This is a genomic window from Streptomyces sp. NPDC006551, from assembly GCF_040611675.1.
GTDB lineage: Bacteria > Actinomycetota > Actinomycetes > Streptomycetales > Streptomycetaceae > Streptomyces.
Genome location: NZ_JBEXOT010000048.1, coordinates 1 through 46,328, shown reverse-complemented (window position 1 = coordinate 46,328; position 46,328 = coordinate 1). Strand labels below are relative to the sequence as shown.

The 46,328-nt window shown below is 72.3% G+C and carries 43 protein-coding genes; 11 read left to right on the top strand and 32 right to left on the bottom strand.

The window, feature by feature from the left end; translation table 11 throughout:
* Positions 1-100: 100 nt before the first annotated feature.
* From pheT to infC, 7 genes are all read right to left on the bottom strand, one after another.
* On the bottom strand, positions 101-2,614 hold the full coding sequence (gene pheT, locus ABZY12_RS29630; RefSeq protein WP_356895652.1) for a phenylalanine--tRNA ligase subunit beta: 2,514 nt from the start codon (positions 2,612-2,614) through the stop codon (positions 101-103).
* Positions 2,614-3,741: a phenylalanine--tRNA ligase subunit alpha gene (pheS, locus tag ABZY12_RS29625; protein WP_356895650.1), complete on the bottom strand. Its 1,128-nt coding sequence runs from the start codon at positions 3,739-3,741 to the stop codon at positions 2,614-2,616. The genes pheT and pheS overlap by 1 nt, the downstream gene beginning before the upstream one ends.
* A gap of 166 nt (positions 3,742-3,907) precedes the next feature.
* A complete protein-coding gene (locus tag ABZY12_RS29620; protein ID WP_356895649.1) occupies positions 3,908-5,026 on the bottom strand; it encodes an ATP-binding protein in 1,119 nt (372 codons plus the stop codon).
* An 81-nt stretch (positions 5,027-5,107) separates the two neighbouring features.
* Complete coding sequence (locus ABZY12_RS29615; RefSeq protein WP_356895647.1) at positions 5,108-5,950, bottom strand: RNA methyltransferase; 843 nt, start codon at positions 5,948-5,950, stop codon at positions 5,108-5,110.
* A gap of 229 nt (positions 5,951-6,179) precedes the next feature.
* Positions 6,180-6,566, bottom strand: a complete 387-nt coding sequence (rplT, locus tag ABZY12_RS29610) for a 50S ribosomal protein L20 (protein WP_356895645.1) — start codon at positions 6,564-6,566, stop codon at positions 6,180-6,182.
* Positions 6,567-6,671: 105 nt separating this feature from the next.
* On the bottom strand, positions 6,672-6,866 hold the full coding sequence (rpmI, locus tag ABZY12_RS29605) for a 50S ribosomal protein L35 (protein ID WP_019884943.1): 195 nt from the start codon (positions 6,864-6,866) through the stop codon (positions 6,672-6,674).
* A gap of 124 nt (positions 6,867-6,990) precedes the next feature.
* Complete coding sequence (gene infC / locus ABZY12_RS29600; RefSeq protein WP_356895662.1) at positions 6,991-7,641, bottom strand: translation initiation factor IF-3; 651 nt, start codon at positions 7,639-7,641, stop codon at positions 6,991-6,993.
* Positions 7,642-8,019: 378 nt separating this feature from the next.
* On the opposite strand from infC, the gene ABZY12_RS29595 reads away from it, so the two are divergent.
* Positions 8,020-8,388 carry a DUF1844 domain-containing protein gene (locus ABZY12_RS29595; RefSeq protein WP_356895643.1) on the top strand — a complete coding sequence of 123 codons (369 nt, stop codon included), beginning with the start codon at positions 8,020-8,022 and terminating at the stop codon, positions 8,386-8,388.
* 51 nt (positions 8,389-8,439) lie between these two features.
* Here ABZY12_RS29595 and ABZY12_RS29590 read toward each other — a convergent pair whose 3' ends face one another.
* The 3 genes from ABZY12_RS29590 to ABZY12_RS29580 all read right to left on the bottom strand — a co-directional run bounded on the left by ABZY12_RS29590 (position 8,440) and on the right by ABZY12_RS29580 (position 12,490).
* Entirely contained in the window at positions 8,440-9,174 is a 735-nt protein-coding gene (locus ABZY12_RS29590; protein WP_356895641.1) for an SseB family protein, read from the bottom strand.
* A 170-nt stretch (positions 9,175-9,344) separates the two neighbouring features.
* Positions 9,345-10,541: a type VII secretion-associated serine protease mycosin gene (gene mycP, locus ABZY12_RS29585; protein WP_356895639.1), complete on the bottom strand. Its 1,197-nt coding sequence runs from the start codon at positions 10,539-10,541 to the stop codon at positions 9,345-9,347.
* The gene (locus ABZY12_RS29580; protein WP_356895637.1) at positions 10,538-12,490 is read right to left on the bottom strand and encodes a hypothetical protein; all 1,953 of its coding nucleotides are present in this window, start codon (positions 12,488-12,490) and stop codon (positions 10,538-10,540) included. The genes mycP and ABZY12_RS29580 overlap by 4 nt, the downstream gene beginning before the upstream one ends.
* 110 nt (positions 12,491-12,600) lie before the next feature.
* On the opposite strand from ABZY12_RS29580, the gene ABZY12_RS29575 reads away from it, so the two are divergent.
* A complete protein-coding gene (locus ABZY12_RS29575; protein WP_356895635.1) occupies positions 12,601-13,803 on the top strand; it encodes an amino acid deaminase/aldolase in 1,203 nt (400 codons plus the stop codon).
* 24 nt (positions 13,804-13,827) lie between these two features.
* On the opposite strand, the gene ABZY12_RS29570 is transcribed toward ABZY12_RS29575, so the two are convergent.
* The 4 genes from ABZY12_RS29570 to ABZY12_RS29555 all read right to left on the bottom strand — a co-directional run bounded on the left by ABZY12_RS29570 (position 13,828) and on the right by ABZY12_RS29555 (position 18,351).
* Positions 13,828-14,715: a DUF2510 domain-containing protein gene (locus ABZY12_RS29570; protein WP_356895633.1), complete on the bottom strand. Its 888-nt coding sequence runs from the start codon at positions 14,713-14,715 to the stop codon at positions 13,828-13,830.
* 107 nt (positions 14,716-14,822) lie between these two features.
* A complete protein-coding gene (locus ABZY12_RS29565) occupies positions 14,823-15,608 on the bottom strand; it encodes a 3-oxoacyl-ACP reductase (protein WP_356895631.1) in 786 nt (261 codons plus the stop codon).
* Between the two features lie 5 nt (positions 15,609-15,613).
* Complete coding sequence (locus ABZY12_RS29560; protein WP_356895629.1) at positions 15,614-16,978, bottom strand: aldehyde dehydrogenase family protein; 1,365 nt, start codon at positions 16,976-16,978, stop codon at positions 15,614-15,616.
* A gap of 8 nt (positions 16,979-16,986) precedes the next feature.
* Entirely contained in the window at positions 16,987-18,351 is a 1,365-nt protein-coding gene (locus ABZY12_RS29555; protein WP_356895627.1) for a glutamine synthetase family protein, read from the bottom strand.
* A gap of 78 nt (positions 18,352-18,429) precedes the next feature.
* Between ABZY12_RS29555 and ABZY12_RS29550 the strand changes: the two genes are divergently transcribed.
* The 3 genes from ABZY12_RS29550 to ABZY12_RS29540 all read left to right on the top strand — a co-directional run bounded on the left by ABZY12_RS29550 (position 18,430) and on the right by ABZY12_RS29540 (position 21,588).
* Positions 18,430-19,158 carry an FCD domain-containing protein gene (locus ABZY12_RS29550; protein ID WP_356895625.1) on the top strand — a complete coding sequence of 243 codons (729 nt, stop codon included), beginning with the start codon at positions 18,430-18,432 and terminating at the stop codon, positions 19,156-19,158.
* A gap of 274 nt (positions 19,159-19,432) precedes the next feature.
* Positions 19,433-20,875: an ethanolamine permease gene (gene eat, locus ABZY12_RS29545; protein ID WP_356895623.1), complete on the top strand. Its 1,443-nt coding sequence runs from the start codon at positions 19,433-19,435 to the stop codon at positions 20,873-20,875.
* Positions 20,876-20,904: 29 nt separating this feature from the next.
* Positions 20,905-21,588, top strand: a complete 684-nt coding sequence (locus ABZY12_RS29540) for a gamma-glutamyl-gamma-aminobutyrate hydrolase family protein (RefSeq protein WP_356895621.1) — start codon at positions 20,905-20,907, stop codon at positions 21,586-21,588.
* Positions 21,589-21,693: 105 nt separating this feature from the next.
* Here ABZY12_RS29540 and ABZY12_RS29535 read toward each other — a convergent pair whose 3' ends face one another.
* Entirely contained in the window at positions 21,694-22,632 is a 939-nt protein-coding gene (locus ABZY12_RS29535) for a LysR family transcriptional regulator (protein WP_356895619.1), read from the bottom strand.
* Positions 22,633-22,702: 70 nt separating this feature from the next.
* On the opposite strand from ABZY12_RS29535, the gene ABZY12_RS29530 reads away from it, so the two are divergent.
* Positions 22,703-23,860, top strand: coding sequence for a TDT family transporter (locus ABZY12_RS29530; RefSeq protein ID WP_356895617.1), 1,158 nt, complete (start codon positions 22,703-22,705; stop codon positions 23,858-23,860).
* On the opposite strand, the gene ABZY12_RS29525 is transcribed toward ABZY12_RS29530, so the two are convergent.
* The 4 genes from ABZY12_RS29525 to ABZY12_RS29510 form a co-directional block, all read right to left on the bottom strand.
* Positions 23,787-24,518 (bottom strand): helical backbone metal receptor, encoded by a 732-nt coding sequence (locus tag ABZY12_RS29525; RefSeq protein ID WP_356895615.1) that lies wholly within the window; start codon positions 24,516-24,518, stop codon positions 23,787-23,789. The two genes, ABZY12_RS29530 and ABZY12_RS29525, sit on opposite strands and share 74 nt — an antisense overlap.
* Positions 24,515-25,072 carry an XRE family transcriptional regulator gene (locus tag ABZY12_RS29520; protein ID WP_356895613.1) on the bottom strand — a complete coding sequence of 186 codons (558 nt, stop codon included), beginning with the start codon at positions 25,070-25,072 and terminating at the stop codon, positions 24,515-24,517. Before ABZY12_RS29520 ends, ABZY12_RS29525 begins: the two co-directional genes overlap by 4 nt.
* Before the next feature lie 178 nt (positions 25,073-25,250).
* Entirely contained in the window at positions 25,251-27,062 is a 1,812-nt protein-coding gene (locus ABZY12_RS29515; protein ID WP_356895611.1) for an ABC transporter permease/substrate binding protein, read from the bottom strand.
* The gene (locus ABZY12_RS29510; RefSeq protein ID WP_356895609.1) at positions 27,055-28,137 is read right to left on the bottom strand and encodes a betaine/proline/choline family ABC transporter ATP-binding protein; all 1,083 of its coding nucleotides are present in this window, start codon (positions 28,135-28,137) and stop codon (positions 27,055-27,057) included. Before ABZY12_RS29510 ends, ABZY12_RS29515 begins: the two co-directional genes overlap by 8 nt.
* Before the next feature lie 563 nt (positions 28,138-28,700).
* Between ABZY12_RS29510 and ABZY12_RS29505 the strand changes: the two genes are divergently transcribed.
* Entirely contained in the window at positions 28,701-29,606 is a 906-nt protein-coding gene (locus tag ABZY12_RS29505; protein ID WP_356895660.1) for a 5'-3' exonuclease, read from the top strand.
* A gap of 86 nt (positions 29,607-29,692) precedes the next feature.
* Complete coding sequence (locus tag ABZY12_RS29500; RefSeq protein ID WP_356895607.1) at positions 29,693-30,529, top strand: siderophore-interacting protein; 837 nt, start codon at positions 29,693-29,695, stop codon at positions 30,527-30,529.
* Between the two features lie 398 nt (positions 30,530-30,927).
* On the opposite strand, the gene ABZY12_RS29495 is transcribed toward ABZY12_RS29500, so the two are convergent.
* Positions 30,928-31,560, bottom strand: a complete 633-nt coding sequence (locus ABZY12_RS29495; RefSeq protein ID WP_356895658.1) for a MerR family transcriptional regulator — start codon at positions 31,558-31,560, stop codon at positions 30,928-30,930.
* Positions 31,561-31,738: 178 nt separating this feature from the next.
* On the opposite strand from ABZY12_RS29495, the gene ABZY12_RS29490 reads away from it, so the two are divergent.
* A complete protein-coding gene (locus ABZY12_RS29490; RefSeq protein WP_356895656.1) occupies positions 31,739-32,641 on the top strand; it encodes a hypothetical protein in 903 nt (300 codons plus the stop codon).
* The gene (locus ABZY12_RS29485; RefSeq protein WP_356895605.1) at positions 32,638-33,102 is read left to right on the top strand and encodes an ABA4-like family protein; all 465 of its coding nucleotides are present in this window, start codon (positions 32,638-32,640) and stop codon (positions 33,100-33,102) included. Before ABZY12_RS29490 ends, ABZY12_RS29485 begins: the two co-directional genes overlap by 4 nt.
* Before the next feature lie 93 nt (positions 33,103-33,195).
* On the opposite strand, the gene ABZY12_RS29480 is transcribed toward ABZY12_RS29485, so the two are convergent.
* On the bottom strand, positions 33,196-34,026 hold the full coding sequence (locus ABZY12_RS29480) for an NmrA family NAD(P)-binding protein (protein WP_356895603.1): 831 nt from the start codon (positions 34,024-34,026) through the stop codon (positions 33,196-33,198).
* Positions 34,027-34,179: 153 nt separating this feature from the next.
* Between ABZY12_RS29480 and ABZY12_RS29475 the strand changes: the two genes are divergently transcribed.
* Positions 34,180-35,106: an ADP-ribosylglycohydrolase family protein gene (locus tag ABZY12_RS29475; RefSeq protein ID WP_356895601.1), complete on the top strand. Its 927-nt coding sequence runs from the start codon at positions 34,180-34,182 to the stop codon at positions 35,104-35,106.
* Positions 35,107-35,160: 54 nt separating this feature from the next.
* Here the strand turns inward: ABZY12_RS29475 and ABZY12_RS29470 are convergent, their stop codons facing one another.
* From ABZY12_RS29470 to ABZY12_RS29420, 11 genes are all read right to left on the bottom strand, one after another.
* The gene (locus ABZY12_RS29470) at positions 35,161-36,576 is read right to left on the bottom strand and encodes a cytochrome P450 (RefSeq protein ID WP_356895599.1); all 1,416 of its coding nucleotides are present in this window, start codon (positions 36,574-36,576) and stop codon (positions 35,161-35,163) included.
* Between the two features lie 157 nt (positions 36,577-36,733).
* A complete protein-coding gene (locus ABZY12_RS29465; protein WP_356895597.1) occupies positions 36,734-39,562 on the bottom strand; it encodes a DEAD/DEAH box helicase in 2,829 nt (942 codons plus the stop codon).
* A 61-nt stretch (positions 39,563-39,623) separates the two neighbouring features.
* Complete coding sequence (locus tag ABZY12_RS29460) at positions 39,624-40,526, bottom strand: diacylglycerol kinase (RefSeq protein WP_356895595.1); 903 nt, start codon at positions 40,524-40,526, stop codon at positions 39,624-39,626.
* Positions 40,527-40,566: 40 nt separating this feature from the next.
* Complete coding sequence (gene tatC, locus ABZY12_RS29455; RefSeq protein WP_356895654.1) at positions 40,567-41,478, bottom strand: twin-arginine translocase subunit TatC; 912 nt, start codon at positions 41,476-41,478, stop codon at positions 40,567-40,569.
* A 107-nt stretch (positions 41,479-41,585) separates the two neighbouring features.
* Complete coding sequence (tatA, locus tag ABZY12_RS29450) at positions 41,586-41,867, bottom strand: Sec-independent protein translocase subunit TatA (protein WP_356895593.1); 282 nt, start codon at positions 41,865-41,867, stop codon at positions 41,586-41,588.
* Between the two features lie 209 nt (positions 41,868-42,076).
* Entirely contained in the window at positions 42,077-42,274 is a 198-nt protein-coding gene (locus tag ABZY12_RS29445; protein WP_356895591.1) for a hypothetical protein, read from the bottom strand.
* A gap of 46 nt (positions 42,275-42,320) precedes the next feature.
* A complete protein-coding gene (locus ABZY12_RS29440) occupies positions 42,321-42,584 on the bottom strand; it encodes a hypothetical protein (RefSeq protein WP_356895589.1) in 264 nt (87 codons plus the stop codon).
* 119 nt (positions 42,585-42,703) lie between these two features.
* A complete protein-coding gene (locus ABZY12_RS29435; RefSeq protein WP_356895587.1) occupies positions 42,704-43,660 on the bottom strand; it encodes a WYL domain-containing protein in 957 nt (318 codons plus the stop codon).
* Positions 43,661-43,676: 16 nt separating this feature from the next.
* Positions 43,677-44,633 carry a WYL domain-containing protein gene (locus ABZY12_RS29430; RefSeq protein ID WP_356895585.1) on the bottom strand — a complete coding sequence of 319 codons (957 nt, stop codon included), beginning with the start codon at positions 44,631-44,633 and terminating at the stop codon, positions 43,677-43,679.
* Between the two features lie 152 nt (positions 44,634-44,785).
* Positions 44,786-45,157: an FKBP-type peptidyl-prolyl cis-trans isomerase gene (locus ABZY12_RS29425; RefSeq protein ID WP_356895583.1), complete on the bottom strand. Its 372-nt coding sequence runs from the start codon at positions 45,155-45,157 to the stop codon at positions 44,786-44,788.
* Between the two features lie 56 nt (positions 45,158-45,213).
* Positions 45,214-46,185 (bottom strand): FKBP-type peptidyl-prolyl cis-trans isomerase, encoded by a 972-nt coding sequence (locus ABZY12_RS29420; RefSeq protein WP_356895581.1) that lies wholly within the window; start codon positions 46,183-46,185, stop codon positions 45,214-45,216.
* Between the last annotated feature and the right edge of the window lie 143 nt (positions 46,186-46,328).

The following is a 46,328-nucleotide window of genomic DNA, read 5'->3' as shown; positions in this document are numbered from 1 at the left end:
AACTATATTTGGCGGGTGGTCAGACCTGTACCGGGGCCCCGGGGGCGCGGGCCGGCCGGGTGTGCGCCACCGGGCCGGCCCCCTCTCGAAGGGTCCGCGATCAGGCGCCGCGCAGCGTGGCGCCCGTGCGCTCGGCGGCGAGGGCCACGGCCGCGTCACGGGCGGCGGTGGCCTCGTCGACCGTGAGGGTGCGGTCCGTGGCGCGGAACTTCAGGGCGTACGCCAGGGACTTCTTGCCCTCGCCGATCTGGTCGCCGGTGTACACGTCGAACAGCCGGATGGCCTCCAGGAGTTCGCCGGCGCCGTCGCGCAGCGCGGTCTCGACCGTCTCGGTGGGGACCGACGCGTCGACGACCAGGGCGACGTCCTGCGTGGCGACCGGGAAGGAGGAGATGCTCGGGGCCTTCAGGGGGCCCTCGCCCGCCCGCTCCACCAGGTCCAGGTCCAGCTCCATCGCGCACGTGCGGTCGGGCAGACCCAACGCCTTGACAACGCGCGGGTGCAGCTCGCCGCCGTGGCCGACGAGGACCTTCTCGCCGGCGATGACCACGTGGAACGCGGCGCAGCGGCCCGGGTGCCACGGGGCGTGCTGGTCCGAGCTGATGATCAGCTCGACACCGGCCTCGGCGGCCACCGTGCGCGCCGCCTGGATGGCGTCGGCCCAGTCGGCCGGGCGGCCCTTGCCCCACCAGCCGGCCTGCTCGCGGGCACCGGCCAGGACGACGGCCACGCGGCGCGGCTGCGCGGGCAGCGCGGCGTTGACGGCGGCGACCTCCTCGTCGGTGGGACGGCGGTCGACGGGCAGCCGGACGGCGACGCCCGGCCGGTCGCCCGGCCGGAAGACCAGACCGGTCTCGAAGAGCGCCAGGTCGTGGCTGCCGCGCCCGTCGTTGCGGCGCAACGCGCCGAGCAGGCCCGGCAGCAGCGTCGTACGGAGCGAGGGCTCCTCGTCGGAGAGCGGGTTGACCAGCGTGACCACGCGACGGCGGGCGTCGTCCGCGTCCAGACCGAGCTGGTCGAAGACCTGCGCGCCGATGAACGGGTAGTTCAGCGCCTCGACGTAGCCGGCGCCGGCCAGCGCGCGGCCGACCCGGCGGTGGAAGCGCTGGCTCTCGGTGAGACCGCGCCCGGCGGGCGGCTTGGGCAGCGTCGAGGGCAGGTTCTCGTACCCCTCGAGCCGGATGACCTCTTCGGCGAGGTCGTTCGGCTCGTTGAGGTCGGGGCGCCACGACGGGACGGTGACGATCAGCTCGTCCTGGCCGTAGACGTCGCAGCCGATCTCCTGGAGGCGGCGGACGACGGTCTCGCGACCGTAGGCGACGCCCGCGACGCGGTCCGGGTGGTCCGCCGGGATGGTGATCGTGCGGGGCGCGGACGGCGCGAGGATCTCGGTGACACCGGCCTCGGCCGTGCCGCCCGCGAGCAGCACGAGCAGGTCGACCGTGCGCTGCGCGGCGGCCGCCGCGGCCTGCGGGTCGACACCGCGCTCGAAGCGCTTGGACGCCTCGGAGGCCAGCTTGTGCCGGCGCGCGGTCCGGGCGATCGAGATCGCGTCGAAGTGCGCGGCCTCGATGACGACCTCGGTGGTGGCGCCCGCGACGTCGGCGTGATCGGCGATCTCGGTGTTCGCGCCGCCCATGACGCCCGCGATGCCGATCGGCCCGCGATCGTCGGTGATGACGAGGTCGGCGGCGTCCAGGACGCGCACGGTGCCGTCGAGCGTGGTGATCTTCTCGCCCTGCTCGGCGCGGCGGACCCCGATGGGGCCTTCGATCCGGGTGCGGTCGTAGGCGTGCAGCGGCTGACCGAGCTCCAGCATCACGTAGTTGGTGATGTCCACGGCGAGCGAGATCGGGCGCATGCCGGCCTTCTGGAGGCGGCGGCGCAGCCAGATCGGGGAACGTGCCTCGGGGTCGAGACCCACGACCGTGCGGGCCGTGAAGCGGTCGCAGCCGATCGGGTCGGCGATCTGGACGGGGTAGCCGTACGAGTTCGGCGCGGGCACGTCGAGGAGCGCCGGGTCGCGCAGCGGCAGGCCGTAGGCGATGGCTGTCTCGCGGGCGACGCCGCGCATCGAGAGGCAGTAGCCGCGGTCGGGCGTGACGGCGATGTCGAGGACCTCGTCGTACAGCTCCAGGAGCGCGGTGGCGTCGATGCCGACCTCGTACTCGGGCGGCAGCACGATGATGCCGTGCGTGCCGTCGTCACCCATGCCGAGCTCGTCGCCGGAGCAGATCATGCCGCGGGAGACCCGGCCGTACGTCTTGCGCTCGGCGATCCGGAAGTCACCGGGGAGCACGGCGCCGGGCAGCGCCACGACGACCTTGTCGCCCTCGGCGAAGTTCCGGGCGCCGCAGATGATCTCCTGGGGCTCGCCGGTGCCGTTGGCCTGGCCGACGTCGACGGTGCAGAAGCGGATGGGCTTCTTGAACTCCGTCAGCTCCTCGATGGTGAGGACCTTGCCGACCACGAGCGGGCCGGTGAGGCCGGCGCCGAGGCGCTCGACGGTCTCGACCTCGAGTCCTGCCGAAATGAGCTTGGCCTGGACGTCACGTCCGGTCTCCGTCGCCGGCAGGTCGACGTACTCCCGCAGCCAAGAAAGCGGGACCCGCATCAGATCTCCATCCCGAAGGGCCGGGTGAACCTGACGTCACCCTCGACCATGTCTCGCATGTCATCGACGTTGTGGCGGAACATCAGCATCCGCTCGATGCCGAACCCGAAGGCGAATCCGCTGTACTTCTCCGGGTCGACACCGCAGGCGACGAGCACCTTGGGGTTGACCATGCCGCAGCCGCCCAGCTCGATCCAGCCCTCGCTGCCGCAGGTGCGGCAGGGGCGGTCGGGGTTGCCGACGGACTCGCCGCGGCAGACGTAGCAGAGCATGTCCATCTCGGCGGACGGCTCGGTGAAGGGGAAGAAGTTCGGGCGGAGCCGGGTCTTCATGTCGGCCCCGAAGAGCGCCTGGACCATGTGGTCGAGGGTGCCCTTGAGGTCGGCCATGGTCAGGCCCTCGTCGACGGCGAGCAGCTCGATCTGGTGGAAGACCGGGGTGTGCGTGGCGTCGAGCTCGTCGGTGCGGTAGACGCGGCCGGGGCAGACGACGTAGACCGGGGGCTCCCGGTCGAGGAGCGTGCGGGCCTGCACCGGGGAGGTGTGCGTCCGCAGCACGACACCGGACTCGTCGCCGGTGGTCCCTTCCGGGCCCTGGACGAAGAAGGTGTCCTGCATCTGGCGCGCCGGGTGGTCCGGCACGAAGTTGAGGGCGTCGAAGTTGAACCACTCCGCCTCGACCTCGGGGCCCTCAGCGACCTCGTACCCCATGGAGACGAAGACGTCGGAGACCCGCTCCATGAGCGTGGTCAGCGGGTGGCGGGCGCCGGCCGGGACCCGGTCGTACGGCAGCGTGACGTCGACCGCCTCCTCGACCAGGACGCGGGCGTCGCGCTCGTCCTCCAGCTCGGCCTGGCGGGCGGCGAGGGCCTTGGAGACGACGCCGCGGGCCTGGCCCACGAGCTTGCCGGCCGCGGCCTTGGCCTGCGGCGGCAGCGCGCCGATCTCGCGGTTGGCCAGCGCGAGCGGCGAGGTGCCACCGGTGTGCGCGGTCTTCGCGTGCGCGAGCGCGTCGAGGTCACCCGCGGCGGCGAAGGCGGCGAGCGCCTCGTCCCGCATGCGCTCGATCTCTTCCGGTTTCAAGGCCTCGACCTCGACCGGGTCGTACGACTTATTGGGTGCGGACATCTCTTCCCGTGCTTCCGTTCGGCTGGCTGACTGTGCCCTTCCGGGGGACACCCCCGGGCCCCCGAGGCCCTGCTCGACGACAAGGGCGCAAACGTGCCAAAGGTCGAGTCTAACGGGGTGCGAGGACGCGAATGAGCCCGTGGGGGCCGGGCGGCTGGTGATCTCGTCAGGCGAGATAGGCCGGGGCGCCGACGGGCAGGATAAATCGGAACTCGGCGCCGCCCCGGGGGCCGCGGCCGACGGTGATGGTGCCGCCGTGGGCCTCGACGATGCCCTTGACGATGTAGAGGCCGAGGCCGGTGCCACCGCGTTTGCTTCCCCGCCAGAAGCGGGTGAAGACGCGTCCCATCGACTCCTCGGGGATGCCGGGGCCTTCGTCGCTCACGGTGACCGCCGTTCCCTTCTCTCCGTCGGTGGTGGCGCCGGTGGGTGCCACCTCGATGGTGACGGTTCCCTCGCCGTGGCGCACCGCGTTTTCGAGGAGGTTGCCGAGGATCTGGTCGATCTTGTCGGGGTCGGCCCACAGGTCGGGCAGCTGCGGGTGGACCCGTACGAAGAAGCGGTCGGGTGACTGCCCGCCGGTGGTGTGGGCCTGGATGTGGCGGCCGATGGCGGCGGCGATGTCGACGGGCTGGCGGCGTACCTCGAGCCGGCCGGAGTCGATCCGGGAGATGTCGAGGAGCTCGGCGATGAGCCGGGTGACGCGGTTGGCGTCGGCGTCGACGGTCTCCAGCATGAGCCGCTTCTGGTCGTCGGTGAACCGTTCCCACTTGGCGAGCAGGGTCGCCGTGAAGCCCTTGACGGAGGTCAGGGGGGAGCGCAGTTCGTGGGCGACGGTGGCGATGAGCTCGGCGTGGCTGCGTTCGGTACGGCGCCGGGCCTCGGTGCCGCGCAGTGAGACGACGACCCGGCGGACCGGTCCGGCGGGGTGCTCGCGGACGTAGCGGGCGGAGACGAGGACCTCGCGGCCGCCGGGCAGGAGCAGATTGCGCTCGGGCTGGCCGCGGCGGGTGGCGAGCCCGCCGTACGGGTCGGTGAGCGCCCACCAGCGGCGGCCCTTGAGGTCTTCCAGGGGCAGGACCTGGTCCAGCGGCCGGCCGAGGGCCTCGCCGACGGGGACGGAGGTGATCCGGCCGGCGGCCGCGTTGAAGCAGATGACATGTCCGGTCTCGTCGGCGACGACGAGACCGTCGGGCAGGTCGTCCGGGTCGATGCCGGGCCAGGGCTGCGGGGGACGCGGCGTGGCCCCCCGTCCGTCTGCGGGCCTGTCCGTGCCGACCGTCATCCCCGTTCCCCACCCCTCCGTGTAGCGCAGTGGGCCCCCGAGCCCGTCACCCTACTAGTTGAAGGTGACGCGGTGGACCCCTCAGACGGTGGTGGTTCGGGGGCGCTGGGCGCGCGCGGAGGCGTAGAGGCAGACGGCGGCGGCCGTCGCGAGGTTGAGGCTCTCGGCCTTGCCGTGGATGGGCACGCGCACCACGGCGTCCGCGAGCGCGCGGGTCTCCTCGGGCAGGCCCCAGGCCTCGTTGCCGAAGACCCAGGCGGTGGGTCCGCCCATGGTGCCGGCGTCCAGTTCGTCGTCGAGGTCGTCGTCACCGGCTCCGTCGGCGGCCAGGATCCGGACGCCGGCGCTCTTGAGGCCGGCGACGGCCTGCTCGACCGGGACGCCGACGGCGACGGGGAGGTGGAAGAGGGAGCCGACGGAGGCGCGGACGGACTTGGGGTTGTAGAGGTCGACGGAGGCGTCGGTGAGGACGACGGCGTCGGCCCCCGCGGCGTCGGCGCAGCGCAGGACGGTGCCGGCGTTCCCGGGGTCGCGGACGTGGGCGAGGACGGCGACCAGCTTGGGGCGGGCGGCGAGGATCTCCTCGAACGGCGAGTCGAGGAAGCGGCAGACGCCGACGAGGCCCTGCGGGGTGACGGTCTGGGAGACCTCGGCGAGGACGGCGTCGGAGGCGTGGTGGACGCGGGCCCCGGCCTCGCGGGCGGCGTCGACGATCCCGGCGTACCGCTCGGCGGCCTCGACGGTGGTGAAGAGCTCGACGAGGGTGGGCTCACCCGCGCTGCCGCGGTGGTGGACGGCCTCGCGGACGGCCTGCGGGCCCTCGGCGATGAAGAGGCGGTCCTTGCCCCGGAAGTTGCGCTTGGCGAGCCGCCGGGCGGCGACGACGCGCGGCGAACGCGGGGAGATCAGCTCGGGGGTGCCCATGGGGTCGGCGGCTCTCTTTTCGTACGTACGAGAGGGGTGCGAGAGGGGGTACGGCAGGCGGGCGCTCGGTCCGGGGAGGCGGAAGGCCCTGCGACCCGGCCGGCGGGGCGGCCCGGGAAGGCGAAGGGCCCTGCCCCCCGGCCGCCGGGGCGGCCCGGAAGCCCGGAACGCGCCGGACCCGCAGGCGCGGGGCCTGCGGGTCCGGGCAGAAGTACTGCGGCCTGGAAGATCAGGCGGCGGCCTTCGGGGCGTTGACGTCGGCCGGCAGAGCCTTCTGCGCGACCTCGACCAGCGCGGCGAACGCGTTGGTGTCGTTGACGGCCAGCTCCGCGAGGATCTTGCGGTCCACCTCGATGTTGGCGGCCTTCAGACCCTGGATGAGGCGGTTGTACGTCATGCCGTTCTGGCGGGCAGCGGCGTTGATGCGCTGGATCCACAGCTGACGGAAGTCGCCCTTGCGCTTCTTGCGGTCGTTGTAGTTGTAGACCAGGGAGTGGGTGACCTGCTCCTTGGCCTTGCGGTACAGGCGCGAACGCTGACCGCGGTAACCGCTGGCCTGCTCGAGGATCGCCCGGCGCTTCTTGTGGGCGTTGACTGCCCGCTTGACGCGTGCCACTTGTTAACTCCTTGTAGCGGGGTCGTGGTTGGACTCACACGACCCGGAAACGAATGGGGCCCGGACTGGGCCGGTGGCTCCCGGTCACCGAGAGCCGGAGATCGATCAGATGCCCAGCATCTTCTTGATCTTGGCCGCGTCGCCCGGGGCCATCTCGGCGTTGCCGGTGAGGCGACGCGTCAGCTTGGACGACTTGTGCTCGAGCAGGTGGCGCTTGCCGGCACGCTCACGGAGCACCTTGCCGGAGCCGGTGATCTTGAAGCGCTTCTTGGCACCGCTGTGCGTCTTGTTCTTCGGCATCGCGCCGTTATCTCCTCGTCAGTGGCGCTCCCCCCGGTGCGGGCACCGGGCGACCGGGAGCGTCAGATCTTCGTTTGGTGGTTCCGGGCGGGGCCCGGGGCTGCCTGGGTGACAGCCCCTCGGGTCACGCCTCGGGGTTCTCGGCCGGAGCCTCGGCCGCGACGTCCTCGGCCGGGGCGTCCTCGGCGACGTCGGACGAACCGCCCTGACGCTCCGCCTTGCGCGCGGCCTGGGCCTCGCGTGCCTCGGCCATCGCCTCGGTCTTCTTCTTGTGCGGGCCAAGAACCATGATCATGTTCCGGCCGTCCTGCTTGGGGTTGGACTCGATGAAGCCAAGCTCCTCGACGTCCGACGCCAGTCGCTGCAGCAGACGGAAGCCAAGCTCGGGGCGGGACTGCTCACGACCACGGAACATGATCGTGATCTTGACCTTGTCGCCCTGCTTGAGGAACCGGACGACATGACCCTTCTTGGTGTCATAGTCGTGCGGGTCGATCTTCGGCCGGAGCTTCATCTCCTTGATGACCGTGTGCGCCTGGTTCTTGCGCGCCTCACGGGCCTTCATGGCCGACTCGTACTTGAACTTCCCGTAGTCCATGAGCTTGCACACGGGCGGACGGGCGTTCGCCGCCACCTCGACCAGGTCGAGGTCGTACTCCTGTGCGAGCTCCAGGGCCTTGGCAAGCGGAACAATCCCGACCTGCTCGCCGCTGGGTCCGACAAGTCGCACCTCGGGAACGCGAATCCTGTCGTTGATGCGGGGCTCGGCGCTGATGGATCCTCCTCGGTAGCACCACGCGACCGCCTGGCGGACGGACGCGCAACGTCTGTTTCAGTGAGACCAACCGCGCCGGAACACGAAAAATGCCCCGGACGGGACACAGGCGGGGCTCCAGGGGAATACCGGAGCACCGCCGCGGTCAACCGCGGGGCGCACATCGGGCGGCTCCATCGTCCGTACGGAACGATGGGCGCCACCTGACCGGTGACCCGCCGCCCGCGAGGGCGGCCAGGTGGGAAGTCGGAGCCTCCACTTGTGGGCCGGGCACACATGTGTCCGGCCGGTCGTTACACAAGGTTAGCACCCAGCGCGCCGGTTCGCTAACCATGGGCGCGCACATCGCGCCGCCCGGGGCGGCTTATCGTGTGGGGCATGAGCGAAACGCCCCACACCGAGCCCACGGACTCCCCCGACTTCGACGCCATGACCCGCGACATCGCGGAGGTCCCGGCGGTCGAGGTGATCGTGACGGTCGCCGTCAACCTGATGAGTGCCGCCGCGGTGAAGCTCGGGCTCACCGAGGAGGGCGACGAGCACAAGGACCTCGACGAGGCGCGCAAGCTGGTCCACGCGCTGGCGGGCCTGCTGGACGCCGGCGCGACCGAGATCAGCTCCTTCCACGCGGCGCCGCTGCGGGACGGCCTGAAGTCCCTGCAGCTGGCCTTCCGCGAGGCCTCGATCATCCCGGACGAGCCGGGCCAGGGCCCGGGCGAGAAGTACACCGGACCGGTGTACGGCTAGAACCGCGAAGGGGCGGGTGCCCCGGCCGGACGGCCGGGGCACCCGCCCTCGTCACTTCCTGAGGTAGAAGGGCTCGCCGGGAGGCGTGGCCGTGGCCGGCAGCAGTGCCAGGTCCAGGCCCCGCACCAGGCGGGCCCTCAGCGTTTCGTCGGCGGCCAGCAGCCGGGCGACCCGCTGGGCCGCCTCGGCCGGTGCGGCGTCCTGGGCCAGGACCAGGGCGAGGGTGCCGTCGGCGCTGCCGGGACCCAGGTGGGCGCGCAGGACGGCGGGCTCGGCGGCGACGGCGGCGCGCACCGCCTCCCGTACCGCCGGGTCGTCCAGCGGGTCCGCGCTGCTGCGGCCCTCCGCGAGGGCCAGCAGGGCCGGACCGGTCAGCTGGTACGGCACCGGTCCCGCGAGGTCCAGGACCACGGTGTCCGCCTTCTCGTGCGCCGCGGCCTGGAGCGCCTGGTGCAGCGGTACGGCGACGGGGCGGGCGGCCGGGTCCCACAGGGCGAGCGAGGCGAGCGAGGTGAAGGCGGGCAGTGCCCGCCGGTCGCCCGCGGTGAGCGTGGGCACGGCCATGTCGCTCGTCTTCTCGCGGCGCAGCCCCGTCTCGGGGTCCTCCTCGACCTCACCGAGCACGGCCACGACGGGAACCAGCAGGCGCGCGCCCCGGAGGGCCTCCAGGACCGGGCCGTGGGCGGTTCTGTCCTCCGCCCAGGCCGCGAGGGCCGCGGCGAGCCGAGGGTCGGCGGTGCCGTCGTCGTCGGAGAAACCGGGGTCAGGGATGTTCTTGAGCGCCACCCGACGAGCCTAACGGTCCGTGCGGGGCCGCTCCCCCGGCGGGTCGCCGGCCCGGACCGGCGTGGCGGGCGCGGGGCGGGGAGGCGTCGTGGGCGCGGGCCAAGCAGACGTGGTGGGCGTGGGCTGGATCGGCGAGGTGGGCGCGGGAGGCGTGGTGGCCGCGCCCGGGGTCAGCGAGGTGGGCGCGGGCCGGGGAGGCTGCCGCGCCACAGGAGCGCCGCGGCCACGAGCAGCAGCGCGCCGAGGCCGCCGGCGGCAGGCGCGAGCAGGCCGACGGGCTCGCTGTCCTCGGCTGCGGGCAGCGGTCCGGGCCCGAAGTACCGCCCGCCGTAGCCCGCGGCGGCGTTCTTGGGGTCGGCGCCCTTGAGCGCGGCCCCGGCCCTGATCGCGGCGGCCGGATCGACCGTCCCGTACCCCTTGGCGTCGCTGCGGCCGGCCTTGGGGCGGTTGCGGGCGGTGTCGATGAGGAGCTTCTTGACCTGGGCGGGGGTCAGGTCGGGGTGGGCGGAGCGCACGAGCGCCACGGCCCCGGAGACGAACGCGGCGGCGGCGCTGGTGCCCCAGCCCTCGTAGTAGCGCCGGTCGGGATCGGCCATCACGATGTGGACGCCGGGGGCGCTGACGGTGGCGTACCAGCGGCTGGTGGAGAAGGAGGCGTGGGTGCCGTAGCGATCGACGGCGGTGACGGCGATGACGCCGGGGTAGGCGGCGGGGTACGAGATGTGGTCGCCCTTGTCACCGCCGTTGCCGGCCGATGCGACGACGGAGACGCCCTTGGCGAGGGCGTACTGGACGGCCGCGTCCTCGCCCGCGTCGGGGTGGGCGGACTCGGAGTCGTCGCCGAGGGAGAGGTTGATGACGTCGGCGCCGTGGTCGACCGCCCACCGGATGCCCTGGGCGAGGGCGGTGCCACGGGACTTGCGGGCCTTCTCGCGGGCTTTGTCGGTGCCTTCGAGGATGACCCGGACGGGCAGGATCTTCGCGCCGGGCGCGACACCGAGGACACCGTCCTGGCGGCCCGGGCCGTGGCCGTGCCCCGCGATGATGCCGGCCATGGCGGTGCCGTGACGGGCCCAGGCCCGGTCGCCCCGCTTCGCTCCGAAGCCGATGAGGTCGGTGCCGGTGAGGACGGAGCCGGCGAGGTCGGGGTGGTCCGCGTCGACACCGGTGTCGAGGACGGCGACGGTGACGCGCTCGCCCTCGGTGGTGCGCCAGGCCTGTTCGGTGCGCAGGGCCTCCAGACCCCATTGGCGGGCCCGGATGGTGTCGGCGTGGGCGGGGGTCGTGGTGGCCGGCAGAACGGCGAAGGCGGCGGCGAGGAGGGTCGCGGTCGCGGCGCGGCGGCGGTGCGTACGGCGTGAGGTCACCGGTCTTCGTCCTTCTTCACGGCTTCGGCGACGGTCTTGCGCAGGCCGCGCTCGATGCCGTCGGCGACGCCCTTGGCCTCGTGACCGAGGCCGGCCTGGGCGGGGGCGGTGGTCCGGTCGGCGGCCATGGCCTCGGCGGCGGGTTCGGGCTGGTCGACGGGGCGGCCGTCGGCGAAACCGGAGACGGAGAAGACGACGACGGGCAGGTCGGCGAGGGAGTGCGTCCACCAGCTGGCGCGCTGGCCGGCGCCGAAACGTTCGGCGACGGTGCCGGGGGCGGAGAGCGGCGGGGGGACGTCGGTGGCCAGCTGGAGGCCGCCGAGGGTGCGCATGGCGGCGGGTTCGGCCCGGGTGAAGGCGAGGCCGACGGTGATGACGCTGCTGGAGGTGGCGTCGGTGTACGTGGCGCGCAGGACGCGGTCGCAGCCGACGGGGCTCAGTGCGGTGAGGACGCTCCTGGGCATGACGGTCGCCGAGCAGGCGGCGTCGGGGGCGACGACGACGCGCGTCCAGGTACGGGCGGCGTCGCCGGGGCCGGCGTCGGCGCCGGAGAGGGTCCGCGGGAAGAGGGTGTCCACGGGGGCGCTGTGCCAGAGCGTCTTGGCCTGTGAGTAGCCGACGGGCTCGGCCGGCTCACCCACGTTCGTGGCCGCGAGGACGACCCCGGTGACGGCGCCGCCGATGAGCCCGAGGCCGACGACGAGACACACCCCGGCCGCGACGACCCGCCCGACCCGGCGCTCGCGGATGGGCCGCAGCCGCGTGGTCGTCTCGAAGGGGGTCTCGGGCGGCACGGCGTACGCCTGGTAGGCACCGTAGGTCCCGTACGCCTGCTCGGCCCCGGGCGTGGTCCACTCCGCCGACCGCCGGGTGGCGGTCGCGGGATCGGCGTGGCCGGGCCGCGGGATGCCGGGCGCGGGGGCGGGGGCGGCCACCGGCGTGGCGGGCGGGGCGCCCTGAGGCTGCCGGGGAGCGGCCACGCGCGTGGCGTGGCCGTGGCCGGACCCCGGCGCGGCCGGGCCGCCGGCCTGGCCGGGTCGGCGCGCGGAGGGCGGGGCCTCGTCACCCTCCTGCCGCCGTGGGGCGGACGCCGGCAGGGCCGGGCCGCCGCCCTGGCGCAGGCGGCGCGTGGCGGGCGTGGGGTCGGTGTCGCGAATGGGGCGCAGCCGTGTGGTCGTCTCGACGGCGGGCACGCCGTCGGCGCCGGGGCGCGTGCCCGGTGCGGGGTTCGCCGGGGAGCCCTCGTACGAGGTGCTTCCCCGCGCACCCGGAATCCCGGAAGAAGCGGAAGCGCCGGCGTCCGCCGCACGCGGGTCGCGCGCCGGACGCGGCGGAACGGCGTGGCCGCCGTCGGCTGCGGAGCCGTGCGGGTTCCCCGCGGGCCGCGGGGCCTGGTCGCCGGCCGCACACGGCGGGGTGGACGCGGGCGCGTGCGAGGCGTCGGCGGACGGACGCGGCTGAGCGGGAGCGGACGGGCCGTCAGTGTCGGCGCCCGGGCACGGCGCCGGAGTGGCCCGGCCGTCGGCCCCTGCGGCCGTACGCGGCGGGGTCGGCGCGGTCACCGGCGAACCGGCGGCGGCCGGACGCGGCTGGGCGGGCGCGTTCGAGCTGTCGGCACTTGCCGGGCGCCGCTGGGCGGGGGCAGGCGGACCTTCGGTGCCGGCGCCCGCGCGCGGTGCGGTCGCGTGCGAGGCGTCGGCGGACGGACGCGGCTGGGCGGGGGCGGTGCCGGCGCCCGCGCGCGGCACGGTCACGTGCGAGGCGTCGGCGGACGGACGCGGCTGGGCGGGGGCGGACGAGCCCTCGGTACCGGCGGCCGGGCGCGGCGCCGGGGTGGCCCGGCCGTCGGCCCCTCCGGCCGGGCGCGGCGCGGCGGCGGCCGGGGGGCGGGTGGGTGGGAGCAGTGCGTCGCTGATGCGGGACGCGGGAGGGTGCGCGTCGGTGGTCATACCCGTCCCCCTGGTCGTCCTGGCAATGCCCGTCACTCTACGGGCTGTTCCCCCCGGCACGGGAACCCAGGGGCTACCCCCGCCCTCAACCCGTCTGGCAAGCTCGGGCCATGACTCCCCGTGCCGCCGACCGAGCCCGGTACGACCGGGCCACCGCCCACCTCGACGCGCCCGTGGCGATCGTCGACCTGGAGGCGTTCGACGCCAATGCCGAGGACCTGGTCCGCCGGGCCGCCGGCAAGCCGATCCGGGTGGCCAGCAAGTCCGTACGGTGCCGGGCGCTGTTGGAACGGGTCCTGGCGCGCGAGGGCTTCGCCGGGATCATGTCGTTCACGCTGGACGAGTCGCTGTGGCTGGCCCGGGCCGGGTTCGAGGACGTCCTGCTCGCCTACCCCTCCGCCGACCGCACCGCGTACGGCGAGCTGGCGAACGACCCCAAGCTCGCCGCCGCCGTCACCGTCATGGTCGACGACCCGGCGCAGCTCGATCTGATCGACCACGCCCGGGCGGGCGGGGCCGAGGAGATCCGGGTCTGTCTGGAGCTGGACACCTCGCTCCGGCTGCTCGGCGGCCGAGTGCGGATCGGCGCCCGCCGTTCCCCGCTGCGCGAGCCCGCCCAGCTCGCCGAGCTGGCCCGGTCCGTCGTCCGCCGGCCCGGCTTCCGGCTCGTCGGGATCATGGCGTACGAAGGTCATGTCGCCGGGGTCGGGGACGCGGTCGCCGGGCGGCCGCTGCGCTCCCGGGCTGTCCGGCTGATGCAGTCGGCCGCCCGCAGGGAGCTGGCCGAGCGGCGCGCGGCCGTGGTCCGCGCGGTACGGGCGGTCGCGCCGGACCTGGAGTTCGTCAACGGCGGCGGAACGGGCAGCGTGCAGCACACGGCGGCCGAGGACGCGGTGACGGAGATCGCCGCCGGCTCGGGGCTCTACGTGCCGCGCCTCTTCGACAACTACACGTCCTTCACCGGCCGCCCCGCCGCCCTCTTCGCCCAGCCCGTCGTCCGCCGCCCCGGCGTCGGCGTGGTGACCGTGCTCGGTGGCGGCTATCCCGCGTCCGGCGCCGCGGGCGTGGACCGGCTGCCCGTCCCGTACCTCCCGGAGGGGCTGCGGTACGACCCGCAGGAGGGGCCGGGCGAGGTGCAGACCCCGCTGCTCGGCGCCCCCGCCGACGATCTCCTCATCGGCGACAAGGTGTGGTTCCGGCACGCGAAGGCCGGCGAGCTGTGCGAGCGGTTCGACAGTCTGCGGCTGGTCGAGGGCGACCGGATCACGGCGACCGTGCCGACGTACCGGGGCGAGGGCCGCACGTTCCTGTGAAGGCGAGCACGGGCGTGGGCGTGGTCAGGATCCGGGGCTGAGGGGCGCGCCCACTCCACCGTTCGTCGTGCTGCCGATGGGGAGGATCTCCTTGGTGATCTCGTCCATCGCGGCGAGCGGCGGCCCTTCCGGACCCGCGTCGAAGGCGAAGCGCACGACGACGGGGGACTCACTGCCCAGCGGTGACGGGAAGGCCAGCGACTGGACGTAGGCGCCGGGGCCCTTGCCGGTGGTGACCTGCCAGCGCACGAGGTAGCCGGTGCGGCCGGCGACGACGGCGGGGCGGGCCGCGACCACCTTGTGGGAGACGATGCCGCCGTACGGCCTGTTTCCGAGGACGTCTTCCTCGAAGAAGGCGTCGGCGGCGAGGGCGATGTCCTCCTTGGCGACCGCTTCGGGGGTCGCGGCGTCCGTGCCCGACACCGTACGGGAGTTGACCGTGCCGCGGCGGCAGTCGACGTTGGCCGCTCCGGGACAGGGGTAGGTGCCCGCGGTGGCGACCGTGGGCACGCCGCCCGCGGTGTACTTCGGCTTCTCCCAGCCCTTGATGACGGGGAGGGTGATGCCGTTGAGCTGGTCGGCGACCCGGGTGGGGTCCTCGGCCGCCGGGCCGGTCGAGGACGACGACGTCGGGGCGGGGCCCGTGGTGCTCGCGCTCGTCGTCGCGGGCGGGCCGGCCGTCCCCGGTTCCTCCCCGTCGTCACCGCCGAGGACGACGACGCCCGCGACCACGAGGGCCGCCCCGACGACGACGGCCGCCGCACCGAGGGCGACGGTCCGGCCTCGACCGCGCGGCGCCGGAGGGCCTCCTGCCGGCCGGGTGTGGGCGCTCCACGTCGTACCGTCCCACCAGCGTTCGACGGTGGGCGTGGCCGGGTCCGGGTACCAGCCGGGCGGGGTCGTCATGCTCATCGGGCCAGCCTAAGGGGGCGTGTTCGGGACCCGTACACGGACTCCGGGCGCACGACAGCCGGGCACCTCGCGGCGCCCGGCTGTCGTGGGGTGGGGGGCGGGATGGTCTAGAGAGGGGTCACGTACGCGCCCGAGATGCCGCCGTCGACGAGGAAGTCGGTGGCGTTGATGAAGGAGGAGTCGTCGCTGGCGAGGAAGGCGACGGCGGCCGCGATCTCCTCGGCCTCGGCGAACCGGCCGACCGGGATGTGGACGAGGCGGCGCGCGGCGCGCTCCGGGTCCTTGGCGAACAGCTCCTGGAGCAGGGGGGTGTTGACGGGTCCCGGGCAGAGCGCGTTGACGCGGATGCCCTCACGGGCGAACTGCACTCCCAGTTCGCGGGACATCGCGAGCACGCCGCCCTTGGAGGCGGTGTACGAGATCTGGCTGGTGGCCGCGCCCATGATGGCGACGAAGGAGGCCGTGTTGATGATCGATCCGCGGCCCTGCTGCCGCATGTAGGGCAGGGCGGCCTTGCAGCAGAGGTAGACGGAGGTGAGGTTGACGTCCTGGACGCGCTTCCATGCCTCCAGTCCGGTGGTGAGGATGGAGTCGTCGTCGGGCGGCGAGATGCCCGCGTTGTTGAAGGCGATGTCGACGGAGCCGTACGTGTCGAACGCGGTCCTGAAGAGCGCCTCGACCTGCTCGGGGTCGGTGACGTCGACCTGCACGAACGTGCCGCCGACCTCCTCCGCCGCCGCCTTCCCCGCGGTCTCGTCGATGTCGCCGCAGACGACGTTGGCGCCTTCGGAGGCGAGCCGGCGGGCGGTGGCGAGTCCGATGCCGCTGCCGGCCCCGGTGATGACGGCGGTACGGCCGACGAGGCGGCGGCAGACGATCTCGGTGTCGGTCATGGTGCTCAGGCCTCCGTGCTCTCGGTGCTGATGAAGACGTTCTTGGTCTCGGTGAAGGCGGTCAGGGCGTCGGGGCCGAGTTCGCGGCCGAGGCCGGACTGCTTGTAGCCGCCGAAGGGGGTCCAGTAGCGGACGCTGGAGTGGGAGTTGACGGAGAGGTTCCCGGCCCGGACCGCGCGCGAGACGCGCAGGGCGCGGCCGACGTCGCGGGTCCAGATCGAGCCGGACAGGCCGTAGTCGGTGGCGTTGGCGAGCCGGATCGCGTCGGCCTCGTCCTCGAAGGGCAGGAGGACGGCCACCGGTCCGAAGATCTCCTCGACGGCGCAGGGCGCGTCCTCGGCGACATCGGTGAGGACGGTCGGCGGGAACCAGAAGCCGGGGCCTTCGGGGGCCTTGCCGCGGATGGCGGGGGCGGAGTCGGGGACGTACGCCCGTACGCGGTCCAGTTGGGCCCGCGAGATCAGCGGGCCCATCTGGGTCTTCTCGTCGGCCGGGTCGCCGACGACGATCTCCTCGACGGCGGGGGTGAGCAGCTCCAGGAAGCGGTCGTACACGGACCGCTGGACGAGGATGCGGGTGCGGGCGCAGCAGTCCTGGCCGCTGTTGTCGAGGAAGGCCATCGGGGCCGCCGCGGCCGCCGCCTCGATGTCCGCGTCGGCGAAGACGATGTTGGGGCTCTTGCCGCCGAGCTCCAGGGTCAGGCGCTTCACCTGATCCGCGCACTTCGCCATGATCGACTTGCCGACCCGGGTCGAGCCGGTGAAGACGATCTTGGCGATGCCGGGGTGTCCGACGAGCGCGTCGCCCGTGACGGCTCCCTCGCCGGGCAGGACCTGGAAGAGGCCCTCGGGAAGCCCGGCCTCCAGGGCGAGTTCGGCGAGCCGGAGAGCGGTGAGGGGCGTGGTCTCGGCGGGCTTGAGGAGGACGGCGTTGCCGGCCGCGAGGGCCGGGGCGAGGGCCCAGGCGGCGATGGGCATGGGGAAGTTCCAGGGCGCGATCACGCCGACGACGCCGAGGGGTTCGAGGATCGTGATGTCGAGGCCGCCGGCGACGGGGATCTGGCGGCCGCTGAGCCGTTCCACTCCCCCGGCCGCGAAGTCGAGCAGGTCGCGGACGTTGCCCGCCTCCCAGCGGGCGTTGCCGATCGTGTGGCCGGCCTCGCGGACCTCGAGGAGGGCCAGCTCCTCGTTGTGGGCGTCGACGACGGCGGCGAAGCGGCGCAGCAGCCGGGCCCGGTCGGCGGGGGCGGCGGCCGCCCATCCGCGCTGGGCCTCGGCCGCTCGTACGACGGCGGCGTCGACATCGGCCGGCGTGGCGGCGGGGACGGTCGCGACGACCTCCTCGGTCGCCGGGTTCAGTACCTGAAGCAAGGTGGTCCTCACATGCGTTCGAAGGAGCGGCGCAGCTCCCAGTCGGTCACCGCGGCGTCGTACGCGTCGAGTTCGACGCGGGCCATGTTGCGGTAGTGGGCGACGACCTCGTCGCCGAAGGCGGCCTTGGCGATGGGGCTGGTCTCCCAGAGCTCGGCGGCCTCGCGCAGGGTGGTGGGGACGTGGGCGTACTCGGCGGTGTAGGCGTTGCCGTCACAGGCGGGGGGCAGTTCGAGCCGCTGCTCGATGCCGTACAGACCGGCGGCGACCAGTCCGGCGACGGCGAGGTGGGGGTTGACGTCTCCACCGGGAAGGCGGTTCTCGAAGCGCATCGAGCGGCCGTGGCCGACGACGCGCAGGGAACAGGTGCGGTTGTCGACGCCCCAGGCGACGGCGGTGGGGGCGAAGGAGCCGGGCTGGAAGCGCTTGTAGGAGTTGATGTTGGGGGCGTAGAGGAGGGAGAAGTCGCGGAGGGCGGCGAGCTGTCCGGCGAGGAAGTGGCGCATGACGTCCGACATGCCGCCAGGTCCGTCGCCGGCCATGACGTTGCGGCCTTCTCCGTCCTGCAGGGACAGGTGGATGTGGCAGGAGTTGCCCTCACGCTCGTTGTACTTCGCCATGAAGGTGAGCGAGACGCCCTCCTGTGCGGCGATCTCCTTGGCGCCCGTCTTGTAGACGGCGTGCTGGTCGCAGGTGACGAGGGCCTCGTCGTACTTGAAGGCGATCTCGTGCTGTCCGGGATTGCACTCGCCCTTGGCGGACTCGACGGTCAGTCCGGCGCCGGCCATCTCGTTGCGGATGCGGCGCAGCAGGGGCTCGACGCGACCGGTGCCGAGGATCGAGTAGTCGACGTTGTACTGGTTCACCGGGGTCAGGCCCCGGTAGTTCGCGTCCCAGGCCTGTTCGTAGGTGTCCTTGAAGACGATGAACTCCAGCTCCGTGCCCACATGGGCGGTGTAGCCGTGTTCGGCGAGCCGTTCCAGCTGGCGGCGGAGGATCTGGCGGGGCGCGGCGACGACGGGTGAGCCGTCGCTCCAGGCGAGGTCGGCGACGAGCATCGCCGTACCCTCGTTCCAGGGGACGCGGCGCAGGGTGGAGAGGTCGGGGCGCATGGCGAAGTCGCCGTAGCCGCGGTCCCAGGAGGACATCTCGTATCCGTCGACCGTGTTCATCTCGGTGTCGACGGCCAGGAGATAGTTGCAGCCCTCGGTGCCGTGGTCGAGTACCTCGTCGAGGAAGAACGGTGCGGCGAACCGCTTGCCCTGGAGCCTGCCCTGCATGTCGGGGAAGGCCAGGACCACGGTGTCGATCTCACCGCTCGCGACGAGGGCACGCAGCTCCTCGACGGAGAGCGGGGCTTTGCGGTCTGCCACGGGATTACTCCTCCTTCGGCGTGCCGGGAGCCATAAGGTATTGCCGAAGACCATTGCTTGGGAAGGGGAAACGGGAACGTGTCCAGTACGAGTGAACCGGCGGACCGGCTGACGCCCGTGCTGCGGCCCGTCCGGGCGGGCAACGGTTTCGAGGAAGCCCTGGAGCAGATCCTGCAGGTGGTACGGCTCGGGCTCGTCCCCGGCGGGGAGCGGCTGCCGGCCGAACGCGAGCTGGCCGAGCGGATGGGGATCAGCCGGGTCACCCTGCGCGAGGTCCTGAAGGTCCTCCAGGAGCAGGGGCTCGTGGAGAGCCGGCGCGGACGTTATGGCGGAACCTTTGTGCGGCAGCGCCCGCAGACCGCCGACGAGGACGAGCTGCGGCGCCGGATCGCCTCCGTCGACGTCGAGGACACCCTGCGATTCCGGGAGGTCCTGGAGGTCGGCGCGGCCGGGCTCTGCGCGTCGCACGGCCTCGACGACGCGGGCGCGGGGCGGCTGCGCGCGGCGCTCGCGGCGACGCACGACGCCCCGCTGGCCGACTACCGCCGCCAGGACACGCTGCTCCATCTCACGCTGGCCGAACTGTCGGGCTCGCCGACGCTCACCGCGCAGTACGCGGCCGTCCGGTCGATCGTGAACGATCTGCTCGACTGCATCCCGCTGCTCGTACGCAACCTGGAGCACTCCCAGCACCAGCACACCGCCCTGGTGGAGGCGGTCCTCGACGGCGACGCGGACGCGGCGCGCGAGGTGATGCGCGAGCACTGCGGCGGCACGGCGGCGCTGCTGCGCGGCTTCCTGACCTGACCCCCGAGCCCATGGAAGGACGGCCATCACGACGGGCGAGTGAGCCGAAGGGGCGCGCGGGCGTCGAAAGGGAGAACGCGCGCAGGAGCCGAGGAACGAGGCGCCGATCACGATCGACCGTCGACGCCCGCACCAAGCGCCCGGAGGCGAACCGAGCCCCAAAAAAGCGGCCCCGCCGTAACGCGAAAGTAACGCAGGGGGGTTGCGTTCAGCCGAGGTCGACGCAAAGGTATGGGGCCAATCCATTGGTCCGCTGCGGGGAGCTGACGCTGCCATGACGCTCGAAGACACCACCGGGGACAAGACCGCGCCCGACGACTATCTCGAACGCCGCGCCCTGCGGCGCGGCAGCGCCGGCTGGCTGCTGCTCACCGGCCTCGGCGTCGCCTATGTCGTCTCCGGCGACTTCTCCGGCTGGAACATCGGCCTGTCCAAGGGCGGCTTCGGCGGACTGGCCGTCGCCACCGTCCTGATGGGCGCGATGTACGCCTGTCTCGTCTTCGCGCTCGCCGAACTCTCGGCCATCCTGCCCACGGCGGGCGGCGGTTACGGCTTCGCTCGCCGGGCGCTCGGCACCTGGGGCGGCTTCCTCACCGGCACCGCGATCCTCATCGAGTACATCCTCGCCCCCGCCGCGATCTCCATCTTCATCGGCGACTATGTCGAATCGCTCGGTCTGTTCGGCCTGGAGTCCGGCTGGCCGGTCTATCTCGCCTGCTTCGTGATCTTCATCGGGATCCATCTGTGGGGCGTGGGCGAGGCGCTGCGCTTCAGCCTCGTCGTGACGGCGATCGCGGTCGCCGCCCTGGTCATCTTCGCCTTCGGCGCGCTGAGCGACTTCCACGTCGACGGGCTGAACGACATCCCGGTCGACGACTCGGCGCTCGGCGCCAACTCCTGGTTGCCGTACGGCCTCCTCGGGATCTGGGCGGCGTTCCCCTTCGGCATGTGGTTCTTCCTGGGCGTGGAGGGCGTGCCGCTCGCGGCGGAGGAGGCCAAGGACCCGGTCCGTTCGATGCCGAAGGCCCTGGCGATCTCCATGGGCGTCCTGGTGCTGCTCGCCGTGGTGACCTTCCTCGCCTCGACGGGGGCGCGCGGCTCGGCGGCCATCCAGGAGGCGGGCAACCCGCTGGTGGTGGCGCTGCAGGGCGACGGGGAGCCGACGGCACTCAGCCGGTTCGTGAACTACGCCGGTCTGGCGGGGCTCGTGGCGTCCTTCTTCTCCCTCATCTACGCCGGTTCGCGTCAGCTCTTCGCCCTGTCCAGGGCCGGGTATCTGCCCCGGTTCCTGTCCCTGACCAGCCGCCGCAAGTCGCCGTACCTGGGGCTGCTCATCCCGGGCGCGATCGGCTTCGCGCTCGCGGCGGGGACCGGGAACGGGGCGCGGATGCTGAACATCGCGGTGTTCGGCGCCACCATCTCGTACGCCCTGATGGCGCTCTCGCACATCGTGCTGCGCCGCCGGGAGCCGGAGCTGCACCGGCCGTACCGGACCCCGGGCGGTGTCGTGACCTCGTCGGTGGCGTTCGTGCTCGCCCTGTCGGCGCTGGTGGCGACGTTCCTGGTCGACAAGGACGCGGCGTTCATCGCGCTCGGGGTGTACGTGATCGCGCTCGCCTACTTCGCGTTCTACAGTCGGCACCATCTGGTGGCCAAGGCGCCGGAGGAGGAGTTCGCCGCGCTGGCGGCGGCCGAGGCCGAACTCGAACGCGACTGACTCCCCCTCGTTTCTCCCGGAGGCACGACGTGACCAAGCCGCTCATCGGCGTGACGACCTATCTGGACCAGGCCCGCTGGGGCGTGTGGGACATGCCCGCCGCGCTCCTTCCCGCGCAGTATCCGCGTCTGGTGCAGGCGAGCGGTGGCCTCGCGGCGATGCTCCCGCCGGACGAGCCGGCCGCGGCGGCGGGGGTGGTGGCCCGGCTCGACGGGCTGGTGGTGGCGGGCGGTGCGGATGTGGAGCCGGTACGGTACGGGGCCGCGCCCGACCCGCGTACCGGCCCGCCGGCCCGGGCCAGGGACGCCTGGGAGCTGGCCCTCATCGAGGCGGCGCTCTCCGCCGGAGTCCCGGTGCTCGGCATCTGCCGGGGGATGCAGCTCCTGAACGTGGCGCTCGGCGGCACGCTCGTCCAGCACCTCGACGGACATGTGGAGTCGGTCGGCGTGATCGGCCGCCACGCGGTGAAACCGGTCCCGGGCTCGCGGTACGCCTCCTTGGTGCCCGAGCTGACGTCCGTACCGACCTATCACCACCAGGCGGTGGACCGCCTCGGCACGGGCCTGGCGGCCTCGGCGTACGCGGAGGACGGCACGGTGGAGGCGGTGGAACTGGCGGACCCGGCCTGGGCGCTGGGCGTGCAGTGGCACCCGGAGATGGGCGAGGACCTCCGGGTCATGCGGGGCCTGGTGCGGGCGGCCGGGGGCGCCTGAGCCTTCAGTCCCGAAGGACCCGAGCCACGGAGCGTCGGCACGACCGGGCGCCGCGGGCCGGCGGCGCGCCCGTCGCGGCCTCGGCCCTGATCCGCGGGAGAGGCCCTACCCCCGCGTCAGCGAGAGCAGGTCGCGCGCCGGGCCTGTCGGGCGGTGGCCGGTGGGCCAGACCGCGCGGAGGTCGCGGCGCAGGAGGACGCCCTCGACCGGGATCGCGACGAGGCGGCGGGAGGCCAGTTCCTCCGCGACCGCGAGTTCGCTCAGGACCGCCGGGCCCGCGCCGCTGACCGCCGCCGCCTTCACCGCCGTGGTGGACGCCAGTTCCAGGAGCGGCTGGGCGAGGCCGCCGTGGGCGGAGAGGGCGGAGTCGAGGACCTGACGGGTGCCCGAGCCGCGTTCGCGCAGGATCAGTGGCGTGGCCGCCAGTTCGCCGGGGTCCAGCGGCCTGCGGCGGCGGGCCCACGGATGGGACGGGGAAGCGACCACGGCGAGCCGGTCGTGGGCGACCACCGCGCCGTCGAGCCCCTCCGGCACCGCGAGCCCCTCCACGAACCCGAGGTCCGCCTCACCCGCCAGGAGCCGCTCCGCGACCGCCGCGGAGTTCCCGGCCAGCAGCGACACCGCCGTGTCCGGCCGCCCCGCGCGCAGGGCGATCAGCCACCCCGGCAGCAGGTACTCGGCGATCGTCATCGAGGCGGCGACCCGCAGCCGCGAGTCGCGGCGGCCCCGCAGCGCCTGCGCCCCCGCGTCGAACGCCTCCGCCGCCTCCACGATCCGGCGCGCCCAGTCCGTCACCAGCGCCCCCGCGTCCGTGAGCCGGGAACCGCGCGGCGAGCGGTCCACCAGGGCCACCCCGAGCTGCCGCTCCATGGAACGGATCCGGCTGCTCGCCGCGGGCTGGGTGATCCCGACCTCCCGGGCGGCCCGCCCCAGGCTCCCGTGGCGGGCGACGGCGAGGAGCAGTTCGAGCGCCCCGAGGTCCGGGACCCGGTGGGACAGGGGCGCGCCGCCGCCGGATGCGTGTTCGTCGCTCACACTGCTCATAAAGCCAGCTTATGACGCCATAGGCCGGTGATCCCTGGTGGGGCCGGTCCGGTGGGACGACGGTGGGGCCATGGCAACCCTCGCACCTTCCCGCCCGGCCCCCCTCGCCACCACCCCCGGCGTGCGGGCGGCCGCGGTCCGCCACCTCGGTCCCAACTGGTACGCCTGCGTGATGGGCACCGCCATCGTCGCCACCGCCGGAGCGACCCTCCCCGTGGCCGTCCCGGGGCTCCGCGTCGCCTGCGCGGCCGTCTGGGCGCTCTCCCTCGCCCTGCTCCTGGCACTGCTCACGGCCCGCGCCCTGCACTGGGTCCACCATCGCGACCGGGCCCGGGAGCATCTGATGGACCCGGCCGTGGCCCCGTTCTACGGCTGCCTGTCGATGGCCCTGCTCGCGGTCGGCGGCGGCACGATGCTCGTCGGCAAGGACTGGATCGGGCTCCCGGCGGCCGTCGCGATCGACACCGTCCTGTTCACCGCCGGCACGGTCATCGGCCTGGCGGCCGCGGTGGCGATCCCGTACCTCATGGTGGTGCGTCACCGGGTCGAGGGCGCCTCTCCGGTGTGGCTGCTGCCCGTCGTGGCGCCGATGGTCTCCGCCGCGCTCGGCCCGCTGCTCCTGCCGCATCTGCCCGGCGGACAGGCTCAGCAGACGCTGTTGATCGCCTGCTACGCCATGTTCGGCATCAGCCTGCTCGCGACCCTCGTGATGCTTCCGCTGATCTTCGGCCGCCTGGTCACGGGCGGTCCGCTGCCGCTCGCGCTCACCCCGACCCTGTTCCTGGTCCTCGGTCCACTGGGCCAGTCGACCACCGCCGCGAACAAGTTCGCCGACGCCGCCCCGGGCGTGCTGCCCGCTCCGTACGCGCTGGGATTCGCCGCGTTCGCCGTCCTGTACGGCGTGCCGGTGATGGGCTTCGCACTGCTGTGGCTGGCCCTCGCGGGGGCGATGGTGCTGCGGGCCCGGCGCCAGGGCATGGGTTTCGCGATGACCTGGTGGGCGTTCACCTTCCCGGTCGGTACGTGTGTGACGGGCGCGGAGGGGCTCGCGCTGCACACCGGGCTCGACGTCTTCCGCTGGCTGGCGGTCGGCCTGTACGGATTCCTGGTCGCGGCCTGGCTGGTGGCCGGCTGCCACACCGTACGGGGGCTGGTCAGCGGCGCGCTGCTCGCAGCACCCGGCCCAGCACGGCGGGCGCCTCGGCCAGTGACGGCCCGTACCAGGTGAGATGGCGCCCGCTGACGAGCGCGGCGGGCGTTCCGGGGAAGGCTTCGGGCCCGTCGTCGGGCGTGAAGCGGTAGGGCTCGTCGGGCAGGACGACGAGGTCGGCTCCGGCCGCCCGGAGCTCGTCGAGCGGGACGCGCGGATAGCGCTCGGCGTGATCGGCGTACAGGTGGTCGACGCCGAGCCGGGCGAGCAGGTCGCCGGCGAAGGTGTCGTGGCCGAGGACCATCCAGGGGCGGCGCCAGATCGGCACGACGGCGGTCCGCGGCGGTGCGGCCGGCTCCATGGCGGCCCACGCCCGCTCCGCCTCGTCCAGCCAGCGGGGTCGCGCGGCCACACCGCAGGCCCGCAGCACCCGGTCGAGCTCGGTGAACGCCTGGTCGAGCGTGCGGACCTCGGTGACCAGGACGTCGAGGCCGGCGGCGCGCAGGGCGGCCAGGTCGGGGGCGCGGTTCTCCTCCTCGTTGGCGATGACGAGGTCGGGGCGCAGGGCGGTGATCGCGGGGACGTCGGGGTTCTTCGTGCCCCCGATCCGTACGGCGTCGAGCGCGGGCGGGTGCGTGCACCAGTCGGTGGCGCCGACGAGAAGCCCGGGGGCGGTGACGGCGACGGCCTCCGTCAGCGAGGGGACCAGCGAGACGACACGGGCCGCCGGGCTCATACGTCGCTGGCCTCGATGTGCTCGGCGACGGCGACGACGAGGAGGCGGGTGCCGGGCTCGGTGCAGCGCCACCGGTGCCGTACGCCTCCGGAGAGGTGGAGCGTGTCGCCGCGTGCGAGACGGTAGGCGCGCCCTTCGGCCTCGACCTCGGCGGAGCCTTCGGCGACGTACAGCAACTCGTCGTTGCGGTGCAGGAATTCGCGTCCGGCGTCCTGCTCGCCGGTGAACTCCAGGGCGTGCAGCTGGTGCCGGCCCCGCACCAGGGGGCGTACCCCGGGGGGCATGTCGTCCGGTGCCTCGCCGGCCCGGACGACCTCGACGGTGCGGGCGGACTCGGCGGCGGCGAGGAGTTCGCCGGCCGTGGTGTCCAGGGCCTCGGCGACGAGCTGGAGCGAGCGCGTGCTGGGGCGGGCCCGCTCGTTCTCGATCTGGCTGAGGAAGGGGACGGACAGCCCGCTGCGGGAGGCGACGACGGCGAGGGTGAGCTGGAGCGCTCTGCGCCGCCTCTTGACGGCCACGCCCACGCGCGGTGATTCCTTGTCCTTGTCGTCCATGCCGGCTCCCTCCCTCGTTCCTCGTGCCGCGTACTGGTCGGTTACCTGCACCTTACGCAGCTTTGGGGCGGGGTTTCGCGTCGTGGCGAAAAGGGGTGGCCGCCGAACACGTTCGGCGACCACCCCTTTTCGGACAGGAGTCAAAATCCCTCGGCTGGGATCCCCTCGGCTGGGACCCTTACTGCGGGGTCAGCTTCTCGGCGAGGCCGGGGTTCTTCTCCAGCCAGGCGCGGACCGCGTCCTGCTCCTTGCCCTTGCCGGTCTCCTGGATGACGGCTTCGAGATCGGTGAGCTGCTTCTCGGTCAGCTCGAAGTTCTTCAGCCAGGCGCCGATCTCGGGGTTGTCGGCGGTGAAGCCCTTGCGGGCGAGCGTGTGGACGCCGTCGCCCTTGCCCCAGCTGCCCTTCGGGTCCTTGAGCTTCTTCAGGTCGTAGGTGGAGTACGCCCAGTGCGGCGACCAGAGCGTGACGACGACCGGTTCCTTCTTGTCGTACGCGCGCTTCAGCTCGGAGAGCATGCCGGGCGTCGAGCCGTCGAGGACCTTGTACTCGCCCTTCAGTCCGTAGTCGTCGAGGACCTTGTCCTTGAGGATGCCCATCATTCCGGCGCTCGGCTCGATGCCGACGATCCGGCCCTTGAACTGTCCGGCCTTGCCCTTGAGGTCGTCGAGGGAGTCGACGTCCTTCATGTACGACGGTACGGAGAGCTCCAGGGAGGTGGGTCCGTACCAGGAGCCCAGGTCCTCCAGCTTGTTCCGGTACTTCTCCCAGTACTGGGCGTGGGTGACCGGCAGCCAGGCGTCGGTCTGGAAGTCGATCTGGCCGCCGGCGAGGCCGGTGTAGAGGGCGCCGGCTTCCAGCTGCTTGGTGTCGACCTCGTAGCCGCGTCGTTCCAGGAGTTCCTTCCAGAGGAAGGTGGAGGCGATCCCCTCGTCCCAGGGGATGTAACCCAGGCTGATCTTCTTGCCGTGACCGGTGTTCCGGCCGTCGGAGGCGGTGGTGTCGGCCTGCTTGCCGGCGCCGAGGAAGCCCATGCCGCCCGCCACGAGCGCGAGGACGACGACACCGACGAGCGCGGTGACGGGCTGCGGGCGGTGGCCCCAGATCTTGGCCCCGGCGCGGGCCGAGACCGCGGCGCGCGCCTTGGCGAGCGCCCGGCGGCCGAGCGGCGAGACCTGACGGCCCAGCGCACCGGTGATCCGGTCCAGGTACATGGCGAGGATGACGATGGAGATGCCCGCCTCGAAGCCGAGCCCGATGTCGACGTTGCCGATGGCACGGTAGACCGCGCCGCCGAGCCCGCCGCCGCCGACCATGCCGGCGATGACGACCATCGACAGGCCCAGCATGATCACCTGGTTGATGCCGGCCATGATCGTGGGAAGCGCGAGCGGCAGCTGCACGCGCAGCAGGGTGGCCCGCGGGGTCGTGCCGAACGCCTCGGCGGCCTCGACGAGTTCGCCGTCGACCTGACGGATGCCGAGCTCGGTCATCCGGACGCCCGGCGGCAGGGCGAAGACGATGGTGGCGATGATGCCGGGGACCACGCCGACGCCGAAGAAGATGATGCCGGGGATGAGGTAGACCATCGCCGGCATGGTCTGCATGAAGTCCAGGACCGGGCGCAGCACGGCGCTGACGGTCTTGGAACGGGCCGCCCAGATGCCGAGCGGGATGGCGATCACCAGCGTGACGAGGGTGGCGACGAGGACCAGGGAGAGGGTCGACATGGCGTCGTCCCACAGCTCGATGGAGTCCACGAGCGCGAAGCCGGCGAAGGCGAGCAGACCGGCGGTCAGGCCGCGCAGCCACCAGGCGACGACGGCGAGGATGCCGGCGAAGAGCAGGGGCTCGGGCGCGGAGAGGACCGCGTCGATCCCGTCGTAGAGACCGGTGACGCCGGTACTCACGGCGTCGAAGAGCCAGGAGAGCTGGGCCTGGAGCCAGTCGACGCCGCTGTCGACCCAGTTGCCGAGGGGGAGCCTAGGCATGGGAGGCCACCTCCTTGGTGTCGGTACCCGGGGCGTCGCAGGCGAAGGGGGGCCTCTGTTCGTCGCCGATGAAGCCGATCAGACGGGACTGCGGTACGACTCCGAGCACGGTGCCGTCGGTGTCCTTGACGGCGACGGGGTGCGGGACGCGGGCGCTGACGGCGCACAGGTCGGCCACGAGGGTGTCGGGGCCGACGGTCTCGCAGCCGCAGGCGTCCGGCGCCGGATGCTCGGGCGCGGTCATCACGGCGCCGGCCGTGAGCACGCGGGAGCGGTCGACGTCCTGGATGAAGGAGGTGACGTAGTCGTCGGCGGGGCGGACCAGGATGTCCTCGGCGGTGCCGAGCTGGACGATCCGGCCGTCACGCATCACCGCGATCCGGTCGCCGAGGCGCATCGCCTCGTTGAGGTCGTGGGTGATGAAGACGATGGTCTTCTTGAGCCGCTTCTGCAGTTCGAGCAGCTGGTCCTGCATGTCACGGCGGATCAGCGGGTCGAGGGCGCTGAACGACTCGTCCATGAGGAGCAGGTCGGCGTCGGTGGCGAGTGCGCGGGCCAGGCCGACGCGCTGCTGCATGCCGCCGGAGAGCTCGTCGGGCCAGGACTTCTCCCAGCCGGCCAGACCGCAGAGCTCGAGGGCCTCGGCGGCGCGCGCGTGGCGCTCGGCGCGCGGGACGCCCTGGACCTCCAGGCCGTAGGCGGCGTTCTCCAGCACACTGCGGTGCGGGAAGAGCGCGAAGTGCTGGAAGACCATGCTGATCTTGGTGGACCGTACGGTGCGCAGATCGCGGGGGCTCAGCGCTGTGAGGTCCTTGCCGTCGAAGAGGACGCGGCCCGCGGTGGGCTCGAGCAGTCCGTTGAGCATGCGCAGAAGTGTGGACTTGCCGGATCCGGAGAGACCCATCACGACGAAGATCTGGCCGGGCTCGACGGTGAAGGACGCGTCGATGACCGCCGCCGTCGTGCCGTCGGCGCGGAGCTCGTCGCGGTCCGCGCCGTCGGCGAGCTTCTTGACGGATTCCTCGGGTCGTCTGCCGAACACTTTGTACAGGTGGTCGGCCTGGAGCCTGGACACATACACCTCACGCATCGAAACGAAAACGGCCCGCCACCCCCGCAGCCGGGCCGTGGAGCGGGGCGGTTTCGGCCCGCGTCTCCCTGAGCACGGTGATCCGTTCGTTGAATCCCGTACAGGGTCCGCTCCGGGCGCGCCCCTGCCCCGGGCTTTACGCGGCAAACACAAAGGTGACGTGGGTCACGAAGAAGGGGTGGGCCGTCGGGAGTTGCCGGTCGGGTCGGGCGGGCCACGGGAGGGGCGAGCCGTCGAGCGAGGGATGTCGGTGGGGGCGTCGGTCGGCCGCCGTGTCGGTGGGTGGGCCGTCGGTCGAGTGCGGTGTCGACGGGTGGGGCGTCGGTCGGGCGGGGTGTCGGTGGGGTGAGTCGTCGGTCGAGTGCGGTGTCGACGGGTGGGGTGTCGACGGGTGGGGTGTCGACGGGCGGGGTGTCGGTGGGGTGAGTCGTCGGTCGAGTGCGGTGCCGACGGGTGGGGTGTCGACGGGTGGGGTGTCGACGGGTTGGTCGTCGGTCGGGCGGGGTGTCGGTGGGGTGCGGCATGATCGGGGTGTGACGCCACGCCTGATGCTTCTCGACACCGCCTCCCTCTACTTCCGTGCCTACTTCGGCGTGCCGGACTCGGTCCGGGCCCCCGACGGCGCCCCGGTCAACGCCGTGCGCGGGTTGCTCGACTTCGTCGCCCGGCTCGTCCAGGACCACCGCCCCGACGAGCTGGTGGCCTGCTGGGACGCCGACTGGCGGCCGCAGTGGCGGGTGGATCTGATCCCGTCGTACAAGGCGCACCGGGTGGCGGTGGTGACGGAGACCGGTCCGGACGAGGAGGAGATCCCCGACACGCTCTCACCCCAGGTGCCGGTGATCGAGGACGTTCTGGACGCCCTGGGCATCGCCCGGGTCGGCGCCGCCGGCTACGAGGCGGACGACGTCATCGGGACGCTGGCGGGGCGGGCGAAGGGCCCGGTGGACATCGTCACGGGCGACCGCGACCTCTTCCAGCTCGTCGACGACGAGCGCGGCGTGCGGGTGCTGTACCCGCGCAAGGGCGTCGGCGACTGCGATCTGGTCGACGCGGAGCTGATCCGTACGAAGTACGGGGTACGGCCCGACCAGTACGCCGATTTCGCGGCGCTGCGCGGCGACGCCAGCGATGGGCTGCCCGGGGTGAAGGGCATCGGCGAGAAGACGGCCGCGCAGCTGATCACCGAGTACGGCGACCTGGCGGGCGTCCGCGCTGCCGCTGTCGACCGTACGTCGAAGCTGACGCCGGCGAAGCGGCGCGGGATCGTGGACGCTGCGGCCTATCTCGACGTGGCCCCGACCGTCGTCCGGGTCGCGGGGGACGTACCGCTGCCGGACTTCGACCCCGCCCTGCCGAGCGGGCCGCGGGACCCGGAGGCGCTGCAGGCACTGGTGGCACGGTGGGGGCTGGGCGGTGCGGTGGGCCGACTGCTGTCGGTGCTGGAGCGCTGACGACGGCCTACGACGACTTCTGTCCGAGGCGGGCGGCGGGATGCTAGCTTAGGTAAACCTAAGTTGACGAAGCCAGGGAGACGGTCGTGGCAGAGCAGCCGGCGCGCAAGGGACCGAAGGCCCACGAGGCACAGGTGGTGCGCACGGAGCGGATCACTCCGCACATGGTGCGGGTGGTGCTGGGCGGGAACGGGCTCGACGCGTTCGAGGTGGGTGACTACACCGACCACTACGTGAAGCTGCTCTTCGCCCCCGAGGGCGTGAGCTACCCGGAGCCGTTCGACATGGACCGGATCCGCGAGGAGTTCCCGCGCGACCAGTGGCCCACCAACCGTACGTACACGGTACGGAACTGGGACCCGGTCCACCGCGAGCTGACCATCGACTTCGTGGTCCACGGCGACGAAGGCCTGGCCGGTCCGTGGGCGGCTCGGGCCCAGGCCGGCGAGACGATCCGCTTCCTGGGGCCGGGGGGCGGTTACGCGCCGGATCCGGCTGCCGACTGGCACCTTCTGGTGGGCGACGAGAGCGCGCTGCCGGCGATCGCGGTGGCGCTGGAGCGGCTGCCCGAGGGCGCGGCCGTGCACGCGTTCCTGGAGATCGCGGACGCCGCGGAGGAGCAGAAGCTGGCGACGGCGGCGGGCGTGGAGGTGACCTGGCTCCACCGGGGCGACCGGGCGACGGGCGAGGCCCTGCTGGAGGCGGTGCGCGGCCTGGACTTCCCGGCGGGCGACGTCCAGGCCTTCGTCCACGGCGAGGCGGGCTTCGTCAAGGAACTCCGCCGCCACCTGCGCCTGGACCGGGGCATCCCGCGTGAGCGGCTCTCGATCTCGGGCTACTGGCGCCTGGGCAAGACGGACGAGGCCTGGCGCGCGATCAAGCGCGAATGGAACGACCAGGTGGAGCGGGAACAGGAGTCGTAGGCGGCGCCGGGCGCGGGCGGGGCAGGGCCCCTGGGGCCTGGGTTACCGGAGGGCAGGGCCTTGGGGCCTGGGCTGCCGGAGGGCAGGGCCTTGGGGCCTGGGTTACCGGAGGGCAGGGCCCTTGGGGCCTGGGCGTCCGGAGGGTTCGGGGCCCCGCACCCGGTCGACCGGAGGACCGGGGCCTTGGTTTGCCGGGGCCCGGACCCTCCAGGGGTCGGGACCGCCCCGGGCCCTGTCCTGCCGGGGCGGTCCCGCCGTCCGGAGGGACCAGGACCGCCTCGGGACCCTGGGCCGCCCTGGGCCCCGGCGCTCAGGGCCCCGCCCGTGCGCCCCCGGACTTCCAGTAGGCACGAGGCCCGCACCCTGGCCGCCCCGCGGACGGCCGGCCCCGCCCCCCGTCACACCTCTTCGCCGAAGACCCGGTCCGACGCGTCCACGTGCGCCAGCCTCCGTAGCGCCGCGAACATCGCGTCCCCCAGCACCGTCCCCACCACCACGCTCTCCACCAGCTCCTCCCGCTGCACATTCCGCGCCACGTACTCCAGGTCCGTCCGCGCCACCCGTTCCGCCACTTCCGCGTACGCGTCCAGCACCTCCGCGAACCCGCCGTGGCCGACCTCCTCCAGCGTCGCCAGCGCCACCGCCAGCGCCTCCCCCGCCGGGCTGTCCGGACGCGTCCGCCAGCCGCGCCGCTCGACCAGCTCGGCCACCGACTTCCGGGCCCTCACGACGCCTTCGCCCGGCTCTTCGGCATAGCGCGGCACCATCCGGTCCGCCGCCGCCCCCAGCACTTTGTGCACCGGCCGTTCCGTGTCGTCGATCGCCTCGACGACCTCGCGGATCCCCGCGACCGAGAGCCCGCCCACGTCCAGGAGCGCCCGGATCAGCCGCAGGCGCCGCTCGTGCGTCTCGTCGTACGACGCCTGGTTGGGGCTGGTCAACCGACCGGCCGGCAGCAGCCCTTCCCGTACGTAGTACTTGATCGTCGCCACCGACACGCCGGTGCTGCGGCTCAACTCTCCGATACGCACAGTCGCGTTCACCTTTCCACCGTCTCTCAGGCCTTGCCGGCCTACCCCTCCATCATAGATAGTGGCGCTATCAGATAGCGGCGAGTGCCACTATCCATAAACCCGGGGGTTACCCATGTCCTCATCGATGCCGCGGATCCGCGAACTCCACCGACCACTGGTCTGGTTCTCCGCCGCGATGGCATTAACCGCCCTGGTCTCGGCCGGCGGCCTGCTCCTCGACGACCGCGTCCTCGTCGGCGCGCCCATCTGGTACAAGCCGTTCAAGTTCGCGGTGTCCTTCGTCGCGTACTGCATGACGCTGGCCTGGATGATCTCCCTCCTCCCCCGCGCCCGCCGGGCCGCCTGGTGGGCGGGCACCGTGGTGGCCGGGGCGAGCGCGGTCGAGATGGTGCTCATCGTCGGGCAGGTGATCCGCGGCAGGCAGAGCCACTTCAACAACGAGACGCCCTTCGACGCGGCCGTCTTCCAGGCGATGGGCATCACCGTCGTCGTCCTCTGGCTCGCCGCCCTCGCCATCGCGGTGCTGCTTCTGCGGGCCCGGATCCTCGACCGCGCCACCGCCTGGTCCGTACGCCTCAGCTCCCTGATCGCCCTCGCCGGCGCGGCCGTGGGCTTCCTGATGGTCCGGCCCACCCCCGAGCAACTCGCGGCGGGCGACGACGCCGGGATCGTCGGCGCACACAGCGTCGGCGTCCCGGACGGCGGCCCGTCGATGGCGGTGACCGGCTGGTCCTCGACCGGCGGCGATCTGCGCATCGCCCACTTCTTCGGCATGCACGCCCTCCAGGCGATCCCCCTGCTCCTGCTCGTTCTGGTGGCGCTCGCCCCGCGCTTCGCCCGCCTGCGCGACGAGCGCGTGCGACTGCGGCTGACGCTCGCGGCCTCGGGTGCGTACGCGGCGGTGTTCGCCCTCCTCACCTGGCAGGCATTGCGCGGCCAGGCCCTCCTCGACCCTGATGCCACCACTCTCATGGCGGCGGGCGCCCTCGCGCTCCTCGCGGCGGCGGCCACCGGAGCGGCCTTGCGCACCCCGTCACGCACCGCACCTTCCCGCACCGACCAGGAGTTCGCGGCATGACCGGCTTCCTCTTCGAACTGTCCTTCCTCCTCGCCGCCCCCGTCTGGTTGCTGATGATCTCCGCGCCGGGATGGCGGGGCACCGAGCGGATCGCGGCCTCACCGCTGACCGTCGTACCGATCCTGGCGGTCTATCTGGCGATGGCGATCCCTGTCTTCCCGGAACTGTGGACCGCGGTCAGCAGTCCGGACATCGACACCTTCCGGGATCTGACGGCGCTGGCGAACGGGGCCGGGGCGATCTGGGCCCAGGTCATCGCCTGGGACCTGCTGCTCGGCCAATGGATGTACCGGGAGGCGCGCCGGCTCGGCTTCTCACCGCTGTTGATGGGCCCGCTGCTGGTGCTGACGATTCTCCTCTCACCCGTCGGACTCCTCCTGTTCCTCGCGCTGCGCGCCACGAGGAAGCCATCTCCCCTGGCAGCGCGCGGAGTTCACCCCTCGCCGGACACCGCGGCGTGACGAACCCCCGAGGGGCCGAGAGCGAGGGCGGCGGCCACCCAACCGCCCCGCCCCCGCCCGTTACGCGCGCCGTACGGCCGCGAAACCCCAGCTCTAGCCGGCCATGACACGGGGGGCCTGGAAGCGTTCCGCGTGCTCGGCCGCCCACTGCGCGAACGTGCGCGCCGGGCGGCCGGTCACCTTTTCGACGGTGTCGACGACGGTCAAGGAGTCATCGCCGCCGGCGGCGTACCAGCCGATGACGTAGTCGGCGTCCTCGCGGGACACACCGGTGGCCATCAGCCTCTCGACGGCCTGTTCGTGCGTGATCGAGGAGAAGGCGATGTCCCGACGGATCGCCCGGGACAGGATCGCGATCCGTTCGCGCGGGGTCAGCGCTTCGGGCCCGGTGAGGTTGTAGGCGCGCCCCGCATGGCCGTCGTCGAGGAGCGCGACCGCCGCCACCGCCGCTATGTCGGCCTCATGGACGAGAGCGCTGGGAAAGTCGTACGGCTCGCGCACGATCCCCTCGGTCTGAATCGATTCGATCCAGGTCAACGTGTTGGACATGAACTCCTGCGGCTCCAGACGCGTCCACTCCACACCCGAGCCCGCCACGGCCTGCTCGACCGGCCCCACGCCACCGCCCCACAGAACGGTGATGCGCCGCACGCCCGCGTCGACCGCCCGCCGTACCAACGCGGGACCGACCTCGGCGAGGCCCGCCGTCACCGTGATGTGCAAGCGACTGACGCCATCGAGGGCGGCACCCAACGTCTCCGGTGCGGTGTGCGTACCGCCCACCACCTCCACCCCTGCCGGAAACCTCCCCGCGGCCGCGTCCGGATCCCGCGTCAGCGCCCGAACTCGCTCTCCTCGGCGGACCAGTTCCGCCACAATGTGCCGCCCGGTGTTCCCGGTGGCACCCGTCACCAGTGTCGTCACGGTCGACTCCTTTCGTCGTCGACGACCGTAGAAACTCAACCGCGCTTGAGGTCAAGAAGTCCATCCGCGGGTCCGTCGACCGCTCCGGTCGACCCGCCCCATGACCCGACGCATCCGCCGACGTCCCTGTGCCGGTCGCTCTAAGCTGACCGGATGCCAACGACCGATCGGGCCGTCGGAGCCGTACTGGGCTCCGCCGTGGGCGACGCGCTGGGCGCGCCCTTCGAGTTCGGCCTGCCGGGGGTCTTCCGGGAGCGCTTCCCCGACGGCGTGGGCACGATGTGCGGAGGCGGGGGCTGGGACCCGGGCGAGGCCACGGACGACACGCAGATGGCCGTCCTGGTCGGCGAGTCGCTCATCGAGCGGGGCGGCCTCGACCTTCCGGACATCTTCGGCCGCTTCCGCAGGTGGGCGGTGGCCGAACCCAAGGACATCGGCCTCCAGACCGAGGACGTTCTCATGAGCGGCGATCCCTGGGACACGGCGGCCGCCCTCCACTTCCAGGTCAACGGCCGAGCGGCGGGCAACGGTTCCTTGATGCGGGCCTCAACCTCCGCCGTGTACTTCGCCGCCGCCGGCCGCGAGGTCACGATGAGCGCGGCCCGGCGGATCGCCGCTCTCACCCATGGCGACGGAGCCGCGTGGGAGGGTACGGCCGTCCTCCATGAACTGGTCCGCGTCGCCCTCCTCGGCGACGACCCTCTCACCGCTCTCCCCGCCGCCCTCGCCGCGGTCCACCCGGCGCACCGCGACCGCTGGTCCACCGTCCTCGCTCCCCACTGGCACCCGGACGACGCCACGGAGTTCAACGGAGCCGTCTGGCCCTGCCTCGCCTCGGCGGTCTGGGCCCTGCGCACCACCACGTCGTTCGAGGCGGCGCTGGCGGCGGCGATCGATCTGGGCGGTGACACGGACACGGTGGCGGCGGTCACCGGTCTCCTCGCCGGTGCCGTCCACGGCTCCGCCGCCATCCCATCCCGCTGGACGGACCCTCTCCACGTCCCGCTGCCGGGCTTCGGCGGCCGCGTGCTGAGCGCGGACGACCTGCGGGACCTCGCGGCGACGCTGGCCGGAAGCTGAGCGCATACGACCGACCGGGCGGGAGCCTGGGGCCGGCTCGAGTCGCCGACGTGCCTACCCTGCGTCCGTGGCCTGCTGGGCCGGGCGGGTTCTCACCGTGGCGAGGACCTCGCGGTCCGGCTGAAGGGTCAGGCTGGGCACGGGCCGTATCTCGCCCGGGTCGACCGCGAGCGTGAAGCGGCGGGCCAGGACGGCGAGGACGAGGACGGCTTCGACCATCGCGAACCGGGTGCCGAGACAGACGCGGGGGCCGCCGCCGAAGGGGAACCAGGCGTACTCGGGTATCTGCTCGGACGGTTCGCCCTCGGCGCCGTCGACCGTGTGCCAGCGCTCGGGGCGGAACTCCTCCGGGTCGGTGAACCAGCGGCCGTCGCGATGGGTGGCCCACTGGCTGCTCCAGACGCGTGTGCCTCGGGGTATCGGTGTCCCGCCGAGGCTGGCGCCGTCCTTGGCGATCCCGGTGATGAGCCAGATGGTGGGGTAGAGCCGCAGGGTCTCCTTGACGACGGCCTGCGTGTAGGTCAGTCGGGCGTAGTCGTCGAAGCCTGGCTCGTGGTCGCCGAGGAGTCGGTCGAGCTCTTCGGCGAGCGCGTCGCGGACCCGTGGATGGTGCGAGAGGAGGTACCAGGCCCAGACGAGGGTGGAGCTGGTGGTCTCGTGCCCGCCGATGTAGAGGGTGACGGTCTCGTCGCGGATCTCCCGGTCGGAGAGAGGGGCGCCGGTCTCGTCCCGGGCGGCGAGGAGGCGGCTGAGGAGATCGGGCCGTTCGGTGTCGCCGTCGCGGTGGCGGGCGAGGACCCGGGCGACTTCGGTGTCGATGACGGCGGTGGCGCGTTTGACGCGAGCGCGGCCGGGGGTGGGCACCCAATCCGGGAGGAGGGCTCCGATGCCGCTGAACTCGGCGCCGATCTCCTTCTGTGCGACATCCATCGCGCGTCCGATGGCCTCGGCGTCGGCGGCCGTGTCGGCGCCGAAGATGGTGCGGACGGCGATGAGTTGGGTGAGGGCGGCCATTTCCCTCTTGATGTCGACGCGCTGCCCGTCGGTCCAGCGGTCGGCGAGGGCGACGGCGCATTCGGCCATCGTGGCGGCGTAGGAGCGCACTTGTCGGGGCCGGACGGAGGGCTGGACGAGGGAGCGCTTGCGGCGCCAGTCGGCGCCCTTGGCGACGACCACGCCGTTGCCGAGGAGGGTGCGGAAGGCGATGCCGAGGTCGGGCTGGTCGAAGGTCCGCTCGACTTCCGTGAGGAGTTCACCGATGGCGTCGGGGTGGGCGATGAAGAGGGCGGGGCTGCGGCCGAATCGCCAACCCACGAGGTCTCCGCGTGCACGGAGGCGCTCGAAGAAGGCCAGGGGGTCCTTGCCGAACTCCGGCAGATTCCCCAGCAGCGGTACGCCTCGGGGTCCCGGCACGATCTTCGGTCCGGCAGCTACGCTCTCGACGGTGGTCGGACGGGCTTGCGTGGTCACGCGCGTTTCCCCCCAGCGGTGTTGCCCGGTGTGTGACTCCATGGAATCGGAGAGGTACGACACTCCGCCACCCCTGTGGACAACCACCTGTGGACAAGACGAAGGGGCCCGTGGTGTCGACCACGGGCCCCTGTCCGCGCTGTCGTCACATGCGCCGTCAGCCGACGGAGCTGTAGGCGACGACGCCTCTCAGGAGTGCGTCCACGGCCTTGCGCGCGTTCTTGGCGACCGTGCTGTTCTCCTTGGGCGCCGCCGCGGCGATCTGCCCGAGGACGTCGATGACCTGCTTGCACCAGCGGACGAAGTCGCCGGCGGGCATCTCGGCCTCGCGCAGGACCTCGTCGAGTCCCCTGTCGGAGGCCCACTGGTGGGCGGCCCAGGCGAACCCGAGGTCGGGCTCCCGCTGTCCGACCCCCTCCGCCTGGTTGATCTTGAAGTCCTCTTCCAGGGCGTCGAGCCGCCCCCAGATCCGCACCATCTCGCCGAGTGCGGCCTTGGCTTTGCCGGTGGGCAGCTTCGGCGGTACGGCGTCGTCGGCCTGCCGTGCTTCGTACACCAACGCCGAGACGCAGGCGGCGAGTTCGGCCGGGTTGAGGCCTTCCCAGACACCTTCGCGGAGGCATTCGCTGGCGAGCAGGTCGAGTTCGCCGTAGAGCCGGGCGAGCCGCTTGCCGTTGTCGGTGACGTCGTCACCGCGGAGGTAGTCGAGTTCGGTGAGGAGGGCGACGATCCGGTCGAAGGTGCGCGCGATGGTGTTCGTACGGCCTTCGATGCGCCGTTCCAGCTGGCGGGTGTCGCGCTGGAGGCGGTGGTAGCGCTCGGCCCAACGGGCGTGGTCCTCGCGCTCGTCACAGCCGTGGCAGGGGTGGGCGCGGAGCTCGCTGCGGAGACGGGCGATCTCGCGGTCGTCGGCGGCGGCGGAGCGCTGCTTGCGCTGCCGCTCGGGGTTGATGTGCCCCGCCTTGGTGCGCAGGGCGGAGGCGAGGTCGCGACGGGACTGCGGGGAGCGCGGGTTGAAGGACTTGGGGATCCTCATGCGTTCCAGTGCTTCCACCGGGATCGGGAAGTCGATCGACGCGAGCCGCTTGACCTGCCGTTCTGCGGTGAGGACGAGAGGACGCGGCCCGTCGTGGTGTTCGAAGCCGCGGTGGCCGTTGGTCCGTCCCGCGGGGATGCCGGGGTCGAGGACGAGGGCGAGTCCGGCGAACTTGCCGGTGGGGACGTGGATGACGTCGCCGGCCTTGAGCCGCTCCAGAGAGGCGGCGGCCTGGGCGCGGCGCTGTGCGGCGCCCTGCTTGGCCAGTTCGGTCTCGCGGTCCTTCAGTTCACGGCGCAGCCGTGCGTACTCCTCGAAGTCTCCGAGGTGGCAGGTCATGCCTTCGCGGTAGCCCGTCAGGCCTTCTTCGTTCTTCTGCACCTGGCGGGAGATGCCGACGACGGACCGGTCGGCCTGGAACTGCGCGAAGGACGTCTCGAGGAGTTCGCGGGAACGGTGCCGTCCGAACTGGTCGACGAGGTTGACGGCCATGTTGTAGGACGGCTTGAAGCTGGAGCGCAGCGGGTACGTGCGGGTGCCGGCGAGTCCGGCGAGGTGGCCGGGGTCGAGGCCGCGCTGCCAGAGGACGACGGCGTGGCCTTCGATGTCGATGCCTCGGCGGCCGGCGCGACCGGTGAGCTGGGTGTACTCGCCGGGGGTGATGTCGGCGTGCTGTTCGCCGTTCCACTTGACGAGTTTTTCCAGGACGACGGACCGGGCCGGCATGTTGATGCCGAGGGCGAGGGTCTCGGTGGCGAAGACGGCTTTGACGAGGCCGCGGACGAAGAGCTCTTCGACGACTTCCTTGAAGGTCGGGAGCATGCCGGCGTGGTGCGCGGCGATGCCGCGTTCCAGGGCTTCCAGCCATTCGTAGTAGCCGAGGACGTTGAGGTCTTCGGTGGGGATGGAGGCGGTGCGCTCCTCGACGATCTCGCGGACGCGCCCGCGGGCCTCGTCGTCGTTGAGCCGCAGTCCGGCGTAGAGGCACTGCTGGACGGCGGCTTCGCAGCCGGCGCGGCTGAAGATGAAGGTGATGGCGGGCAGGAGCCCTTCGGCGTCGAGCCGTTCGATGACTTCGGGCCGTCCGGGCGTCCAGATGCGGGAGCGCTGGCGGCGCTCGCGCTCGCGGTCGGCCTCGCGGATCATCTTGCCGCGGCGCCGGTCGCGCGGGTTGTACGTGCGGGAGTTCTCGGTGTGGGCGAGGCGGAGCAGATCGGGGTTGACCTCGCGGCGGGAGGCGCCGCGGCCGCCGTGGTCGGTCTCCTCCTCGAAGAGGTCGTACATCCGGCGGCCGGCGAGGACGTGCTGCCAGAGGGGCACGGGGCGGCTCTCGGAGACGATCACCTCGGTGTCGCCGCGGACGGTGTCGAGCCAGTCGCCGAATTCCTCGGCGTTGGAGACGGTCGCGGAGAGTGAGACGAGTGTCACCGATTCCGGGAGGTGGATGATCACCTCTTCCCAGACGGCGCCGCGGAAGCGGTCGGAGAGATAGTGGACCTCGTCCATGACGACATACCCCAGGCCGGACAGAGCCTGGGACCCCGCGTAGAGCATGTTGCGGAGGACTTCGGTGGTCATGACGATGATCGGGGCGTCGCCGTTGACACTGTTGTCGCCGGTGAGGAGGCCGACCTTCCCGGGGCCGTAACGCTTGACCAGGTCAGCGTACTTCTGGTTCGACAGCGCCTTGATGGGTGTCGTGTAGAAGCATTTGCGCCCTTGGAGGAGGGCGAGGTGGACGGCGAACTCGCCGACGATGGTCTTGCCCGAGCCCGTGGGCGCCGCGACGAGCACGCCCTTGCCCGCTTCGAGGGCCTGGCAGGCCTCGATCTGGAAGGGGTCGAGACCGAACTCGTACATCTCGCGGAAGGGGGCCAGCGCGGTGGCCTGCTCGGCGTTGCGGGCCCGGGCAGCTGCGTACGCTTCGGCTGGTGTGAGGTCCTCTGTCATCTTGTTGTCGAGCCTACCCGCCACCTCTGACAGTGACGCGATCTTTAATGACCGGCTGTTCTCAGTGGGCGGGCGGCGGTGCGAGGACACGCAGGGCGGCGGGCACGCAACGCGCGGTGAGGGGCAGGGGACCGAGGGGCTCGCCGTCGGCGTAGCCGGTGGTTCCCGGGGCGTCGAGGGTGAGCGAGCGCACCCGGTGGACGGTGACCTTGGGGTGGTCGAGGTGGGTGCCGCGGTAGACGCGGGGGAAGACCTTGATCAGGGTGGTGCGGCTGCAGTCGCCGACGACGGTGACGTCGAAGAGTCCGTCGTCCATGCGGGCGTCGGCGCAGATCCGCATCCCACCGCCGTAGGAGGTGCCGTTGCCGACGGCGACGAGGGTGGCCTCGATCTGCTGTTCCGCACCGTCGTCGAGGGTGAGGCGGTAGGGAATGGGCCGGAAGGCCGCGAGTTCGGCGATCATGGCGAGCTCGTACGTGAAGCGCCCGGCGGGCAGTCTCATCCGGTTTCCGCGGTCGTTGACGCGGGAGTCGAATCCGGAGGCGAGGACGGTGGCGAACCAGCGGTCGCCGGCCTTTCCGAGGTCGATGTCGCGTCCGCCCGCCCCTTTGAGCAGTTCGCCGGCGAGCCGGCCGGCGGCCGCGGGGTCGCGTACGGGCAGTCCGAGGGAGCGGGCGAAGTCGTTCCCGGTGCCGACGGCGACGACACCGAGGGGCGTACGGGTGCCGGCCACGGCCTGGAGGGCGAGCGAGATCATGCCGTCGCCGCCGACGGCGACGAGGGCTCCGGTTCCGTCGTCGACGGCCTCACGGGCGCGGCGCAGGGCGTCGTCGGGGCCGGATCCGAGAACGGTACGGACCGAGAAGCCGGCGTCCCTGAGCGCGCGGGCGGCCGGCTGCGCGGCGTGCGCTCCCCGGCCGCGTCCGGCGGTGGGATTGACGAACAGGGTGATCTCGCTGGTCATGGGTGTCCCCCCGGACGGAGTCTGGGGGGACCCTACAAGATCAGGTGATGTCGTCGTAACCGCCCGGCCGGAGGGCGCGGGCGCCGTCCGGTGCGCCGGTGGCCTGCTCGGGCAGGGCGGCCGTGGCGCTGACCGGTTCGACGGCTGCGACGGCCTCGGGCGTGTGGTCGAGCGCGGACGCCTCGTCGTCGTCGAGCTCGGCGTCGGGGTCGTTGCGGCGGCGGCGCCGGTCGTTGAGGAGGGAGATGCCGACGGCGATGAAGTACAGGACGATGATCGGCCCGGAAAGGGCGATCATGCCGAGCGGGTCCGTGGAGGGGGTGGCGATGGCGCCGAAGACGAAGATGCCCATGATCACGGCGCGCCACCAGCCGGCCATCCGCTTGCCGGTGACGACGCCGGCGAAGTTCAGCATGATGAGCAGCAGCGGCAACTCGAAGGCGATGCCGAAGACGAGCACCATCCGGGTGGTGAAGTCCAGCACGTCGTCGAGGGAGAGGAAGTTCGAGGCGACGTCCGGCGTGATGCTGATGAGGACCTTCACACTGACCGGCATGATCAGGTACGCGATGTAGGCGCCGGCGACGAAGAGCGGCACGGCGACGCTGGCGAAGAGGTACGTGTACCGCTTCTCGCTCTTGTGGAGACCGGGCGCGACGAACGCCCAGAGCTGGTACAGCCAGACCGGCGAGGAGGCGACGACGCCCGCCAGCATGATCACCTTCACGGTCGAGGTGAACGGCGACAGCATGGTCTGGTACGCGATGATGACGCAGCGCCCGCCGGTGTTGTCCGCGATCGAGGTGCCGGGCGGGCACTTCGGTACCGGCGAAGAGAGGAAGTCCATCAGCTGCTGGCTGAAGAACGCGGCCACGACCGAGGCCACGATGACCGCCAGCATCGCCTTGGCGACCCGGTTGCGCAGTTCGCGCAGGTGCTCCACGAGCGGCATCCGCCCCTCGGGATCCTTCTCCTGCTTAGTGCGGGCAGACTTGAGCAACCCACGTCCTCATCTCGTGCGGCAGGCCGCCTTGGGACGGCCTTGGGGGTCGAGCGTGGTCAGCGCTGAGTGGTGTCCGACGTCTCGGTGACGGGCCGGGCGCTGGTGACGTCGCCCGGGGCGGCCTTGATGGTGCGCTGGGCGGCCGTGGCGCCTTCGGCCGGCGGGTCGGCGGGGGCGGGCTGCTGGCCCTCCGACTTCATCGCCTTGGCCTCGCTCTTCAGAATGCGGGCCGACTTGCCCAGCGAGCGCGCCATCTCCGGGAGCTTCTTGGCACCGAAGAGCAGCACGATGACGAGGAGGATCAGGCTGATCTCGAGGGGACCGATCTGACGGAACATAAGCGTGGTCTTCCTTCTCACCGATGCGGCTTGGGGCGGGCTGATGGCCGCCGCCCGGACTGGTGTCCGAACCCCGACCGTCAGCGATCGTAACGCGCACGAGTAAACGCAGGGCAATCCCTGTGCATACACCCGTTTGCGGCCGGCGCCCCTCCGTCCGCGCCGCATTCAGCAGCGTACCCCGCGGTGGCGCGCGGGAGGAGACCGCGCTAGCGCAGCGCCCCGCCCGTGCGGGTCAGGTCGCCGGCCGCCTTCTCCAGCTCCTCGGCGGCGCTGGTGATGCGCTCGGTGGTGCGGGCCACTTGGCGGCCGAGCCGCTGGGCTTCGACGAAGACCTTGATGCCGAGGACGCCGAGGACGGCGATGCCGAGGAATCCGAGAGCGATGGCGAGCATGGGCCAGAACATGTGCCGAGCCTAGACGCTGCGCCGGACCCGCGGAGCTGTCGGAGCGTCAGACGGTGGAGTGCAGGCGCAGAGTGCGTACGCCGCCGCCGGTGAGGAGTTCGATGATCCGCTCGCCGGCGGGTTTACGGACGGTGCTGCCGCACTCGGGGCAGGTGAAGGAGTAGAAGGTGGTGCGGCGGCTGGCCCCGATCGCGAGGCGCAGGGCGCTCGCGGAGAGTTCGCAGCGAGAGCGGCAGTCGGGGCAGGCGGCCTTGAAGAGGACCGGTGCGATCGACGCTGTCATTCCGTGCATCACGGACATTTCCCTCATCTCTCTCGACTCCCGCGCTCTCGCGCGTCCGTCGGCTCACACAAGCAACAGCGTCGACTGCGCGGGGAACGTCACATTCCCCTGACCTCCGCCCGCCCTCCCGCTCCGAAGGCGGGGGGTCACCCCACGCCGTCGTAGGCGGCCAGTGCGGCGGTCGCGGCCTCCCGCGCGCTGTCGGCGAGCTCGGGCGGGGAGACGATCCGCCCGTCGCTGCCCAGCCGCAGTGCGAGACGGCGGAGCGAGGCGGGAACGGGTGTCCGCAGCGTGATCCGCAGCCCTCCGTCGGCGAGCTCCTCGGCCCGGTCGTGCGGGTAGTACTCGGCCACCCACCGGCCGCCGGGACCGACCTCGACCACGACCTCCGGATCCTCCGCGGACGGCTGGACCAGCCCCTCGGAGAGATCACGCAGCTCGATCTCCGGCGGTGCCGCGTGCTCGTCGAGGATCCGGATCTCGGCGACCCGGTCGAGCCGGAACGTGCGGCGCGCCTCGGAGAGCCGGCACCAGGCCTCCATGTAGGTGTGGCCCACGGCGAACAGCCGGATCGGGTCGACCTCCCGCTCGGTCAGCTCGTCCCGCGCGGGCGAGTAGTAGCGCACCCACAGCCGCCGGCGTTCGGAGATCGCCCGGTCGACCTCCGCGAAGACCCCGCCCTCGGACTCGAACGTCACCGAGAGCCGGGAGCTGGCGCCGGCGGCCTCCCCCGCCGCGGCCTCCAGCTTGGCGGTGGCCCGCAGCAGTGCCTCACGGTCGCTCTCGCGCAGTCCGGGCAGGGTGGCGACGGCACGCGCGGCGACCAGCAGCGCGGTGGCCTCGTCGGCCGCCAGCCGCAGCGGCTCCGCGACATCGTCCGGGTTGTGCCACCAGATCCGGTCGCCGTCGGTGTCGATGTCGAGCAGATCACCGCCTCGGAAGCTCGTGCCGCACATGGGCAGCACATCGAGGTCGGAGATCAGCTCGTCCTCGCTGATCCCGAAGGCGCGAGCCACGTCGGCGACATGAGCGCCGGGGCGTTCCCGCAGGTAGGTGACGAGGGAGAGCATCCGCCTCGTCTGGTCGATCGCGTTCGCGGCCATGCCGTACGTCTCCCCTTCAGCCCTTGGCCACGGCGCGCAGCCGGTCCACCACATCGGCCCGCAGGTCCGCGGGTTCCAGTACGACGACATCGGGGCCGAACTCGACGAGCCAGGCATCGAGGCCGTGCCCGTACGGGATCTCCAGCTCGTCCCAGCCGTCCGCGCCTTCCCGTACGGACTGGGCGCGCGCCCGCAGCGGGTAGCCGCAGCCGGCGCGCAGCCGGATCCGGGCGGAGCGGGTGGCGGTCTCGCCCGCCCAGCTCTCGACGGTCTCCCGGACGGTGACGACGTCGGGCACGGGCGCGGTGAAGGCGCCGGCCCGGGAGCGCACCTTGCCGGTGATACGGGAGAGGCGGAAGACGCGCTCGGCGCCACGGTCGCGGTCCCAGCCGGCCAGGTACCAGTGGCCGCGCCAGCACTCCAGCGTCCACGGTTCGACCTGGCGGGTCTCGGGGCGGGCGGCGGTGGCCTTGCGGTAGTCGAAGACGACGGGCCGCCGGTCGCGGCAGGCCAGCATCAGGGGCTCGAAGGCGGCCTCGTGGACCGGGATGCGCGGTTCGAGAGCGCTGTGCTGGATGTCGTACGAGTCCTCCGCCTCGGGCATGCCGGCGGCGCGGAGCTTCTGGAGGGCGCCGCTGGCGGCCCCGGCGAGACGGGCCTGCTGCCACACCTTGGCGGCCAGGCCGAGCGCTGCGGCCTCCTCGGCGTCGAGGGTGATCGGCGGGAGGCGGTTGGAGTCGCGGCGCGCGAGATAGCCGGTCTCGCCCTCGAGGTTCTCGACGGTCTCGATGACCAGACCGAGTTCGCGCAGATCGTCCTTGTCACGCTCGAACATCCGGTTGAAGGCGTCTTCTCCGCCCGCGTCGAGGTAGGCCTCGATGGAGCCGCGGAGCTCACGCTTGCTCAGCGGGCGGCGGGTTCCGAGCAGGCACAGCGCCAGATTCATCAGCCGCTCGGCCTTGGCAATCGCCATCGACGCCCTGCACCTCTTCTGCCGGATTGACTTCTCAGACCTCCGACCGTACCGCCCCGGGGTGTCGCGGCAAAAGCCGAGGGCCCATGCCGGACGGCATGGGCCCTCGTGGTGATCGTTTCCTGGTCAGGAACCGGTCACTTCGGGTCCGATCAGACCGCGACCAGGTCGCAGACGAAGATCAGGGTCTCGCCCGGGGCGATCTTGCCGCCGGCGCCGCGGTCGCCATAGGCGAGGTGGGCGGGGATGATCAGCTGGCGGCGGCCGCCGACCTTCATGCCCTGCACGCCCTGGTCCCAGCCGGCGATGACCTGGCCGACACCGAGCTGGAACTGCAGCGGGGTGCCACGGTTCCACGAGGAGTCGAACTCCTCGCCGGTGGAGAAGGAGACGCCCACGTAGTGGACGGAGACGGTGGCTCCGGCCTTGGCCTCCGGGCCGTCACCCTCCCAGATGTCCTTGATCTCCAGGTCCTTCGGCGGCTCGCCGCCCGGGAAGTCGACCTCAGGCTTCTCGATGCTCACTGCAGTGTGCTCCTTGTAGCGTTGCGTACAACTGGGACAGTCTCACAGATGGGCGGTCAGACCGTGCCCAGGATGTCGACCGAGAAGACCAGCGTGTTCTTCGCCAGCTCGCTGGACGGGTTGGCGCCGTAGCCGAGGGACGGCGGGATCACCAGCAGCACCCGGTCGCCGACGTTCTTGCCGACCAGGCCCTTGTCCCAGCCCTCCACGACGGAACCGGAGCCGATCTGGAAGGCGGTGGCGCCGCCGTGGTCCCAGGAGGAGTCGAACTTCTTGCCGTCCTCCCACTTCACGCCGGTGTACTGGGCGATCAGGCCCTGACCCGCCTCGACCTTGGGCCCGGTGCCCTTGATGAGCACCTGCTCCTTCAGCGCGGTGGGGGCCTTCTCACCCTTCGGGACGGTGATCGTGGCAGCGGCCTGCGACGGGGCCTTCACCTCGGGCATCCCCGGCGCGGTCGCCGCCTGCTGCCCCTTGGCCTCGGCCTTGGAGTCCACGGAGGCGGCTCCGACCACGTCGATGACCCAGACCAGGGAGTCCTCCGCGGTGAGGCCGGACTGGGGGTTCAGGGTCTGCCCGATCAGGTCGCCCGCCGTGCCCTGCACGAGGACGCGGCTGCCGGCCTTGCGGTCCACGACGGCGTCGAGGATCTTCTCGGGCAGCTGCTGGCTCGGCTGGCCGACGCGCTCCACGGCCTGGCGGCGCGGTCCCTTGGCGCCGGGAGTCTGCTGGGTCCAGGTGCCCCCGAGCGCCTCGGCGCCCTTCCACTTCTCGACGGTCCAGTCCAGCCGGACGAAGTCGCCCTTCTTGACCGTCGCCCCGTCACCTTCCGAGACGGTCTCGATCACCGTCTTGTCCGCGGGCTCCGCGTCCTTCGGGATGGAGATCTCGGGCGCGGACCCGAACTTCCCCGTGACCTTGGCCACGTTGCCTGTCTGCGCGTCCGAGTCGGATCCGCAGGCGGCGGTGAACAGCAGGGCGGGTACCGCCAGCACGGCGGCGATACGGCTCTTCGTGTTGTAGTTCATCAGTCCAACTGGGAGTCGAGGCCATGGCAATGCGCCCCACTCTACGGTGCGCGCCAAGCCCCGTACGGGTTCCGCGGCACCCGAACGGACGAGTGCGCGGAGTGACCGAAGTGGCCGGTGCTCCGCGAGGTGCACCTCGCGGA

Excerpts from the sequence above, each read along its gene's own strand:
- ABZY12_RS29520 (WP_356895613.1), bottom strand. The coding sequence starts at position 25,072 with ATGGACGACAAGGACAAGGAATCACCGCGCGTGGGCGTGGCCGTCAAG.
- ABZY12_RS29620 (WP_356895649.1), bottom strand. The coding sequence starts at position 5,026 with ATGACGGTCGGCACGGACAGGCCCGCAGACGGACGGGGGGCCACGCCG.
- pheS (WP_356895650.1), bottom strand. The coding sequence starts at position 3,741 with ATGTCCGCACCCAATAAGTCGTACGACCCGGTCGAGGTCGAGGCCTTG.
- eat (WP_356895623.1), top strand. The coding sequence starts at position 19,433 with ATGACGCTCGAAGACACCACCGGGGACAAGACCGCGCCCGACGACTAT.
- ABZY12_RS29615 (WP_356895647.1), bottom strand. The coding sequence starts at position 5,950 with ATGGGCACCCCCGAGCTGATCTCCCCGCGTTCGCCGCGCGTCGTCGCC.
- ABZY12_RS29490 (WP_356895656.1), top strand. The coding sequence starts at position 31,739 with ATGGCATTAACCGCCCTGGTCTCGGCCGGCGGCCTGCTCCTCGACGAC.
- ABZY12_RS29440 (WP_356895589.1), bottom strand. The coding sequence starts at position 42,584 with ATGAGGGAAATGTCCGTGATGCACGGAATGACAGCGTCGATCGCACCG.
- ABZY12_RS29530 (WP_356895617.1), top strand. The coding sequence starts at position 22,703 with ATGGCAACCCTCGCACCTTCCCGCCCGGCCCCCCTCGCCACCACCCCC.
- ABZY12_RS29485 (WP_356895605.1), top strand. The coding sequence starts at position 32,638 with ATGACCGGCTTCCTCTTCGAACTGTCCTTCCTCCTCGCCGCCCCCGTC.
- ABZY12_RS29435 (WP_356895587.1), bottom strand. The coding sequence starts at position 43,660 with ATGGCCGCGAACGCGATCGACCAGACGAGGCGGATGCTCTCCCTCGTC.
- ABZY12_RS29515 (WP_356895611.1), bottom strand. The coding sequence starts at position 27,062 with ATGCCTAGGCTCCCCCTCGGCAACTGGGTCGACAGCGGCGTCGACTGG.
- ABZY12_RS29460 (WP_356895595.1), bottom strand. The coding sequence starts at position 40,526 with ATGACCAGCGAGATCACCCTGTTCGTCAATCCCACCGCCGGACGCGGC.
- ABZY12_RS29525 (WP_356895615.1), bottom strand. The coding sequence starts at position 24,518 with ATGAGCCCGGCGGCCCGTGTCGTCTCGCTGGTCCCCTCGCTGACGGAG.
- ABZY12_RS29445 (WP_356895591.1), bottom strand. The coding sequence starts at position 42,274 with ATGTTCTGGCCCATGCTCGCCATCGCTCTCGGATTCCTCGGCATCGCC.
- pheT (WP_356895652.1), bottom strand. The coding sequence starts at position 2,614 with ATGCGGGTCCCGCTTTCTTGGCTGCGGGAGTACGTCGACCTGCCGGCG.
- ABZY12_RS29475 (WP_356895601.1), top strand. The coding sequence starts at position 34,180 with ATGCCAACGACCGATCGGGCCGTCGGAGCCGTACTGGGCTCCGCCGTG.
- rpmI (WP_019884943.1), bottom strand. The coding sequence starts at position 6,866 with ATGCCGAAGAACAAGACGCACAGCGGTGCCAAGAAGCGCTTCAAGATC.
- ABZY12_RS29535 (WP_356895619.1), bottom strand. The coding sequence starts at position 22,632 with ATGAGCAGTGTGAGCGACGAACACGCATCCGGCGGCGGCGCGCCCCTG.
- ABZY12_RS29505 (WP_356895660.1), top strand. The coding sequence starts at position 28,701 with ATGCTTCTCGACACCGCCTCCCTCTACTTCCGTGCCTACTTCGGCGTG.
- ABZY12_RS29580 (WP_356895637.1), bottom strand. The coding sequence starts at position 12,490 with ATGACCACCGACGCGCACCCTCCCGCGTCCCGCATCAGCGACGCACTG.
- ABZY12_RS29595 (WP_356895643.1), top strand. The coding sequence starts at position 8,020 with ATGAGCGAAACGCCCCACACCGAGCCCACGGACTCCCCCGACTTCGAC.
- ABZY12_RS29565 (WP_356895631.1), bottom strand. The coding sequence starts at position 15,608 with ATGACCGACACCGAGATCGTCTGCCGCCGCCTCGTCGGCCGTACCGCC.
- ABZY12_RS29430 (WP_356895585.1), bottom strand. The coding sequence starts at position 44,633 with ATGGCGATTGCCAAGGCCGAGCGGCTGATGAATCTGGCGCTGTGCCTG.
- tatC (WP_356895654.1), bottom strand. The coding sequence starts at position 41,478 with ATGCCGCTCGTGGAGCACCTGCGCGAACTGCGCAACCGGGTCGCCAAG.
- tatA (WP_356895593.1), bottom strand. The coding sequence starts at position 41,867 with ATGTTCCGTCAGATCGGTCCCCTCGAGATCAGCCTGATCCTCCTCGTC.
- ABZY12_RS29465 (WP_356895597.1), bottom strand. The coding sequence starts at position 39,562 with ATGACAGAGGACCTCACACCAGCCGAAGCGTACGCAGCTGCCCGGGCC.
- ABZY12_RS29570 (WP_356895633.1), bottom strand. The coding sequence starts at position 14,715 with ATGAGCATGACGACCCCGCCCGGCTGGTACCCGGACCCGGCCACGCCC.
- ABZY12_RS29420 (WP_356895581.1), bottom strand. The coding sequence starts at position 46,185 with ATGAACTACAACACGAAGAGCCGTATCGCCGCCGTGCTGGCGGTACCC.
- ABZY12_RS29575 (WP_356895635.1), top strand. The coding sequence starts at position 12,601 with ATGACTCCCCGTGCCGCCGACCGAGCCCGGTACGACCGGGCCACCGCC.